Consider the following 56,990-nt stretch of genomic DNA (forward strand, 5'->3'; position numbering starts at 1 on the left):
TATCCACATCTGTAATCTGATCTCGGTATGCTCGAATCCAGGTTCGAATGGTTTCTGGGTGCAGGTCATACGACCGGGCAAGCACCCCCACCTTAATCCCGGACAGAGCTTCTCTTACTACCTTTAAACGAAATTCATCTTTGGCTTTTCCCATAACTGAATCCTCTCCCTTATTTCCATTGTAAATCCTTGTAGGGGAGGACTCCAGTTTATTTAGGGGGCCTTAGGGAAAGTACATCTAATTGGAGGCAATTTAGCGCTTAAAGACACTTTTGGCGGAAACAAGCTGCACTTTTACAGTTAAACGCATGCAAAGGCGCATTTAAATGAAACTTAACTGTACTTTTGCATTTGAAGAATTGGATCGTATGCCGCGGCGGTTTGTGGGAATCCTTTAAATCTTTTATACTTAAAGGGATAGCACCTGGGAGGAGGAGAAGGAACGTTGCATGGCAAAGTTGCCTTAATAACCGGGAGCGCCAAAGGCCTCGGGAAGAAAACAGCGCTGACGCTGGCAGAACAAGGCTGCCATATCGCGCTGAATTATGTACATAGCAAAGCGGAAGCGCTCTCCCTCCAATCGGATATCGAGCGCCTGGGCGTCCGCTGCATCGCAGTGCAAGCCGACGTCTCGCGCCGGGAGCAAATCGAGGACCTGGCCCGGCAAGTGAACGAGCAGCTTGGCACGATTGACATCCTGGTCAACAACGCCGGACCGTTTATCCGCGAACGCAAGCTGTTCGCTGACTACAGCCAGAGTGAAGTGCTGGCCATGATCGAAGGGAATTTGGTGGGCAGTTTGCTGCTGGATCATCTCGTACTGCCTGGGATGCGGGAGAAGAAATGGGGGCGGATTATCCATTTCGGCTTTGGTCATGCCGCGGAGTCGCGCGCCTGGCCGCATCGGGCGGTTTATGCCGCAGCGAAAACCGGGCTGGTGTCTTTCACCAAGACGCTGGCCGTCGAGGAAGCCCCTTATGGCATCACTGTAAATATGGTTTGCCCCGGCGACATTCGAGGGAACCAGAAAGAGATGTCGATCCATGAAGTTCGCGGTCTCCGCGATGGAGAGACGCCGCTGGGACGTCCGGGAAGCGGGGAGGATATCGCTCGCGTGATTGCGTTTTTGTGTCATCCGGATTCGGATTTCATCACCGGCAACATTATGGACATCTCCGGCGGACTCGACCCGATCCGGCCGTGGATCAAGCCTTCATAAGCGGGTCTCACCGACCCGACAACAAAAAAACCCGGCCTTCCGACATTTTGCCGGAGCCGGGTTTCGTTTAAAACCCTCCTGCTGAAGAGCAATAATTCATGGATTGCGGATTAAAATACTTGTACGACCTCTTCTACGCCTTCCACTTCTTCAAACAGAGCGCGTTCGATCCCTGCTTTGAGGGTGATCGTGGAGCTTGGGCAGCTGCCGCAGGCACCCATCAGTTTCAGTTTCACGATGCCGTCTTCTACGTCGACGAGTTCGACGTCGCCACCGTCACGTTGCAGGAAAGGCCGCAGTTTGTCCAATACTTCCAATACTTCATCATACAATTTATCTTGTACGTTTTCACTCATTGTTTTCAACTCCTTTCTTGCCTTATTATATTACAAAAAGTCAAAAATTTAAATGCTTCTTCATGGGGAGGACGGAAGATGAAACCGATCCTTGAATATTGTACGAACAATGCCAGTTTGGGCACGGACGAAGCGATTCGGAAAGTGAAGGAGCAAGTCGATTGTGATATTTATGAGTACGGCTGCCTGACCGCTTGCGGCACGTGTTATTTGTTTCCGTATGTGCTGGTTGACGGCGAGCAGGTGGAGGGGGAAGATGCGGACCAATTGGCCGAACGTATCCTGCAAAAAATCAGGGAGGCCCATCCCTAACGAATAGGACTCCCTGACGTATTATTCGTAGACCTTCAGTTCGTTGTAGAACGTATCCCGTTCAACCGGTATGCGTCCGGCCCCTTTGACGAGCCAGATCAGTTCTTTCAACGTTAAGCCTTCCGGAGTTTGCGCACCAGCCGCATGGCTGATTTGCTCCTTCAGAATCGTGCCGTGCACGTCCGAAGCCCCGAAGGCTAAGGCAACCTGCGTCAACTGGACGCCGATATTGATAAAGTAAGCTTTGATGTGCTGGATGTTATCCAACATCAAGCGGCTGATCGCGATCGCTTTGAGATCCTCAAAGGCCGAGTTGCGGCGCATGATGCTGGCGTTCTTATTACGCGGTTGCATGGACAACGGAATAAATACTTGGAACCCGCCGGTTTCATCCTGCAGATCGCGGATTTGCAGCATATGACGAACGCGATCTTCGTAGGATTCGATGGAGCCGTACAGCATCGTCGTTGGGGTCTTCATTCCCAATTGGTGCGCCGTCCGATGGACGTCCAAATATTGGTCGACGTTGGCTTTCTCCACCTTCATCTTCTCCCGATATTGATCCGACAAGATCTCCGCACCGCCGCCAGTTAAGGATTCAAGGCCGGCTTCTTGCAGCCGCATCAGCACTTCCTTCGTGCTCAAACCGCTGAGCCGGGTGAAGAATTCGATCTCCGCCGCCGTATACGCCTTGATGGTCACATGCGGGAAGTTCTCTTTCAGCGCTTTGAGCGAGTCCACATAATATTGGAACGGCACGTGGTTGTTGTGCCCGCCTACGATATGGAACTCACGGACGCCCGGGGTGATGTGCTGCTTCACGTAAGCGACCATTTCCTCCCCGGAAAGCGTATAAGCCCCTTCTTCTCCTTGATCCTTGCGGAAGCTGCAAAACGCACAATGCGATTCGCAGACGTTCGTGAAGTAGAGGCTCATATTTTCGATAAAATATACCTTTTTCCCGTTCTTACGCAGGTTAACTTCATTTGCTAATTGCCCAATCGTCAATATATCATTGCTCTCATATAGATAGACACCGTCTTCGAGGTTGAGGCGTTCGCCTTGGCGGACTTTGTCCACAATTTCGGCCATTCTCTTGTCGGTGTTTGGGGTGACTACAGTGAACATGACGTTCCCTCCGTTTCCAATTGCATAAATACCTCGTATCCTAACAGTATGAATTACCTACCTATTATAAACCTCACATTCCAAGCGGGCAATAAGCCGAGGGTGAAGAGATAAAGATTGGCAACTAGAAAGATCACAGTTGTTGAGCGATTGGAGGAGAAGGAGTATAATTTTTCGTAAAGGAGTGAGTGCATAATGATCAATATTAGCGACAGCGCCATGGCGCGGATTAAAGATATGATAGCTCAAGAAGAAACCCCTAATATGTTCCTGCGTGTCGGAGTGAATCCCGGCGGTTGCAGCGGCTTTTCCTATGGAATGGGCCTGGATGATCAGGAGAGCGAACAGGATGTCTATATGGACATCAAGGGGCTGAAAGTCGTTGTGGATAAGGACAGCATCCGTTATTTGAACGGTCTGGAGATCGACTTCAAGGAATCCGGCATGAGCGGCGGCTTCACCATCCACAACCCGAACGCCATCGCCACCTGCGGCTGCGGGCAATCGTTCCGCTTTAAGGACGAGGAAGGCGCGCCGCAACCTTGCGATTGATTGGATACAAATTAAGGACTCTTCCCATCGGAAGAGTCCTTTTTTCATGACTGTGATTCAGGCGGAGGCTCGGGAAGCTCAACCTGCTCAGCGGCAGTCGCATTCGGTTCCTCATACAAATGAGAGCGCCGTTCGAACCATTGGAACAGATGGGTGAAGATCACCTTCAGCACAGCGTAGCCCGGTACGGCGAGGATCACGCCCAGTACACCAAACAGATTGCCGGCGGTGAGGATCACGAAGATGATGGTGATCGGATGAATGCGTAACGTCTTGCCCATAATTTGCGGCGAAATGAACTTGCCTTCGATGAGCTGGACAACCGTCCAGACGACGATCAGCTTCAGCAGCATGATCGGCGAGGTAACGATGGCCACGATGATCGCTGGGGTGATCGCGATCGCCGGCCCAAGGTACGGAACGATGCTCGTGAACGAGGCGATGATCGCCAGCGTCAGCGAATAATCCAGGCCGATGATCACGAAGCCGACATACATCAGCGCCCCGATGCAGAAGCTGACGATAATTTGCCCGCGGATGTACGAGCTGATCTGGTTGTTCATCTCGGTCATCACATGGTGCGTCTGTTCACGGAAGCGTACGGGCACGTAACGCAGGATGAACTTCGGCAGCTTCTTGCCGTCCTTCAACAGATAGAATAAGATGAACGGCACGGTGATGATGGCCAGCACGACGTTCTTAACGGCTCCAAGGAAGCCGCCGATGCCGGACCAAGCGTTGTTCAGCAAAGCGGTCCCTCGCTCCGATAATGTGTGGGACAGATCGTCCAGATTAAAGCCGGTCGACTCTTGGACTTGATGGAAGAAGTTGCTGCCGATCAAGCTTTCGAACTGTCGCTGCACCTCCGCCGTATATCGAGGTAAATTTTCAATCAAACTCAAAATCTGCTCCTGAACCAACGGGATCACGGTCATAATCAACACCGTGAGGATCCCCGCGATAAACAGATATAACCCGGTAATCGTGTAGACTCGGCGGATGCGCTTCGTTTCCAGCCAATCCACCAGCGGATTGAGCAGATAATAGATCGCTCCGGTAAGCAGAATCGGGAGCAAGACCGTTTTGAGCAACACCGTAATAGGTCTAAACACGAACGGAATATGGGCGAACACCAATATATTCAAGCCAATTAGCAAGACAACGAGCAAAAACACCACAAAACGGTTATTTAGAAAAAACCTTTTGAATCGGTCCCCCCAAGGTTGCGTACTTCCCATGCCAATAGAACCTCCTGTATCTTTCTACTATCCCCAAGTCACGATAATTTCTATGTAGTAATACGCATAAATGTGATTTGGTTCCCGTTTTTTTGTGAAAAAAAGCCCGGAAGCGATCTACAAGCGATGCTCCGAGCTTTTTCTGTGCGGTCAGGAGCTCCCGACCTGCTTTAGAAAAATTGACGATTTACCATCATAACGACCATGCAGGCCGCTGCCAGAGAAAAGACGATACAGCCGATTCCGAGACCTTTACGCGTTGTTCTGGCCATTTTGATACCCGTGAGGAACAATGCGACGGTAATGCCGGCCAGTACCAACGACATGGCGATCATGGCAAACCAATAGAGGACCTCGAACAGAGCTGCCTCAAATGAAGAACCTTCTGTATTCAAAGCTTGTGAACTCTCCTTCCTCTGCTAGTCATAGACCAACGTCTCCCCTTAATATACGCGAAAACCCTCGCTTTGCATAGAAAGACCCTGCCTGACAGCCGTACCGGAGAAAGGGCTTAAGCCTTGGACAATCATCCAAGAATACGAATCTACAAATGAGTACTATACCGTATAGTGAGAGGAAGGGGATGGTGTCATGGTGGGGAGACAATTGGCCAATAAGTGGCTCAAGACCGAAGCGCTTCTCAGCAACGCGGTCGTGGCCGCCCACATACCGCAAACCCGATTGTACAGCGCCGATTCGTTAAGAAGCATGCTGCATCAGTTCGGCATGGTCGTCATTAAACCCCTCCGCGGCGGCGGGGGGTATGGTGTAATTAAGGTAACTTATGCAGGCGGAGTTTATGCTTATACCTATATGTCCCGGACACGCACGTTTTCCAGCTTTGAAGCGATGTTTCGTTCCTTAAACCGAGTGAAGGTCGGACGTAAGTATATGATCCAGCAAGGGATTCATTTGGCCCGAATTGCCGGACGCCCGATCGACTATCGGGTGAAGGTCGTGAAAGAGAACGGAGTTTGGGTTTATCGCTCCATGGTCGGCCGGTTAGCCCGACCTGGGTTGTTCGTGACCAACTTGTGTAAGGGCGGGACGATGCTTAGTGCCCGTGCGGGGCTCAGCCGGTCCCTGGGCCGCAAAATTGCCGCCAGCAAGAAACGGGAGATGCGTACGTTAACGAATATGAGCATACAGATTCTGGAGGCTCGGTTTCCGGGGATCGGGCAGCTTGGGTTTGATTATGGTGTAGATCGGAACGGAAAGATCTGGATTTTTGAGGTAAATACGCGGCCACAATAAGCTCGGATTGTCGGAAAATAAAAAAATTTTTGGAGAAAAATGGGAACAGATGTCCTGTGAATAACTTTTGTCCACATTATCCCACTAGCTTTTTCAACGGTTTTCGATATTTACTAACACGTTATTCACAGGATTTCCACAAGGGTTTGTGGATAACAAGAACACTTGTTCTACTAAACTTTTCCTGTTATGATGGGGAAAATACTAGAAAGGATGTGTTATCAATGGCGCTGTTAACGGATGAGTTGCTCCTCGAATCCTATCAGAAAGCAACCGAACTGCAGTTGGATCGGGAGTTTATCGCACTGCTGTTAGCAGAAATTCGCAAACGCGAATTAGAGCTTACCGCGCCGTCCGTTTTGCACTAATTGTGGACAACCTGGCTTACTTCAATAAGAAGGATATAGTTATCCCCAACCATCAAGGCGCCTGCCAGGCGTTGACATGATAAATATAAGCTTCATGACAATGCGGACACTGAACGACATGTTCGCAGCCCGAAGGAATACGCGCGGAGATGGCTGAGGTATACTGATCAGCGGATCCGTAGGGACTGTAAGGCCCGGCGTAATCTTCTTTTTTTCCAGCATTCTCTAGAATGTGTCCGCAATCGGGGCAGGTGGCGTTTAATGAAGCCAAACCGTTGCATAACGGGCATATATATGGCAAAGGGTATCTCTCCTTTACGATATGATCTTCCGTAAAGGTAAGATACCCTTTTGTTTACTAGAACATGTAAGAACGTGAATTCACTGCTTATGGTTACAGCTTCAAGTTACTGCTGTGACCTGGGGACAACTTCGCTTCTGGATCGATATAGACCTTAGCGTTGTTGACCGCTGTCGGTGCTTCGCCGAATCCGACCGCAATCAGGTCCAATTTGCCGGGATATGTCGTAATGTCACCGGCCGCAAAAATACCTGGAATCGAGCTTTCCATCCGGGAATCGACGACAATAGCGTTGCCTTCAATCTCAAGGCCCCATTCTGCGATCGGTCCGAGCGACGAGACAAATCCGAAGTTGACGATCACGTCGTCCACAACGATCTCTTGAGTCTCCTTCGTCTTAACGTGCGCCAGCGTGACGCGTTCGATGCGATCGTCACCGTGAAGCTCTGCGATTTCCGTTGGGGTAATGACTTGGACGCGGGAAGCCATCAGCTTCTCAACGCTGTGCTCATGCGCCCGGAATTTATCGCGGCGGTGAATCAGCGTCACTTGCTCAGCGATCGGCTCCAGCATCAGTGCCCAGTCGACTGCGGAGTCGCCGCCGCCGCTGATCAACACTTTTTTGCCGCGGAACCGGTTCATATCGCTGACGAAATAATGCAGGTTCGTTTGCTCGAAGTGGGCTGCATTCGGAAGATCCAGACGACGAGGTTCAAACGCGCCAACTCCGGCAGTAATGATAATGGCACGCGCATAGTGAACGCCCTTATCGGTGGTCACCACAAAATGGCGCTCTTCTTTCTTCTCAATTTGCAGCACCCGTTCCTCCAGACGTACGTCCGGTTCGAACAGCTTTAATTGTTCATGCAAGTTGTTGATCAACTCTTGCCCGGTCACTTTAGGAAAGCCAGCCACGTCATAAATATATTTCTCAGGGTAAAGGGCAGCCACTTGCCCCCCAAGCTGAGGCATACTTTCAATCAGTTTAACAGAAGCTTTTCTCATTCCGCCGTAAAAAGCGGCAAACATACCCGCCGGTCCACCACCAACAATCAGAAGGTCTGTGAATTCGGCGTTATTTTGGGTTGACACGTGTCAAACACCTCCAGATGGTTTCTTTTTTCTCTATAACTAAAATGTCAATTCTACTTTATTATAATGGTCGAATCCCTGGTTTGGAAAGGCAAGATGAAAAGTGTCGAAAATCTGGAATATAATCCGTTGAAAGTCCTATAATTACGGGTAAAATAAGACTTGATCTTTTAGGCAAAAGCCGATATCATTCAAATGTATGCATTCATATTTGTGACGAAAAAAGTACATTTATGATTATACGACAGAAGACTTTTGCTCATCCTACAAATAAGGTTTAAACTAGTACTAAAATGTGACAAATGTCTCTGGATTGACCAAATGTGTGGATGACTGAAACGGTTTGAGTTGGTACAGAGTGGTTTTTTATGTGTTAATTTTCACATTGCGTTATTGGCTTTAAATCAAATATAGAGTGCGTAATATTGGAAGGAGAAAAATACATGAGTACCATACCCAAAATAGTGATTCTTGGTGCGGGTTATGGCGGCATTCTTACCGCGCAGCGGCTGCAGAAAGAGTTGAACTACAATGAAGCGGACGTCACTCTAGTGAATCGGCATGATTATCACTACTTCACGACGCATCTGCATATGCCGGCAGCCGGGACGGACTCCATTGAACATACCCGAGTGGCCATATCCAAATTAATTGACGAATTTAAAATCGATCTTGTGAAATCGAATGTGCAGGAGATTCGTCTGGCCGACAAGAAGGTCGTGCTGCAGGACGGAACCCTTTCATATGATTATCTGGTGATCGCGCTGGGCGGCGAACCGGAATCCTTTGGCATCCCGGGCCTGACGGAATATGCAATGACGATCCGCAGCATCAATTCCGTGCGCTTGATTCGCCAGCATATCGAATATCAATTTGCCCTATATAAAATGGACGAAAGCCGGACTGACCGTTTGAACTTCGTTGTTGGCGGTGCGGGTTTCAGCGGCATTGAATTCGTTGCCGAGCTGGCTGACCGGATTCCGCAGCTGTGCAAGGAGTACGACGTTGATCCAAATCTTGTTAACGTGTACAACGTAGAAGCTGCACCAACAGTTCTGCCGGGCTTTGATCCGGAGTTGGTTGAATATGCGATGGACGTACTGAAGAAGAAGGGTGTACAGTTCAAGATTGGCGTAGCGATCAAGGAATGCACGCCGGATGGTGTTATTTTGGCCACGGGTGAGGAAATTAAGTCGCAAACCGTTATTTGGACCGGCGGGATCCGCGGGAACCGTCTCATTGAAGCGGCAGGTTTCGAGACCGCGCGCGGTCGCGTGAAGGTCGACGATTATTTGCGTGCACCTGGTCATGATCATGTCTTTATCATCGGGGACAATTCGCTGATGTTTAATCCGGAAGGGCGCCCATACCCGCCTACGGCCCAAATTGCCATGCAGCAAGGGGTTACCTGTGCGCAAAACGTGGTGGCGGCCATTCGCGGCAAAGAGCTTAAGAAATTTGTGTTCAGCAATAAAGGAACCGTAGCTTCGCTGGGTAAAGGGGAAGCGATCGCCAGCGCATTTGGGAAGAAATATAAAGGTTGGGTTGCAGCCCAATTGAAGAAGCTGGTGGATATGCGTTATCTGTTCATTATCGGCGGGATTCCGCTGGTGTTGAAGAAAGGAAGATTCTTCTAAGATGCGTCACTGCAGCGTACAGGTTCGAGGGCTGCTCACGCGGGATGAGCTGGATCGCTATAACGCCTTGATGGAAGTGGGATCTTACCTGGAATCGCAGCAGCGTTACGATTTGGCTTATACGGTGCAGAAGGAAGTGGACCTTCTGATCCAGCCAGCCATCGAACGGCTGAAGGAGAAGAGCCGGGAACGCGATCGGGCGACGGCGGAGTTCCTGAAGTCGATGGAGGCAGAGGCGGAAGCGGAAGATTAAAAGAATAGGAAAGGGTGTGTCGCACGAGGCGGCACACCCTACTTTTTTATCGATATGGAGTTACACTTTCAACATCTCGTCCAAACGCTCTGCATTCAGCAGATTGCCGACGTAAAAAGCACCAAACTCGCCAAAACGTGCGCTGACTTCGTCAAACCGCATTTCATACACCAGCTTCTTAAATTGCAGGGCATCGTCGGCGAATAGAGTTACGCCCCATTCCCAATCGTCGAGTCCTACGGAACCGGTAATGATCTGCTTCACTTTGCCGGCATAGCTGCGGCCGATCAGGCCATGGCTGCGCATCATTTCGCGGCGCTGTTCCATCGTCAGCATGTACCAGTTGTCGGAGAGTTCCCGCTTTTTGTTCATAGGATAGAAGCAGATATGGTTCGTCTTCGGGAGGATCGGCTGCAGACGGGCCATCACTTCTGGATTTGCCTTCGGGTCACCGCCGCCGGATGCGAGATAATTGCTAAGTTCTACAACGCTGACGTAGGAGTAGGCTTTGGTCGTATATTCAGCAAAAGTTGTTTTGTTAAAGGCCGTCTCCAAAGCGTTCAACTCTTCCAGGCTTTCGCGCAGGTGCATGAACACGAGGTCGGCTTTCTGTCCGACGATCGAATACACCGCAGTGCTGCCCGTTTTGGATTCCTCCATCAAATCCCATTCTTTCAGGAACGTATGCAGCTCCTCCAGAGCCCCGGCGCGTTCTTCATCATCTGCCGCTTTCCAGGCGGTCCAATCGATCGTGCGGAAATCGTGAAGCGCATACCAACCTTCTAAGGTTAGAGTAGCTTCGTTCATGTATAATCACTCCTAGATTCATTCTGATCCTCATTTACGAATTGCCAATACGTATCTTATTGTATCGCATGGAGCCTAAACGGAGCAAATCGATTCACTTATTTTTCATGTAAAGTTCATTGCTTCGTTACATAATATCTAGTAAACTTACTACTAGCTTGATGAAGTGTGATTTACTTTATAGTCAATGAAGATTCGAAAAAAAGTTTGGACGCTGCATACCTTCATTGACCGCTTCGTGATCGAAAGATGCCTTTTTGAATGACCTATAGAAGGGTGGGGGAAGAGTCGATGGGTTGGCTCATCGTACTGGTGCTGATGGTTCTCTTCTTCGTGATGATGTTCGGCATCGGTTTCATTTTGAATATGTTAATGAAAACAACCTGGTTTCCGGCGTACGTCTTTATCATCGTCATTTTGCCGGTTGTGGTCTATACGCTGTGGGACCATGAACAGAGCTTCGGGACCTATCTGGCATCGTTCCGGCTGGTCGATTATTTGACGGCATTCGCCGGGCTGTGCGGGGCGATCCTGAGCGGTTGGACGATTCGAAAGCTGCGGCTAGGCGGATACAAAATGTTTTAAAACAAAAGCGCGAGTGCCTCGGGATACCTCTGAGGTCTCGCGCTTTTTCTCTGTGTACATTTACTAGTTGTATCGTTATTCCTGCTGGGTTCGCTTCCATTTCTGATATTCAAGGAAATCCTTAAATTCCTTCTTGCTGACGCCCGAAGTCATCGCTTCCTGCACCAACTCCGACCATTCCGGATCAAGTAATTCCGGTGCGGGGCGGTCGCCGTACAATAGCAGGTTGATCGAGACGTTGAGAGCGTCGGCTATCTTCTGGATGAAGGAAATCGAGGGATTCGATTGAATATTACGCTCCACGTTGCTGAGGTAGGATTTTGCCACATCCGCCTTCTCCGCCAGCTCGGACAAGGAGTACCCTCGGTCTTGCCGTAGTTTCTGAATACGCTCGCCTATATGTTCTGCCATGTAGCCGTCGCCCTTCTATCAGAAAAATATTTTTTGATGTCATTATATCAGAATAAATGATATCGGACAAAGGTGTTAAGTCGGATGTTCAACGATGCATTTGTCCTTGTTCGGCTTGGTTTGATGCGTCAATTCTGGCTGGGGACTTCGCGTCCGACTGCAAATGATGCACTTCCGGTTTTTCATCTTCTAGTCTGGCGATCGCTTTCCACAGGACAACAACCGTATAAAGAAATAAGAGGAGTCCTGGGAGGATCAACAGGGTGACCTTCCCTGTTTTCGAATCGGCAAAACTTAAAATATAGCCCGCGTACGGTATGTTTAATCCGGTATATACGCCGGTTACATGCGCAGGGTGTACCAGTTTCACATCGGCAGCATTGTTATTATCGCCTTTTGTTCGATACAGCACCTGGCCGCTGTGTTCGTCCTGTGTCACCTCAACAATCCGGTGGGTTATCCGCTTGTTATCCCTGGACTGAAAGGTGATGACGTCGCTGACGTTAAAACGGGTCATATCTCCGCCCGGTTGAATGATCACGACGGAACCTCTTGGGATGACAGGGTCCATTGAGTCGGACAGAACTGTGCTTAGCTGATAACCATAGATGGTCGATTCGCTATCGAAAACCTTTGAGAGTACCACTGAGCCCGCCACGGTAAAGAAGGCCGCCGCCATTAGGAACGTCAGCGCGTTGCCTAACCATTTACGAATGCGCATGATATTCACCTACTTCCGAAGGAATCGCGTTCTCTTACGCCAACGTCGTCCTCCCCATCCTTCGGCTCGGACAGAATCGGCAGGTTTCATTTCCGTGTGATCCTCGCGTACGTTGGTGAATTCGCCAAAGCTTGTGTCAACCTGGCGGGTTCATAAGTGCAGAGTCGAGAAAATCAATTCGGATTACTTCCTGTTGTTCGCTATTAATTTCGTTATTGAGAACGGATGCTGTGATTCGAATATACCCGAAATGTTTAAGGATAGGAAAGGCGAAAATCCAGCAATTTGTTCTTAAACAGGAACAATTATCTTTCTTTTCCTGAGAATATCTAGTAATTTTCATCCGTTTTCACAGTTTGTGTTCTCTATAAGAAACAATGTTTAGCTCTCGATCAGTGTCGAATTTTGGCCCAATCTGACAAGAGGGTTCGGGATTAAACAAAATAAGCTATCTTTTTCGACGAAAACGGGTTGGTGAATTTACGTAGAATGACATACTTTTCAAATTTTAGACGCTATAATAATTAGCAAGATGCTTACTAACTAAGGAGATGCATTAGCTCAGAAGCACCAGATAAGGGTAAACCTGCTGAAAAGCAGGGGCGCAAAGTCTCAGATCTAAGGTAGGAATACTAAGATGGCTGGACTGCCTGGGACAAAACCAAATGATCTTAGGAGGAGATTGTTGTTGAAGAAATCCGCCCAGGTTATTTCTTATGACCCCGGCAACGTTGACCCGGAATGGGTGATTTTACTCGCCATGGCAAAAGAGGAGGGGGTCTCGATTGATGAAGTTCGGCGTTTTTTAGCCGGAGATCGCTCTTATTTAGAAGAGTGGCATTTACATAACAAATAGATGAAGAAGAAGAGAGGTCAAGGGCCGCCCTATCAGGGGGCGGTTCTTTTTTTGGGGTTATTCGACCGAGAACATAAGCCCTGGTGCAGCTCAGGAAGAAAAAGGGAGATTTTTGTAGGCTGGGGGCGATTCAGGACGACGTCTTTTATGCTAAAATAGAGGAAGTCTATTTGGACGTGATAGGGAAGGAGCGATGAAGCCGTGCGCATGAACAACATGCTGCATTTTACTGAAAATCACCGTTATTGCGTATATCGTGACTTCGGACTCAGTCCCGTCGATGGCAGAATGCTAGGTTTGATCTATCAACCGATGGTCGGGGCGTTCGCAATTTCGCTGTACCGATTGCTTGCGGAGCATGTTCCCCAGGAGCAGGTTGGATATTCGGAGGTGGAGCAGCAGCGGAAGCTGTTCCTGACCCTTGGCCTCGATCCAAGCGAGAAAGGGCGGAAGTTTCTGATTGAGCAGACATCCCGGTTGGAGGCGGTCGGGCTGCTTCAGACGAACCGGCTCTATGTTCCGGACAGCGATGATTATATTTACGAATATGAGCTTCAGGCCCCGCTGGCACCGGCGGAATTTTTCCGGACACAGCATCTGACTTTGCTGCTGCGAGATAAGATCGGGAAGTTCGCGGTGCTGTCTCTGCGGGAGCAGTTGTTCCGCGGAGAACCGGAGGCATGGTCAGGAGTTGGCCTGAATAAGGAAAATATTACGGTTCCGTTCTATGAGATCTTTGAGCTGAACACGCATTCGATAGATTATGAGCTGGAGCAGGCGATCGCCGAGACGTCGATCGCTAGGCAGCCGGGGCTCAAGCTGGCGCTGGAAGAGGATGCGATCAACTATGCGGACATCATCCTGCGTTTTCCGCGCGAGTCCCAGAACCGCTCCTTCGTTGAGGCGCTGCGCTTTGACCCGGAAGGGATGGGGGTGGTGAATTATGTGGCCCGCAAGTACGATTTAAGCGTCCAGGATATTTGCCGGCTGTTGGACGAGGACGGGGTCTTTGATCCAGGCGGCGGGATCCTGTTGGATGCGCTCCAGCACAGGGCCAACCTGCAGTTCCGCCAAGGCAAGCGCCGTCAGGAGGAACGCGAGGTGGCTTATGGCAAAATCGTCGCGTTGCGCGGTGAGGAGCCGCAGGCAGAAGACGATTCCGTTCAAGCGGGGGGCGTGGCGGAGGAGGTTGCGGTCCAGATGGAGTATTACGTGGACGTACCGCCGCAATTCCAAAGCAAATGCGATATTCATCAATATAATATGATGCTTCGCAATGAGCCGTATACCCGGTTGCTGAAGACGTTCTTCCCGGGATCGATTCCGGATAACTTGCTGGACATTTTCGAGAAAATCGATCTGAATTACAAGCTGCCCGGCGAAGTCATCAACGTACTGATCCATTATTTAATGTCCTTGCTCACCTCAGGCGGGGAGCAGCGGATCAATCGCAATTTCATCGATGCGATCGCCGCGAACATGCTGCTGAAGCAGATCAACACGTATGAGCAGGCCGTGCAATATATCCGCGACCAGTCGAAGGTGAAGGAGAAGGTCAAGGAGAAATCCAGCGGTGCCGCCTCCGGAGGAGGCCGGGCGCGAACTTATGGCAGCCGCGGAACGAAGCCTAAGCCGGAAATCCCAATTGTGGAGCGGACAGGCCAGGAGACGGCTGTATCGGAAGAAGAGTTAGCTGAACTGATTAAGATGGCGGAGCGTATGCAATCCGGCAAACATAAAAAGGAAGTCTGAGTCCGTTTTGGCTTGGGGGAGGAAGGTGACACAACCTATGGAATCACTGGGGGAACTGCTGACGCAGATGAAAAGCACGCAATTCAAACAACGCTCCGAGGAGCTGACCACACGTCTGATGAATGACCCGCTGGTGAAGGAACTCCGGGACCAACATCCGGAGCTGGGACAGGAGCAGCTAACTCGCGGGATGGCTAAGCTGTATCAATACATCAACGACAGCAAGCACTGCGCGAACTGCCCGGGCTTGGAGCAATGTCCCAACGATTTCCCTGGCCATTATACGAAGCTGACGGTCGAGCAGGTGGGCGGAAGCCCGCAGCTTGTGGATCGTCAGGTGCCATGCCCCAAGCAACTGCAATATGAGCGCGAATTGTCCGTTAAGAAACGGATTCATAGCTTCTATGTAGATGAACGGGCGCTGGAAGCCGGTTATGACGAAGTGGAAATTATGACGAAGGATGCCATGCGTGCTCCGGCGGTAGGACAAGTGTTCCGCTATATTAATGAAACGAAGGAATCTGGATTGCAGACGAAAGGGCTGTATCTGGAAGGGCCGTTTGGCACCGGCAAAACGTTCTTGATGTGCTATCTGCTGCACGAACTGGCGAAGGAAGGTTACTCTGGCGCCATCGTCTATATGCCGGAATTTGTGGAAGAGCTGAAGAGCATGCTGCAGGACAGCGACAAGCTGCGCGAAACGGTGGAAATGATGAAGCAGGTAGACCTGCTGATCTTTGACGATATCGGTGCGGAGAACCTGAATCCGTGGGTGCGCGACCATGTCATGGGCGCAATTTTGAATTATCGAATGAACCGGAAGCCCACGTTCTACACATCCAACTATTCCTTGGGTGCACTGGAGAAGCATTTGAGCTTTACGAGCAAGGACGGGGAAGAGCGGCATAAAGGCCAACGCTTAATGGATCGGATCGCTCCGTTCGTTACCGTGGTTCAGGTGAATGGGACGAATAAGCGCGGTCAAGCGTAATCATGGAACATCCGCGGACATAAGTTAAAGAGCCGAGCACCTCCCTTCGCGGGGGAGCACCCGGCTCTTTCGTTTAATTCGAGGTCTGGTTACCGCCTAGCTGGCGATAAATTTAATGATGACCATGCCGAAGAAAATCACGATCATGAACGTCAGCATGCCAAAAAAGCCGTTCATCAAATCAAACAGATCGTTGCGGGGTTCTTCGTTGATATGCTGCCGCGGATCGTTCGCATGCGTGTTAGCATCCATGGCGATGGGCCTCCTCAGGAAATTATCGTCTCGTCAATGAAATATGTCATAGACAATCCGTTTTCAGGTTATTCTTAGTATAACCAAACTTTTTTCGTTTTGTAAAGAAGGCGTTACCATACACTTTCTTTTTTTCAGTGTAGTATGGTATAATGTGTTCGGCAACAGCTTTTTGGGCTGACTGCTCCATTTTTTCGACTACCAGTTGTTTGCGCTTCAGCCATGAATGGGCTAGGCCGGGCAACCCAAATAAGGAGGAAATTATCATGGCTATCGTGAACGTATCCGATCAGTCCTTCAATGCGGAAATCGAAGGACAAGGTCCGGTTCTTGTTGATTTTTGGGCTCCATGGTGCGGCCCTTGCAAAATGATCGCTCCGATTTTGGAGGAGCTGGACGCAGAAGTGGGTGACTCCGTGAAGATCGCGAAGCTGAACGTGGATGACAATCCAGAAACAGCTTCCCGTTTCGGCGTGATGAGCATTCCTACGCTGATCCTGTTCAAAGACGGTCAACCGGTCGATAAAATCGTCGGATTGAACTCGAAGGACACGTTGAAGAACCTGATCGCTAAACATCAATAATCCAGACGATCAGGCGCGTCGCTTGACGCCTTGGATGACGCCTCCGGTTTGGGCCGGAGGCGTTTTCTGCGTTAACCTGGAGTGGAGAAAGGAGGAGGAAGCTTGGACACATCGGCTAATGAAACGTTAAGTTATGAGAAAGCGATGGAGCGAATCCAACATAAGCTGGCGCTGCTGCCCGATTCCCCGGGTTGTTATTTAATGAAGAACAAGGACGGTAAGATCATTTACGTCGGTAAAGCCAAAGTGCTGAAGAACCGGGTCCGTTCCTATTTTACAGGCAGCCATAACGGGAAAACCCAGCTGCTCGTATCCGAGATCCGCGACTTCGAATACATCGTGACCGCGAGCAATATGGAAGCACTGATCCTGGAATGTAACCTGATCAAAGAACATCATCCGCGTTATAATATCCTCCTGAAGGATGACAAGACGTTCCCCTACATCAAAATAACGAATGAACCGCATCCCCGGCTGGAAGTCACCCGGCGGGTGCTTAAAGATAAAGCGAAATATTTTGGCCCGTATCCTAACGCTTACGCGGCTCAGCAAACGAAGAAGCTGCTCGACCGCATGTACCCGCTGCGCAAATGCAACGTAATGCCTAAGGAAGTGTGCTTGTATTATCACATCGGCCAATGCTTGGCACCTTGCGTATATGAGGTCGAGAAGGAAACGTACGAGAAGATGACCCAGGAGATCATCTCGTTCCTGAGCGGCGGGCATGAGGAAATCAAGAAAGAGCTGGAGCGCAAAATGCACGAGGCAGCCGAAGCCCTGCAATTCGAGCGGGCTAAGGAGCTGCGCGACCAGATCATCAACATCGATGCGGTGATGGAGAAGCAGAAGATTACCGTGACCGATGCGAAGGACCGCGACGTGTTTGGGTACGCCGTAGACAAGGGCTGGATGTGCGTACAGATTCTGTACATGCGTCAGGGGAAAATGATCGAACGGCATGCGTCGGTCTTTCCGTTCTACGGTGACGCCTACGGCGACTTTATGTCTTATGTGACGCAGTATTACAGCGATAACCCGGCCTTGCCGCAGGAGATTCTGCTGCCGGAGAAGCCGGAAGAACAAGAGGAAGCCGGCGCGCTTGACGCTCCAACCGCCTTGCAGGAGTGGCTGGGCGTGAAGACGCTGGTGCCGCAGCGCGGCTTAAAGCGGCAGATGACCAAGATGGCCGAGGAGAACGCGCGCATCACGCTGGATGAGAAATTCCGGCTGATCGAACGGGATGAGGAACGCACTTCGAAGGCGGCCGAGAATCTCGGCAAGGCGATTGGCTTGGAGTCCGTGTCGCGGATTGAAGCGTTCGATAACTCCAACATTCAGGGGACGAATCCGGTCTCGGCCATGGTGGTGTTCATTGACGGTAAGCCGGCCAAGAAAGAATACCGTAAATATAAAGTAAAAACCGTCAAAGGACCGGACGATTACGAAACGATGCGTGAGGTCATTCGCCGCCGCTATGAACGGGTGTTGAAGGAGAACTTGCCGCTGCCCGATCTGATCGTGGTTGACGGAGGCAAAGGGCAGATCTCGGCAGCCACCGACGTGCTGGAGAACGAGCTGGGCTTGCACATCCCGGTGTGCGGCCTGGTGAAGGACGCCAAGCATAAAACCGCACAGCTGATGGCGTTTGATCCGCCGGAGCCGGTCTATTTGCCGCGTGACAGCCAGGAGTTCTACCTGCTGCAGCGGATTCAAGACGAGGTGCACCGCTTCGCCATTTCGTTCCACCGTGAACAGCGCGCCAAGTCGATGGTCGCCTCACGGCTGGACTCCATCCCTGGCATCGGCGAGAAACGCCGGAAGGCGCTGCTTAAACATTTTGGATCGTTGAAAAAAATAAAAGAGGCCTCCGTCGAAGACTTTCGGCCTCTTTCTATCGGGGATAAATTAGCCCGTCAAATTCTTAATGCCCTTCGGGACGAAGATCCGCCAGAGGAGTCGTAAAATACGGCTCCTCTTTTGGTTGCGGAGGCGGGGTCTTTCGTTCCTTGCTTGGCGGGTTAAACAAGTAAATCACATACGCCACGATCGCCGGCAAGGCGATATAGAACAACCCGGCGACGATATTCAGCGCTCCGCCCATAAACATCAAGCTTAGGGCCATCAGAATGCTGTCGAAGATGACATGCGAGAAGACAACGGTCGCGAAGCCGTAACGCAGAAACACGAAGCTGAACAGCAGTCCGATAAAGGTTAATTCGATTGGGCGCGAAATGACCGGATAAATCGGGTACAACGTGTGGCCAAACGCCCAGATCAAGGTCGACAACAGGCAAGCGATAAAGGTGCTGCGGAACATTTTCTTCAGCATCGGGATCCCGAAGAGGCGATACACCGCTTCTTCCCCGATCCCGGCCACCCAAGCCAGCAGCGGGAACAATACCGGATACACCATGTTGTACGGCGATTGCGTTGCATCGGTCGTGGACCAGGTATGAATCGTGTGCTCTAAAATGAAGAACACCACGGATTGAACGCCTAACAGGATCAATGCCCAGGCATACCCATCGCCCACGGAGGTCAGGATGGAACGGCCATACCCTTCTTCCCTTGATCTTGCCCAGAGGTTGATGCCGTTCTTCCGCCACAGTCCGTCGCCGCCGACTAACGAGAAGTACACGGAAGCGGCCAGGAACAAGGTCACCAGACCTTGGAAGAAGAGGCCAAAGACGAGTACACCGGCTTCAAGGCCGTCTTTTTGGAACACCGGAATCATGTTGATCGTTCCAATCGTGGATAACACGAAGTAAGCCGACGCCAGGAAAATTCCCCGCTTAAACGAGGTATGAACTCGCGTCAGCGCGCTGTAAACGATCGCCAGAATGGCCAGCACGAACGTCAACAGGGCATAACCCGCATAGGTAAGCCAGCTGGCGATTTTGGTCTGCCCGGCAACGTAGTCCAGATGTGCCTGAGGTACACTAAAATAGCTCTCCAACGAAGAAACCTTACCGTATTCGAAGCTAAGCTTGATTTCCGCCTGCGATTCACCTAAGGTGTAGCCTTGGATACGGTAGAGGAGGCCTACATCCCCTTCACCGGAGGCCAGCTCCAAATCGCTTGGTTGAAATCCGAAAGCGTTCAGGTAAGGCTGTGCCAGCTCCTCTTTCTCCGCTAGCGTGAGATCCCCTTCCCATGCCTTCATGGAATCGGTCGTTTCCGATCCTACATCCAGCATCATCTGCTTGGTGGCGTTGCTGGAGGAACTAATCTCCTCGAAGCCAACGACTTTCCCCGTAGTCATATGAACATCTACGGTCACGGCGCTTAACGCTTCAGTGGGATCCGTGTAACGGACACGAAATACGTCATAGGGAAATTGCTTGTCATACGTTTTTAAGTATGGGGCGAGCAGATCGGCTTTGGTTAAGTAACCAAACAGATCAGAACGTGTTTCGTATGTAATTAATGCTTTATCCTTCGCGGGATTCGGCAGGTCGATCCCAAGTACCGATTGGACAAATTCACTTGCACTGGCGGCTGCTTCTTGTTTGCTGATCACCTCATTTGATTGCTGCAACTGCAACGATTCTGAATCGGTGGTCGGGAACAGTTGAACGGCCACGAACACAATGAATCCGAGGGCGGCCAGCAGCCACAGATTTTTGGTCTTCATCCTGCGGCGGCCGTTTGACGTCAAAGGGGAATTCACTCGCAAAACTCCTTTGTGATTAAGTTGAAATCAATTCTGGGAAACGTACTCTTCTTATAATATGAGGTATGTTTTTCGCTCAAGTACGTCAAAGTAAAGATAACACAGCTATCCCCCCTGCGCCAGACGGAGGGCAAAATTGACGAGAAACGGCAAAAACTTCGGCAAGTCTACGCATCATTTAGATTGGAGGGGAAGTTGATCTGCACAATCCCTGATTTCGTCTTTTTCTGGTCTTTTTCTTGAAAATAGAGCTTTGTGGTGGGACGCAATAAGGGATATAATCCATTTGACGAAAAATGAATGAAAACAATTGAAAAGATTGGCCGAATTTCGTAATGAAAACGGGGGAACCGTACATTTTGGGGTGAATTTCCCGGAGCTTCAACTTCTTACATGGGAGGATGAAGCGTCCGCGAATAGGGCAACTGGGCATGTCCGAATCCGTCAGCTAACCTCGTAGGCTTGTGCATCAGGAACCAAACACCGAAAGGCATTGGATTTCCAGTGCTTTTTTCTTTTGTTCTTTTTTCAGGAAGACGATGAGGTGAACGCGTTGAATACGAAGAAAATAAACCTTTCTCCGCCGCAGGTATTAGTGATTGGGTTTGCCCTCATCATTTTGCTGGGAAGTCTGCTGCTTATGCTTCCGATCTCCGGGACGTCCGGGGCACCGACGCCATTTGTTGATGCATTGTTTACGGCAACTTCGGCAACTTGTGTAACGGGGCTGTTTGTAGTGGATACGGGAAGGTATTTTTCAACTTTTGGCCATATCGTCATCATCTTGCTCGTCCAAATCGGGGGGCTTGGCTTTATGACCATGGCTACCTTGTTCTCCCTCGTCCTGAAACGGAGAATCTCGCTGAAAGACCGTCTCTTGCTCCAGGAAGCGATGAACCAAAATTCAATGGAAGGCATCGTTCGCTTAATTCGCAAGGTGCTGGTGTATTCGCTGCTGATTGAGTCCGGTGCAGCGGTGTTCCTTACCCTCCGCTGGGCCTTTGATATGCCGTTTGGCCGGGCGCTGTATTTTGGGATTTGGCATTCGATTTCCATGTTTAATAATGCAGGATTTGATCTGTTTGGGGATTACCGCAGTTTAATCCCCTATGTGAACGATCCTTTGATTAACATTGTATCCATCTTACTTATCGTGTCCGGCAGTCTTGGTTTTATTGTCTTGTCCGATCTGGCGGAGTATCGCAAGCATCGCAAATTGTCGCTTCATTCCAAGGTTGTGCTGTCGATGACGGCGGTCCTGATTGCGATTGGTACGATCGTCATTTTCGTGTTCGAATTCACGAATCCACGCACGCTGGAGCCGCTTAGCTGGAGCGGCAAAATCTGGGCCTCTTTATTTCAATCGGTCACGCCGCGTTCGGGAGGGGTGGTCACCCTTGATACCGGTTCGCTGCGTCAGGCTACGCAATTCTTCATGATCATCCTGATGTTCATTGGGGCTTCGCCTGGCTCAACAGGGGGCGGGATCAAGACGACTACCTTTACGATTCTTATCGGTGCGGTGATCTCCATGATCCGTGGACGGACGGATTTGGTGTTATTCCGTTACCGGATTGCTGAGGAACGGATCTCTAAGGCGCTGACGATTACGATGATGGCGCTGTTCGTCATCGTTGCTGTAGCGATGGTATTGTCCACTACTGAAGATGCAAATTTCCTCTCTATCTTGTTTGAGACGACCTCCGCTTTTGGAACCGTTGGATTATCGATGGGCTTAACGGAGCGTCTGACGGATTTTGGAAAAGTAGTGATTAGTCTTACGATGTTTGCCGGACGGCTGGGGCCTTTGACGCTCGCCTATGCGATTGGTCCAAGGAAGGGGAAAGAGTTGTATCGCCATCCAGAAGGTAAAATCATTATAGGATAAGGGGAAAATGGGCAAAAATGAAAAAGCAGCAGTTTGTGGTCATCGGCTTGGGGCGCTTCGGCTCGAGTCTGGCCTTGGAATTGATGGAGTTAGGATATGAGGTTCTGGGCATCGACCGGAATGAAGAGATCGTGGAAGAACTTAGCGATCGGCTCACGCATACCGTTGTCGCTGATGCCACAGAAGAAGAGGTGCTGAAGTCGCTGGGGGTTCGCAATTTTGATTGCGGCATCGTGGCGATTGGCACCGATATTCAAATGAGCATCCTGGCGGCCATTCTCCTTAAAGACCTGGGTATTAAAACGGTAGTCGCCAAAGCGATCTCGCTTCTGCACGGCCGGGCTTTAGAGAAGCTGGGAGTGGATCGGGTGATCTATCCGGAACGCGACATGGGGATTCGCGTGGCCCATCAGCTGGTTACTCCCAATCTGCTGGATTACATTGAACTGTCGAAGGAATACAGTATCGTCGAGATGAACGTTCCGGCATGCCTTCACCAGAAGTGCCTGGCTGATATTAATCCGCGGACGCGTTTTGGCTGCAGCATCGTGGCGATTCACCGAGATGGCGGTGTCTTGGTAGCCCCTACTGCGATGGATCAGTTAAATGAAGGCGACATTATGGTTATCATTGGGGCTAAGAAAAATATTGAGCAGTTTGAAACGATCATCAATCCATCATAAAATGGGAAGAAGGCTTACTAGCAGGGAACGGGGAATAGTATGGAACAACAGGCCATTTGGGCTTTAATCATTTTTTTGCTGACTTACGCACTTATTATTTCTGAGAAAATTCATCGAACGGTGCTGGCCATGGCGGGTGCGGCGCTCATGGTGATGTTTGGCATCCTTGACCAGGAGAGCGCAGTCCATCATATTGATTTCAATACGCTGGGGCTGTTGATCGGGATGATGATCATCGTGAACACGACAGCCAAGACCGGCTTATTCACTTACATTGGCATATGGACGGCGAAGCTGGCCAAAGGCAATCCGATCACTTTGCTGTGGTTGCTGGCGTTGATCACCGCGATAGGTTCAGCCTTCTTGGATAATGTCACGACCATTATTTTGATGGTTCCGGTGGCCTTTAGCATTACGCGGAGGTTGCGGGTCAAGGCATTCCCTTACCTCTTCTCCATGATTCTTGCCACGAATATCGGCGGGACGGCGACTTTAATCGGAGACCCTCCGAACATTATGATTGGCAGCGCCGTGAAGGAATTAACCTTCGTCGCCTTTATGGAAAATTTAGCGCCGGTCGCGTTGATCATTCTAGCTGTGATTTTGCCGCTGGGGATCTTGATCTTCCGCAAAGAGTTGAAGAAGGGCTTTGCTCATCAGCAGAGCTTGATGGAGATCAGTCTAGAGGGCTTGATTACGGAGAAAAAGCTGCTCGTCAAGTGCTTGTTCGCATTGGGGTTGACGTTGCTCGGCTTTTTCCTTCATCAATACATCCATTTGGAGACGGCGACGATTGCGCTGGCGGGTGCTTTCCTGTTGCTGCTCATGACCGGCGAATACGTGATGGAACAAGCCTTCCGCTCGGTGGAATGGCCCACTATCTTCTTCTTCGTCGGTTTGTTCGTCTTAGTCGGCGGGTTGGTTGAAACGGGAATCATTACGAGAGTGGCCGAAGAGGTAATGCGGCTGACAGGAGGCGATCCGCTGACCACCTCGATGCTGATCCTCTGGCTGAGTGCGTTGGCGTCGGCGTTTATCGATAATATTCCACTCGTAGCAACGATGATCCCGATGATTCAAGACATGGGCGGAATGGGGATTCAGAACTTGGAGCCGCTATGGTGGAGCTTAGCGCTCGGCGCTTGTCTTGGTGGAAACGGGACATTAATCGGAGCCAGCGCCAATTTGATCGCTGCCGGGATGTCCGCCAAGGAAGGGGAACCGATCAGTTTTCTAAAATATATGAAATACGGCCTCCCGTTGATGATTGTTACCATTATAATCTCCAGTCTCTACGTGTACTTGCGATACTTCATATAAAATGGACAAGCTGCCGTTGATCCAGGTGTTCACCTGGAAGCGGCAGCTTTTTTTGGTGCTCGCCAAACCGTTGTTCGGGTGCGTGGTTCATGGTGGCGTTAGATCGGCAATTCTTTGACGAGGGTTTCGCGGATTTGCGCGATCCATTCCTTTGTTTCACTCGTCAGCTCCGATTTATCGCCGTATACGAGACAGGTTTCGCGGCGAGTCTGGGCCAGCTCGGGAATCGGCACCGTCAGCAGGCCGTTATCCCGCAGCAGCGGCATGCGCAAGTACGATTTAGGCAATAGCGCGGCCGCTTTGCAGATGGGCAGCAGGCGCACGATCGCTTCAAATGAATCGATCTCCATGCGGATATCAGGCAAGATGCTGTAGCGTCCAAACAGGTCGTCGATCAGCCGCCGATACCAGGTTCCTTTGGAAAAGACGATCATCGGCCGGCCGTTCAGATCGTCCATAATCAGACGGCGCTTCTGCCCGGCGGCGGCCAGCTCATGCCCTTTGGGCACGACCAGCTCGAGGTGGTCTTTGAACAGCGGCAGGCAATTCAAGCCCGTCTCGTTCACCAGGGAGGCCACGACGCCGAAATCGACTTTCTTCTCACGGACGTAGGAGACAATTTCATGGGTTTTGCCGGTGACGAGCTTCAGTTCGATATCCGGAAACTTCTCCATGAGCGCGGTCACGAGCGGCGGCAACGTGGTTTGGATCGTCGTCAGGCTGGCGCCCAACGTGACGATGCGGCGCTCCGCCGCCTTGAAGCGGGACACGGTCTGCAGGAAGTTTTGGTGGCGTTGCCGCTGTTCCAGCGCATATTGGTAAGCTTCCTGACCTACGCGGGTCAGCTCGAGTCTTTTCCCTTTGCGGTGAAACAGGGAGACCCCCCATTCCTCTTCTAATTTTGCAATTTTGCGCGATAGGGCAGGTTGGGACAGGTTTAACAGCTTGGATGCTTTATTCAAACTGGATTGCTCCACGACGGTGGTGAACACCAGTAACTCTTCCATCATGGGGAGAACCTCCTTTTTTCCGGGTGCAGGACAAGATTCGACAGGTTTGCTTATGTGAATTTGTTATAATGATTAATAAATATATTGCAATTCCATTATAAGATAAAAAGGAGTAACATGAAAAGTGACACAAGTTGTTCACAAGTAACTGGAAGTACAAAGGGGTTTTACCGACTGCGGTGTGGTATTTATCATATTCAACCTCCGCGCCCCCGTAAGGTCGAATCTTGAGTGAATTTGCGCAAGTTGAAACGGATGATGGAATGAGAAAGGGGTACACGCATTTATGAAAGGGTTTTATTCCAGAAAACTGCACTCGCTGCTGGGCGTCATTCCGCTGGGATTTTTCCTGCTGGAGCACATGATCACCAACTTTTCGGCGGTGGAAGGCGGAAGCGAAGGTTTTAGGGAAGCGGTTGCGTTCCTGAACAGCCTGCCGCTCGTCTTGGTTTTGGAGATTTTTGGGATCTGGCTGCCGTTGTTATATCACGGAGTTTATGGGCTTTATATTGCGTTCCAGGCGAAGCCGAACAATCGGCGGTTCCCAACCGAGCGCAACCTGCGTTATTTGTTGCAGCGGATTACCGGCGTTATCGCGTTTGTGTTCGTGATCTGGCACGTGGTGGAGACTCGTGTACAGGTGGCGCTGGGCAATGTGGAGCATGAGGAATTGGGCGGCTTGATGCATGAGATCGTCAGCAACCCGCTTTTCTTCACGTTGTATATCATTGGGGTTGTGTCGGCGGCGTTCCACTTTACGAACGGATTATGGTCGTTCCTCGTGAGCTGGGGCGTGACAGTCGGTCCGCGGTCGCAACGGGTGTCCTCTTATATTTGCATGGGCTTGTTCGCGATCGTTGCCGTGATGTTCGTGTGGTCGCTGGTCGCATTCCGCGGCGCGGAATTCCAGGCGGAAGGCACCGCTTTGCTGGAGACGGCAAAGGCTTGGTTGGCGTAGGTTTTTGTTCGTAAATGACTCGTTGAAAATAAAGCGGATGCTTCCGATGCAAGTTTTGTACGAAGCATTCCCTTGAAGCAACGCTCACAAAACTTTTAGGAGTTGAAAGCAAATGGCTAAACAAAGCTTAATCGTCGTTGGCGGCGGCTTGGCCGGTCTGATGGCTACGATTAAATCGGCCGAAGCAGGCGTGCCGGTACAGCTGTTTTCCCTTGTGCCGGTGAAACGTTCTCACTCGGTGTGCGCGCAAGGCGGCATTAACGGGGCCGTGAATACGAAAGGCGAAGGCGACTCGCCTTGGGAGCATTTTGACGATACCGTATACGGCGGGGACTTCTTGGCTAACCAACCGCCGGTTAAGGCGATGTGCGAAGCTGCACCTGGTATTATTCACTTGATGGACCGGATGGGCGTTATGTTTAACCGCACGCCGGAGGGGCTGTTGGATTTCCGCCGGTTCGGCGGTACGAAGCATCACCGTACGGCGTTTGCCGGGGCAACGACCGGACAACAGCTGCTGTACGCGCTGGATGAGCAGGTACGTCGTCATGAAGCAGCTGGCCTGGTCACGAAATATGAAAACTGGGAGTTCCTGTCCGTTGTTTTGGACGATGAAGGCGTCTGCCGCGGCATTACCGCACAAAATCTTCGCTCGATGGAAATCACTACGTTCCCGTCGGATGCGGTTATTTTGGCTACAGGCGGCCCGGGGATTATCTTCGGGAAAACGACGAACTCGGTCATCAACACAGGGACTGCGGCGAGTGCTGTGTACCAGCAAGGTGTTACGTACGCGAACGGTGAGTTCATTCAAATTCACCCGACAGCCATTCCGGGGGATGACAAGCTGCGTCTGATGTCCGAATCCGCACGTGGCGAAGGCGGACGGATCTGGACATACAAGGACGGCAAACCATGGTACTTCCTGGAGGAGAAATATCCGGCTTACGGTAACCTTGTACCGCGGGATATTGCGACACGGGAAATTTTCCATGTGTGCGTGGACCTGAAGCTGGGCATTAACGGCGAGAACATGGTGTATCTCGACCTGTCCCACAAAGATCCGAAAGAGCTGGACGTGAAACTCGGCGGGATTATTGAGATTTATGAGAAGTTCATGGGTGATGACCCGCGCAAGATTCCGATGAAAATTTTCCCGGCAGTCCATTACTCCATGGGCGGCATGTGGGTCGACTATAACCAAATGACCAACATTCCTGGTCTGTTTGCGGCAGGAGAATGTGAATACCAATATCACGGCGCGAACCGCCTTGGTGCGAACTCGCTGGTGTCGGCGATTTACGGCGGTATGGTGGCCGGACCGAAAGCGGTCGAATATCTTCGTGGCCTGAAGAAGTCGACTGAGGATCTGAATCCAAGCGTCTTCGAAAGCTACCGCAAAGCCCAAGAAGAGAAGTACGAAGGCATCCTGGCGATGGATGGCACCGAAAATGCTTATGTCATCCACAAAGAACTGGGTGAATGGATGACGGCGAACATGACTGTCGTTCGTCATAACGATCGTTTGGAAGCCACCATCAACAAAATCAAGGAACTCAAAGAACGTTACAAAAAGATCAACATCAACGATACGTCCCGCTGGAACAATACGGGAGCCGCGTTCACGCGTCAGCTGTGGAATATGCTGGAGCTGGCTGAAGCGATGACGAAGGGCGCGTTGCTTCGTAACGAAAGCCGGGGCGCGCATTATAAACCGGAGTTCCCGAACCGGAACGACGAAGAATTCTTGAAGACAACGATGGCGAAATGGACGCCGGACGGTCCGGAAATTTCGTACGAACCGGTCGACGTTTCCTTGATCCCGCCGCGGATTCGCGACTACTCGAAGGACAAATAGGAGGGGATACCCATGGCAATGGCGGAAACGGATGTAACGGCCAAACAACCAACGGCCAAAAAAGTCAAATTCATCATTACTCGCCAGGATGATCCGAACTCGAAGCCGTATACGGAAGAATTCGAGCTGGACTACCGCCCTGGAATGAACGTGATCAGCGCCTTGATGGAAATCCAGCGGAACCCGGTGAATAGCAAGGGCGAACATACCTCGCCAGTGTGCTGGGAGTCCAACTGTCTGGAGGAAGTGTGCGGCGCCTGCTCGATGGTGATCAATGGCAAACCGCGTCAGGCTTGTGCGGCACTGATCGACAATTTGGAACAGCCGATTCGCGTTGAACCGATGCGGACGTTCCCGGTCGTACGCGACCTGGTAATCGACCGCAGCCGGATGTTTAATGCGCTCAAGCGGGTCAAAGCGTGGATTCCGATCGACGGTACGTACGATCTGGGGCCAGGGCCGCGGATGCCGGAGAAGAAACGGCAATGGGCATATGAACTGTCCAAGTGCATGACCTGCGGCGTCTGCTTGGAAGCTTGTCCGAACGTCAACGAGAAGACGGACTTCATCGGCCCGGCAGCGATTTCCCAAGTGCGCTTGTTCAACGCACACCCAACTGGTGAAATGAACGCCGATGAGCGTCTGGAGGCGCTAATGGAACCCGGCGGCATCGAAGGTTGCGGCAACTCGCAAAACTGCGTCCGCGCCTGCCCGAAAGGTATCCCGCTGACCACCTCCATCGCCGAAATGAACAAAGCCACCACGAAGCATATGTTTAAGATGTGGTTTCAGCAGTAATCGAATCGAATAGATTCATACCGATAAAGTAACACCATCCATCCGAAAGAATCGGAGACAGACCCCGGGAGGGGCTGTCTCTTTTTTTTTTCGAGCTAGACAGAATAATGGAGGGGATCAGGGATGTACATTCATATTCATCGGATCGAATGTGATCAGATTTCCGTGAAATTGGAGGATTTCTCGAAAGGGGATGTCGGTAAGCTGCGTGCGATTGGGGGAGGAAGGTGGGATCCCAATGGGAAGTTCTGGCGTTTTCCTTGCACGGAGGAGAAAATCAGGCAATTTGCAGAGTACTTTCCAGAAGCGGAGATTCGAATGGACGGGCTAGCCGTGTCGCCAAAGCTATCCAGTGATGAAAAACTCATTCAGGCTCTTGATCAAAAGCTGCTCACCACGCTCAAGCTGAAGGGATACAGCCTCAAAACCAGCAAGGCCTACAGGGGGCATGTCCGGCGATATTTGCAGAACTTGGCTGATCATTTGAGGATGAAGAACCCAGGAGCCCTCAAGGATGAGAGAATGACGTCCGCGATCATCGACTCGTCCCGTACTCAACAGTATGCTCTGCAGCTCCTTGAGCAAGGGCACTCTCCTGCTTATGTGAACCAAGCCATTAGTGCTTTGCGTTTTCTGGCCGTCGAGGTTCTCAAGCAACCTTGCGAACAGATGAAATATATTCGACCGAAAAAAAGAAAAAAACTGCCCTATGTCCTATCGGAGCAGGAAGTACTCCGCGTTATCCAAGCGCCGACGAATCTGAAGCACCGTACGATGTTGTATCTGGCTTACGCCTCAGGCTTGCGTGTGAGCGAGGTCGTCCGGCTGAAAGTTACGGATATCGACCCCGAATGCGGCCTCCTTCGTGTCCGGCAAGGAAAAGGCAAAAAAGACAGGCACACCTTACTATCGCAAACGGCTTGGGACCTAATCAAAAAGTATGTGGAAGCGGAGCGACTTTCCAACTCGATGTGGTTGTTTCCGGGGCAGCATCCGGGGAGCCACTTACATGAACGTTCATTACAAAAGGTATTTCAGGAAGCCCTGAAAGCCTCCGGCATCCGGAAACAGGCAGGCATTCATGTCCTTCGGCACTCTTTCGCCACCCATTTGCTTGAGAACGGCACCGACCTCCGCTATATCCAGGAACTGCTGGGCCACGCCAATCCCTCCACCACCGAACGCTACACCCACGTCAGCACCAAGAATCTGAAACAGATTGAGAGTCCACTTGATCGGATATTACGTGATCAGCAGGGGAGATCGCAGACTACGGGAGGGGGATAAATTTCAACTTACAGAAATAAGAAATGGAGGTATAATTAAGGTTATACGATTAATTACGCAAATCCCCATCACAAGAAGATATTTGTGACGTGTAGAGATAGGGGAGTTATCGGAAATCAATGCAAGTTATAAAACGCCCAGATCGTTCATCATGAAGTTTAAAGAAATCTATCTTCTAGGTGGAGGAAATAAAATGAAAGTAAAAGCTTTATTGGTAGTGCTTATTATTGGATTAGTATTATTCACAATTTGGTATTTCACACCTAAAAACTATACTCAAACATTAAATGGTGTTTACTATCAATTAGGAAATGGAGAAGAGGCTCATGACATAGAGATCATCCTTGATGGTAAACTGCATCATCGTTTCAACGGGAAGATTACATTTAAAGGGACAGTTGAAATAAGAGGGACGAATGTACCCTCCATACCAGAGGATAAAACAGAAATAGTATTAGATTACCATGGTGAGAATCGTGCTCCAATATTCTCTGCATTTAGAGTAGTTGATTATAAAGGTAGAGTGGAACCTGACATTTACTACTACGGGCTTCTATATACCAATGATAAATTTAGTGAATTTACAATAGCTGTATTTAACGATGGAGATTCGGAGACATGGTCACCATCAAATGGGTTTATGATTACAGCACCAGCACGAGACAAACAAGTTGCAATTAAAATCTCTCAAAATTTAATGAAGAAGTTTGATATTACATTAAATCCTTAAATAAATGGATGTTTGAGTGGATTCAATGATGGCATTGACATCCGATAACACCATATTCACGCTTCGGGCCATTCGGCCCTCGGTCCGGCAGAAGTTAGAAGAGTATTCGGTGATGAAATTTCAGTAGCGAGGAAGCTTGATCAGCCGGACACATCCTACCACCTAACCGCATCGCGGCCGTCCCTTCGGGACTTAAGTTGGTGGGGCGTCGTGAATACAAGGACGTTATCTGCCATCGTCTAGTCGAAGAAGTGGGAAAGAATGAAAAGCTGAATAACACGAAGCAGATCAAAGGTATCTAGTTGCTGCTAGACTAAAAAGTAGACATGGAGAACCGAGAATCGGGTAAAATGAATCTATCCAAATTCGAGGTGCTACCATGACGAAAAAATACGATAAAGAATTTAAACTGCAAACGATTCAGATGATCCAGGAAGAAGGGAAAGCGGTGGCGCAGGTCGCCCGCGAACTGGGGATCAGCGACAACACCCTGTATCGTTGGATGGCGGAATACAAGAAAGACGGCGCACAGGCCTTTCCAGGCAGTGGGCAACTGAAAGCCGACGATAAAGCAATGAGAGATCTTCAGAAACGCCTTCGTGATCTGGAAGAGGAGAACGACATCTTAAAAAAGGCGATGCACTACTTCGCCAAAGACCGGCGCTGATCTATGCCTTCATCCACGATCATCGCTTCAAGTGCCGAGTCTCGAAGATGTGCGAAGCCTTTGAAGTATCCCGAAGCGGCTATTACAAATGGACCCAGCGAAAAGCCAGCAAACGTGAAAAGCGACGTCGCAAGCTGGAGCGGCGGATCCGTCGTATCTTTCTAGAATCCCGTCGATTATATGGAAGCCCCAAAGTAGCAAAAGAACTGCACAAGCAGGGCATACGAGTGTCCGAGAAAACAGTCGCTCGGATCATGAAGGAGCTGGGTTTACGTTCTCGCACGGTGAAGAAATACAAGGCCACAACCAACTCGAAGCACAACCTGCCTGTCCAAGAGAACGTGTTGAACCGCGAGTTTAATCCGTCCGCTCCAAACAAGGCCTGGGTGGCTGATATTACGTATATCCCGACCGATGAGGGTTGGCTATACCTGGCAAGCATCATGGACCTGTACAGTCGTAAAATCGTTGGATTTCACATGGATGAGCGAATGACGAAAGAACTCGTGTTAACGGCGCTGGACCGCGCCCACAGCCAGCAGCGACCGTGCGAAGAGGTTCTGCATCATTCGGATCGCGGCAGCCAGTACGCTTCTCATGACTACCAGGCGCGGCTGCGCACCTACAAGATGAAAGGCAGTATGAGCCGCAAAGGGAACTGCTACGATAATGCGTGTATTGAATCGTTCCACAGTGTGCTTAAGAAAGAACTTGTCTACTTGGAGAAGTTCAAAACACGCAAGCAAGCCAAGAAACGCATTTTTGAATATATTACCTGCTTCTACAATGGAAAACGAATCCATTCCGCGATTGGGTATTCTACGCCCAATGAGTGCGAACGTATGTACCGATCTGCCGCATAATTTTCTCGATTCTTTGTGTCTACTCTATTGACAGAGGTACAAGTTGACTACGAGAAGAGGGCTAAAGAAGTAAGCAGTAGCTAGGACTTGGTTCAGTAAGAGTCGTGAGTTAATAACGATGAAACATCATGAAGAGGATACATAGAAGTATATAAAAGAAATAAAGGCAGTAAAAAGAAATTGCAGTGAAGAACGACGGCAGATAACACAATGTTCCCGCAACGCGGCTGTAGCCGCAAGGTCCGCCCGAAGATATATGAAGTGGAATCATTACGGTGCTAATTCAGTAGCAAGGAAGGGAATTCAGGCGGACACGTCTGCAAGGCTAAGTGGCGGAGCCACCCGGCAACCTGATTCGCTGCGCTCGACGGGTCAGCGGCTTAAGCCTTTCGACGTCGGGAACACGATACGTTATCTGAAACCGGTGCGAGGCAAAATAAATGACACTTGTACTTTAAGTGCCATCAAGATTTTTATATATGTCACCGCGAGATCCTATCTTTACAACAATTATTATAAGTTCATTATCAATTACTGAATAAATCACACGAAAGGATCCAACACGAAGCCGAAAATGATTTTCCATACCTTGCATTCTTTTTATGTCGAGCTCTGGATGTCTTGGATTTTCAGAAAGAATTTTTAAGTGATCCAGAATGCGATTTCGAGTTGTGATATCCTGCTTTTGAAGATACTTAAAGGCATCCTTTAGGAACTTAATTTCGTAATTCATGTTCAACATCCTTAAGGCTAATTAATTCACCTCTTAAGTAAGCTTCATGAGCATCCTTTATGGCATCTAATTCATCTTGAGTTGTTGGTTCATCATCGAGAGGGATTTCTCTATTCACGGGAATATTGGCGAGGCGCTCCATCAATTCGGAAACCAACTCAAGATCTTTATCGGATAGTCGATCAAGCAACTCATAAAATCGTTCTTTATTTACAGCCATTTTGCCAACTCCTTTCAAGATCTAATTATAACCATTATAACATTAGATACACCTAAGGGAATGGAGTTAGTAACTCGAAGAAGGCACCGGCATCAGATAACACAGTATTCACGCATCGGGCATTCGCCCTCGGTCCGGCAGGAGTTAGAAGTGAAGTCGAAGAGGGGATTTCAGTTTCGGGGAAGCGGGATCAGGCGGACACACCTACGAGGCTAACTGCGCAAGCGCAGCCGGCCACTTCGTGGCCTTAAGCCTCTCGGCGTCGTGAACACAAGGACGTTAGGCGAAACTCCCCTTAATCTATAAAATGAAGGTGGATTCATTGAAGAAACTTATTGTAATAAACGGAACAATGGGAGTCGGAAAAACCACAGTTTGTCAAGGGTTATATAAGTCACTTGATAAAGCAGTATGGTTAGATGGTGATTGGTGTTGGATGATGAATCCTTGGAACTTTAATGAAGAAAACATACGGATGGTTAAGAATAATATTACATATTTACTCAGAAACTTCTTAACGAACTCTACATTCGAATATGTCATTTTTAACTGGGTTCTTCATAGAAAAGAGATCCTGGATGAATTACTTGTCCGTTTAGGTGATTTAGATTTTCAGCTTAAGAAGGTTACATTGTTGTGTTCTGAAACCGCATTACGACAAAGAATGATTCAGGACGGTAGATCAGAAGAACAAATTAATTTGAGCATCGAGCGGTTAAGTATGTACGAGAATATGGATACTAATATTATTGATACAAGTGAAATTGGCACAGAAGAGATTGTCCAAAGAATAAAAGAAATCATAAGTTGATCGTTGGTGTTGAGAAAAGGGGAGCATCACCTAATACAGAATTCACGCATCGGGCCATTTAGCCATCGGTCCGGCACGAAGGTTGCTAGTGACGCAGAAGTAGCAGGACCCTGGCGTGTCCTTAAGTCGGTGGGACGTCGTGAATACAATAACGCTAGCCGGAAGTTATGCTTGAATATAACTGGAAAGAACTGGAGGGAATTCATGAAGAAAATTCTCAGTGGAATATCATTCTTGTTTTTTGGATTAACTCTCTATATTACGGCACACATTCAAGCAGTAAATTATCTACCATTAGTTACATCGTGGAATACGGACAAGGGGAAGTATTGGAGTGCCTTAGATGAAACACATGGAATACAGCTAACTTATTTTGGAATCACATTTTGTGTGTTAGGGACAATTTTAATTTTGATTGGGTGTTTTGAAGATCAAATAAAGAAAATATTTAAAACCTCAAGCAGTAAGCAAGAAGAAACACGGAGATGATTTTGTGGGTAAGTACGGAGAAGCAGCAGTCAGATCTGTAGTTCTATTAAATACTGGCATAACCCATGACCCAGTGCTAGCATGGGAGACTATTACAAGAGAGATCTTTGGTGAAGGTACTTCTTCACAGAAGAAAGGTTGCCCCAAAGGTACTTTTTTAGGTATTTGCGAGTCTGGATTAGTAAATGGTGTGCCAGCTGGAACATATACTAGATCAAAATTAAATAAAGAATATGGACTAAGGGCTCTTACCCTTTTATCCCTTAATCCTGAATTGATCAATGATATGAAAACATTATGGTTTCAAACCTTAGGGGATAACCAGAAGAAACATAATCAGCAAATGGATGTTGTAATTTCTCTTTGGAAGAACGACTCAATAAATACGAGAAATTTGTGAGTGGTTCGGAGATGGCAATAACTTCGACACTTGTATTCACACCAGAGCATTCGCCCCTCGATCCCCCCGAATCATTTCGGGAATGCAGATTCATGCGGACAACGCTACGAACCTCATATTGAAGACGGATAGAGGATACTTCTCACTGATAGTATCAGGAGATTATGGGCGTGTAGACCTGGAAACGATCAAAGAAATAATAAAAGCTCAAGAAGTTAGATTCGCAAAACCCAAAGAAGTAGAAGAAGCCACAGGCAGTCGAATAGGAAGTGTATCATTAATAAATCCTACATCTGAAATACATTTGAAAGGAATAGACCACAATGACTCAGTACATTGTCAGTAATAACGAACTATTCATAAGAAAAACAGAACTTGAAGATTTAAATTATGTACTACAGGCAGAACAAGATCCGGAAAGTAAGAAGTTTATTTTGTCATGGTCCAGAGAACAACATGAGAGAGCGATCTCCAACGATGATTCTCTACATCTGATTGTAGAGGATACAAATAGAAGAAAAATAGGTTATGTAATCATTCAAGGGATGAAAAATCCGAATCGTTGTTATGAGATCGTTCGAATCAATTTGAGTGTGAGGAACCAAGGTTACGGTAAGAAAGTCATGAAATTGATATTAGATTATTTGTTTAATCAATTGAAAGCCCACAGAGTCTGGCTAGATGTGAAGGAAGGGAATCAGAGAGCCTTTCATGTATATCAATCGCTTGGATTTAAGGTGGAAGGCACTTTGCGTGAATGTATAAAGAAGGAAAGCCACTATGAATCATTAATAATAATGGGATTATTAAGAACCGAATATAGCTGACCAATCGAGGAAGCCAGAGACTTCATATAACACCGTATTCACGCATCCGGCATGGTGATGGTGCCTTAAGACGGTGGGACGTCGTGAATACAAAAACGTTATCTGAAACCAGCGAAAGGAAAAATAAATGAAGGCACATCTGTAGTTTTATGTGATAGAAAAGACTTCATGATCTGAATGTAGAAACAAAACTAGGAGGATCTTAAGTGGGATATATCATGGAGCTCCGAAAGTTGGTTGGCACAAGACCAATCATTCTGGTTGGCGTGACAGTTCTAGTTAAGAACGCTGAAGGACATGTATTACTTCAGAAGAGGACGGATAGTTATGACTGGGGAACCATCGGTGGCTCGCTGGAACTCGGAGAGTCCTTTGAAGAAGCGGCAAGACGTGAGCTTTTTGAAGAAGCAGGATTGAGAGCTGAAGAATTACTTTTTATAACTAATCTATCCGGAAAAGATTTCTACTATAAATACCCTCATGGAGATGAAGTTTATAATGCCATAGCTGTATTTGAGGCGATTAAGGTGCAAGGAATACCAACTATAAATGATGATGAAGGACTCGAATTAAAATATTTCTCACTTGAAGAACCGGTAGAAAACCTAAATCCCAATAGTTATATGATTCTAAAAAAATTAGGATATATAAGGAATTGGTAGAGACTAAATCTGAAAATTCCAATCTCGAACGTTATCAGCAAAAAACTCAGCGACCTCTCCCCGTCAGAATATTGGGAAGCGATCGCCGCTGAGCTTCGAACTTTTTTTATTGTCTACTACTTGCCGGGGTTGCCACCAGCACTTCTCGGTCTGACTCCTTTTTGGATCCGATGAAAAGCTGCACGATAATCATCGCTACGGTGACAGCGGCAAGTCCGACGAAGGCGAAAACAAAGCTGCTTGTCATATCTTGAATCCATCCAACCAAAATCGGTCCAAGCGCCCCAATTACATATCCCACCGATTGTGTCATGGCGGACCAAGAGCTTGCATCTTGTGCGTTCGAGGTTTCTTCAATCGGTAACATCAACGCGATAGGGAAGAGACCGCCGTTGCCGATGCCGAGCAGGATCGCAGCAAGCCATGGTGAACTAGAAAAGATGATAAGTAGTATCCCGGCTAAATTAGACAAAGCGCAGGCAATCATCCATAGCAGTCGGTTGGAAAAACGATGCATCAACATCGGAATCAAAAATGTTGCCGGAATTTGAACCAATGTAGAAAGTGTAAGCATGTTACCAGCATAAACCTTACTGTACCCCATATTTGAGACGGCTGGTGCAAGCCATGCTGTAACGGAGTAGAACGCGATAGCCATCATTCCGAAAAATAGGGTCAAAAGCCATGCTCTACTATTTCTCCAAGGCAGCCGCCCCGTGTTACTCTGAGAAGAGGTTTGAACAACATTTCGATCTGCGTGTCTTACTACAAATAACCACCAGGCTGGCAAAGCAATAGCGGCAAGGATTGCCCAAAAACCTAATGCGGATCGCCAAGAGCCATTAAAAGCATTTTGGAAGGGAACGGATAGTCCTGCGCTTAGGGCTGCTCCAATCACCATTGCTACGGAATAGACGCCGATCATGGAGCCGACCTGGTTGGGAAAATAACGTTTAACGAATCCAGACAAAAGCGGACCAGCAGATGCAATACCGATACCAGCGATGAGTGCTGTAATTAGCAGGAATGTATAAGAAGGCGTAAACCAACGGATCAAGGTAGCTCCTCCCACGAGCAATAGAGCTATCGATAAGATCCGTTCGATGCCATGTCGAAGCCCCAACTTAACAGCTATCGGGGAGAAGAGTCCCATACATAGAACCGGTATAGAGGTGAGAAGACTGGCAGAGGATGCGCTCATTCCGAGATCGTTCCGAATGGTCTCTAAAAGCGGCGAAACTGAGGAAATCACCGGCCTCAAGTTTAAAGATGCCAAAAATAGGGCTATTACTAAAAGTGTTGAACGTTTCATTTTTTCTCTCCTTACTCTCCTTACTTTCTTCCTAAATCCGTGATCATCATCCACCCTAATATCCTCTATGCTTACTTGGGATTATTCGAGTCGGCCGATTTGTTGCGCTTACGTGGGAGGGATGCATATTACCTTTCACAAAAAAATTGTAGTGATATTGGATTGGGGGGTTCGTCTGTATCACGGATTTAGGTTTTTGTATATGATGTTTTTCATATTTGCTAAGTTTAAAATATATAATTTGATTGATCAATATAATGATTTCTATTAAAATAATAAGAAAAACGAATGATTGTTTAGAGATGGGGCAACTATGGATCTTAGGCAATTAGAATACTTTGTCGCTGTATGCGAGGAACTGCATTTTACCAAAGCGGCGGAGAAATTAGGCATGTCGCAACCGACACTCAGTCAGCAGATACGTTCATTGGAAAATGAAGTAGGGACGCCGTTGTTTGATCGGATTGGCAAACGGATTGTACTTACGGAAGCAGGTAGACTGCTGTTAGATTATAGTATCCAGATGTTCAGGATTCGTAAAAATGCAGTGGACGCGATTGATGAACTCTGTAATCATCAGCGTGGAACACTGGTCATAGGAGCGATCCCCTCTGATCTCGATTACAGAATTACACAATTATTAATCGATTTTCACAAGGAATTTCCTCATATACGACTTACCGTCTTGACATCCGTCGAAGTCTTGAAGCAAGTGTTGGAGATGGAGGTAGACATTGGTATTGGGATCCTGCCTCTCCCAGATGAGCGGATTGTGAGCATTCCTTTATCCAGTGAGGAGTATGTGCTGGTCGTCCCGGGGAACCACGAATTGGCGGATCGAAGCTCGATCGATATAGAGGAGCTTCGCCATATTAGCACTGTGATGTACCCCAAGGGCACGCTTGGACGCGAGCTAGTCGATGATTGTTGCAGAAAGTTTGGCTTCAGTTTAGATCCTATTATTGAAACGACAACCCCTTTTTCGCTGATTCATTTAGTTAAAGCTAATATTGGCGCGACAATTCAACCTTTACCACTTATTTTATCTATGAATGATCCCGAGTTACGTACCATCAAAATCAAGAGGGGCCCAACTCGCACCATCGGTATTATTTATCGCGCTGACAGGTTTCTTAGCCATGCGGCGCAAACATTTATCAAGAAATTACAGGAAAATTTACAAGGGATAAATCCGATATGAAGGACCGTGTGGAGGGATACTCCGCACGGCTTTTTGCTTTAGTGGGGAAGATAACACAATTCTTTTAACCCTAGAGCAGATTTATGATTGATAATTTCATGTCTAAATGTATAATCATGGAAGGAGCTCAAACAACAATGACCCAGCCTAAGATATGAGCGATCTTTGGCTGGGGTGGCATACATCTACATTTTCTTTTTTATATGGGGGCTGTTCTATTTGGCTTTCTTATTGGAATGTTCAGTAAACCAGTAACGAGACATAATTATAACCATACCTGCCGCGTTTGTACCGTATAGGAGGCTAGATGAATTGAAGAAATTTGTAGCATTCATTTCTATAATACTGATCCTATGTAGTTGTTCTAACTCCACAATTATTTTTAAAGGCGAGAGTCAAAACTGGTCCTCCACTTATACGGTCAAACATGTAAACAGCGAGTTTCATCAAACGATCTTGAAAATAAAATACAAAGGAAAAAATCTAAAAGACATTAGTGGAATTAAATATTCGTATAAGGGTATTGGGGTAGGCGGTAGTGGAGAATTACCGGATTTGTCAGTTGATGGTGTAATAAGTGCACTATCAGGAGGAAATGGTGCAATTCCACCAAAAGATTCAGTAATTAAGGTCATGATCGAATGGAACAATCGAAAAGAGGAATTAGAACTTATTTCCAAGTAACCTCGACTTAATTGGGATTAGAGAATATCAAACGTATTATTATTGTCACGAATTAGACACAAATACCAGGCCTGATAATTGGTGTCTAACGGAGAAGGGTCGAACAAGGGTTAGGCAAGAAGAAGTTGAAAGACTAATATTAAACGGCAGTACAACGTTTCAGATCTGATATATTTAAAAGAAAGACATAACCTATAGGGAGATACATATGGATGTGAAGATACGCCTACTTGAAAATCACGAAGAAGTTCCCCTTGATCTATTACTGTTAGCTGATCCATCGCAAGAGATGATTGCGGAGTATTTGCAAAGAGGTCAGTGTTATGTGGGCTTGGACGAGAGAGAGCAGATTATTGCTGTCATTGTATTACTACCAACACGACCCGGAACATTGGAAATTGTAAACATCGCAGTGCGTGAAGCGTTTCAGGGAAGAGGGATCGGGAAGAAACTGATTCAGTTTGCAATGGACCAAGCAAGAGAGAAAAACGCCAAAACGATTGAAATCGGGACAGGAAACTCAAGTGTAGGACAGCTGCTGCTTTATCAAAAATGCGGATTCCGAATTACGGGGATTGATCGGGACTTTTTTATCAGACACTATCCTGAAAAAATTTATGAGAACGGAATTCAATGCAGGGATATGATCCGATTAAGTCTTGATTTATTTGAATAAGAAAGAAGGAGTTTATCATGATCCATCATGTTGAAATCAATGTATCCGACCTCCAAACAAGCAGAGCATTCTGGGATTGGATCTTTCAAGAGCTTGGATATTCGGTCTATCAAGATTGGGATCAGGGAGTGAGTTGGAGAAGTGGAGCTACCTATCTGGTCTTTGTACAAACGGAAGCAAACTACTTAGACATTCCCTATCATCGAAAAAGAGTGGGACTCAACCATCTCGCATTCCAAGCGAACTCCAAGGAACAGGTCGACAGGATGACGAAGCATCTTGAAGAACGTGGGGTACCTATTCTTTATAAAGACAGACATCCCTATGCCGGCGGACCGGGGCATTATGCAGTATTTTTTGAGGCCCCTGATCGAATCAAGGTCGAAATCGTTGCTCCTTGAATTCAGCGAAGGTTTGCTCCTGTTACCAGCAACCTTTTACAGTTTCGTTTCGTTACAAGGGTGTAGCAAAAATCAGCATCCGAGGTGCTAGAAAACAGGAGGATGGTTTCATGAATAAATCTGCAAGAAAGAAAACGGCAGCCTTGTATATCGCAGGAGCTGCAGTACTCGGATTCATTGGGATCTCGAACAGCCTGCCGACTGTATCTGCGGCACCGCCAGCAAAGACTGCAACAGCGACGGAATCTAAAGCTTCACAGTCCGTGAACAGCTTTTTAAATAGCTTTTATAAGCCGGCCCTTAAAGGCCAATTCCCGGAAGATGCGATTAAACCACTAAAGGCACCTACGCTTGGAAAAACCACACGTCAAGAGATCATTAAAGCTATTGGTGAGCCTGAGGAAGCGGGCACAGGGGCGAATGCCTTTGACTCATATCATGGTTCCATGGGACAACCTAGCCTTGCTTTCTCCTACAAATCGAAGAAGCTTCAAGAAATGCGTTACTTTGGCACGGGAGTCGAGCGTCAACAGAATCTCGGCAGCATTACTCAAAAAATTTTGATGAAGCAATGGGGAATGCCTAACTCGACTTCTACCTTTAAAACGGGTAAACTCACCCAGAAAAAATTAGTGTACATCCGCGGGGATTACCAGCTGGAATTTATTTTTGACAGCAGCACGGACCTGAATCACATTAATTTGACCTACAAAGATGCCAAGTAAAAAAGCAACATAATACACAAATACACGCCCCGGCCTAGAGCGATTCTTTAGGCCGGGGCGTTTCGCTATATTCGTTCATTTAAGGAGGAAAAACCATTCGGTGAAGGAACGCGGTGGCATGCTCACTTCTTCCGTTCTGCTTCCAACGATGAGCCTGTGATCCCTTATTGTCTAATAATCAGGATGTCTCTCGGAGGTCTTCCGGTACGTTGAATTTCAGCGATCTCTGCATTGGTCAGGTTGCGGCCAACGAGAACAAGTGAAGAAGTTACGTTGTTGAAGCCGAGGTTGCCCAGGTTGGCCACATTTTGACTGCCCCGGAATACCCGGATCGAACCTTGGAAGTTCGTTCCCGAGAACAATACCAGGGTGACGCGGTTGCTTTGCACAATATTTCTGAGCCGGAAGCTGGTAAGTGCATTATTAAATCTGAACGCTCCCAGATCGCGGACAGCGACCCCGCCACGTCTGAAGAGAATCCGGCGGCCTGTAAAATTTGCACCTGACCATAATGCAAGACGTACATCGCGGTTTGCCAAAATCTATCACTCCTTTTCATAGGGATGATATATTCTATTTCCGTTTCTATGAATCGGTGTGGACAAGAGAGCAGGGTACTCGTTGGATTATGGCTGGATTTCGTTCGAGACATAAGCAGAAACGAGACCCAGCAAGAGATGCAATCTTGATAGAGCGCAATATATTGCAACTGCGGCACCATAATTACCATGGGAACTGTAATTTTTACCCATTAAGATAGAAATCAAGATGTAAATGCTTTCTAGTATCGCTATCGAGGAGGATTAGAGATGGAAATGAGTGATGATGATGTTCAAACTCCTGATTGTTGACGATGAGTTATTGATGCGCATGGGGATCCGTTCGATGGTTGAATGGGAGCAGCAGGGATTCTGTCTCGCCGGAGAAGCATCAAATGGGAAAGAAGCGCTGGAGCTGGCAAGAAGCGTTCAGCCTGACTTAATCATTACAGATATCAAGATGCCTCTAATGGACGGTTTGCAGTTGATCCGCGAAGCCCAAAGGGTGGTTCCAGGCTGCAAATTCGTGATTCTAAGCTATTTTAATGAGTTTAGTTATGCGAAAGAAGCGATGCAACTGGGGGCTGTCGATTATCTGATCAAAAATGAGATTACGCCGGAGGGATTGGTTCAATTACTGGAGCGCATTCGGCAGAAGCTGTTGGCCGAGAGGGCTTCTTTCGGTAAAAGCGAACCGGCGGTAAGTTATTTGGAAAGCCTTTCGTATCTTAAAGAAAATCTGTTCAAAGACTGGATCAGCGGTCTGCTGGAGGTCAATGAAGCGATCATGAAAGCTGAACAGCTTCATGTCCGCGTTCGTTCCACCGAATTGCGGGTGATAAAATTTCGTCTGGACAATTTCGAAAGGGTGCGTAAGAAGTACGTTGAGAAAGACGAGAAGCTGCTGCGTTTTTCCATTCTTAATATTTTGGAAGAGATGATTCCAAGAAAGTGGGAGAAGGAGGTCGTCATTGAAAGCTCCTCCGATTATTTACTCATCATCAATACGGTTCAAAGTGAGTCCGAGCTTTCAGAGATCCATCATTTATGCAGGGGTATTCAACAAGCGATGAAGGATTTTATGAACGTCACGTTTTCTGTAGGTGTTAGTTCGATCATCCCAAGCTTAAAGTGCTTGAGAACGGCGTACCGCGAAGCGGATCAAGCCCTTCAAAGCCGATTTTTTTGGGGAACCGGTCAAATTTTAATTTATGAAACCCCTAAAATGAACCATGGATCAAAGAAAAGGTCTGGTTTACCGTTGGAGGAATGGAAATCGGAATTTCGAAATGCGTTAGAGAGTCGTAAGGAGGAGAAACTGGCAGACACGCTCCTAGAGATACGGCGAAATCTAGTTGCTGAGGAGGCAAGCGAGCGCGAAATCCGGGAGTTCTACATGGGATTAGCCGAGATCATCAGCACCGAAGGTTTCTCCAAGTGCACGTGTCGGCTGCCACAGGTGGAAATGCTGCCGTATGAAGCGGTGCTGACCGCAGAGAGTTGGGATGAGATCCACTGTATTGTACTGGAATATGCGAAGCAGTGCATCGCCACGGATTATCCGTTACCGGAGAGAAGCTATGCGGACCTGGCGGCTGATTTGATCCACCGAAATTATGCCGAAGAGATTTCGCTCATTAGCGTAGCCAATCAGATCAACGTCAATCCCTCGTATCTCAGTCGGGTCTTCAAGCAAGAAAAAGGTGAGAATTTCATTTCCTATTTGACCCGAGTGCGAATCGAACGCTCCAAATCGATGTTAGAGAATCGAAGATATAAAATATCGGAAGTAGCCGAGAAGGTCGGGTATCGCAATTATCCGTATTTCAGCAAAATTTTCAAGAAATTTGTTGGTATGAGTCCTGAGGAATATCGCGGATAATCCCACCGACTTTACTTGGAAAGGGGCTCTGTGTGAATCGATGAGAAAGCGCTTACCATTCGTTAGCATTAAATCGAAAATCGTGATTATCTGTCTAACGGTCATCATCGTGCCGATCTTAGCGATGACGGTCATCTCCTATTTCTCTTCCCAAAATCAATTGGAACGAAAGTATACGGAATTATTGATGGAAGTCGCCAAGCAGACGATTATCCGCATTGACGAGTATTTTAAGGAAATTGAGAAGATTTCGCTGGTAACGACTTTTGGAATGAACAACCCGGATCATCCCACAGAGAAAATTTACCCGATCCAAGAGTTTCTTCGAGACGACAGCGAACAGAACAAAAATGAAGTCTATGGCATGCTGATGAACTACATCATGATGAAAGATCAAGAAATCTCCATCTATGTATACAATCTAAACGGCGGGCAGGATCTGATTGTTGGTACCAATCAGCCTTATAACTACCGTTATCGTCCGACCCAAGAAGAGTGGTTTCAATCTTTTCAAGTTTCCACCAGTAAAATGATGATCCTTGATACTCACATCGACAGACAGACTCAAAACAACACCTTGGCCATCTCGCATGTTCGCAAGATCTTGGATACGGACAGCGGGACTCTGCTTGGCTTCATGGTCGTTAGTATTGATCTCGACGTCATTGAGATTGCCAGCAATCGGCTGCAAGAGTCGTTGCGGAAGCGATTCACCATTGTGGACGAATCGGACAACATCATATATAACAATGATTTTTCGTTAATTGGTCAGAAATTTTCAGAGACGATTCGGCCTAACCGGACGGATCATCTTATGGTCGCCAGCCGATTTGAACGTCAACGTTGGACGACCTATCTCTATATGCCGAAGAAAGAGCTCTCGGCGGAGGGAAATCTATTACGACACAACCTATACTTGCTGGCTACGCTGATGTTAATCTTCCTCGCGATCGTTTCCATTCTATTATCTACTGTGATTACACATCCCCTAAAAAAACTGATGAGAAATATCCTGCTGGTCGAGAAGGGGCAATTTGATCAGGTGCAAGAGATTCGTTCTCATGACGAAATCGGACATCTATCTACTCGGTTTCAAAGAATGTCGCATGAATTAAAACGGCTTGTCGAACGGATCCAACAAGAGGAGAAGGACAAGGCTACCGCCGAAATCCGCGCGTTGCAGTCCCAGATCAATCCTCATTTTCTATACAATACCTTGGGATCTGTGAAATGGATTGCCTCCATGCAGCAAGCGAACAAAATCGTGGAGATGACGGATGCGCTTATCGAGATGCTGTTTTATGCCGCCCGTTCCGAAGACGCATTGGTTACGGTTCGCCAGGAACTGGATAACCTGCGCAATTATATGATCATCCAGAAAGTACGCTACTACAACCGAATACGACTGGAAATCCAAGCGGACGAGGATACCCTCGATGAACGCATTCCAAAGCTGATTCTTCAGCCGTTGGTGGAGAATGCGATTTTCCACGGGTTGGCATGGAAAGAGGAGAGCGGTACGATCACGATCAACGTCGAGCGTTCGGGCAACGATATCTCGATCACCATTCAAGATAATGGCGTCGGTATGGACGATGAAACCCTCCATTCTCTTACCGATTCACTGGCCTATGCGGAGAAGGAGGAGGCCCAAAATATTGGACTTTATAATGTGATGCGGCGTCTTAAGCTTCATTATGGAGAGAATCATGGATTTGAGTTGAAGAGCAAGTGGGGGGAAGGCACCATCATCCGCATGGTTCTTCCGAATTTAACGTAAGATCTGGCCTCCATGACTGCGGGTTAGGCGGAATAACACTTTTTTTACTTTGCTTATATCATTTTTACTTCTTTCAAAATCTTTGAGTGGTTCTGCGCACAAGACGTAAAGAATCTAACATCAATAAGTCATTTTCGTTGATTTCTTGCGGCCTGACGCTTCTTCTACAATATAGGCGAAAGTATTCCATACTCATGAGGGGGGCAAGTATGAACAGAAAGCTAGTTTCCGTTTTATTATCCTTATCCTTTGTTCTTGTACTGGTATCGGCCTGCAGTAATTCTACAAATTCGAGTCAACCTGCTGTCAATGGAGAAGAACCTAAACAGGCAACAAATGAAAAAGGAGAAGTCGATTATGCGTTTGGCTCCTACGAAGAAACGGTCACCCTTCATACCGTTCGAGCCGAATATGCTTCTGCGCAATTTCCTGATGGCGATGATATGACCAAGAACATCTGGACGCGAGCGTATAAAGAGCGCTTCAATATTGACGTCGTAACGGATTGGGTAACCGACGAGTATGATACGAAATTAAATTTGGCGATATCCTCCAAGAAGCTTCCCGATGTGTTCCATGTCAATCCGACTCAATTGCAGCAATTGATTAAGGCGGATATGATCATGGATCTAACCGAAGTGTTCAATAAGTATGCCTCGGATCGTGTAAAAAGCTATATGGAAGCCGATCGCTCCAGTTATGAATCGGGAATGAAAGACGGCAAATTATACGGGATTCCTCAGATGCATTGGGGGATCATTGATCAGCCGGATTACATCTGGATTCGCAATGACTGGAAAGAAGAACTTGGTTTGCCGGACCCGAAGACGATCGACGACCTTAAGAATATCGCCCTTAAATTTAAAGAAGCCTATGGCGGATTCGGCATGGCCGTGGATCAGACGCTCGATTATTTGAATCTTCTGGCCGTCGGTTGGGGGGCTCACCCAGATATGTGGATCCCGGGCGAAGACGGGAAACTGGTATACGGAACGATTCAACCCGAGATGAAGAACGCCCTGGCCGATTGGGCGGAATGGTACAAACTGGGCATCATTGATCCGGAATTCGCCATTAAAGACTTTAGCGCTATGAACGCAGGTGTGGTGTCAGGCAAGGCAGGCATCCAACCTTATTATCAATGGTGGGGATATAACCCTGGTGTAGACGTCGTCACCAACTTGGGCAAAGAGGCGGTTTTTTATCCGTACAATATTCCAACCGTCGACGGGAAGCCAGCCACGCATTCCATTTTCTTTGCCAACGGAGTTTATACGGTAGTTAATAAGAACTGCAAAAATCCCGAAGCGGTTATCAAATTACTCAACTTCTACGCCTACATGCTGGATGAAGGAGCACAGAATGAGGATCCCGAAACCTTATCTGCCTTTTTGGATAATGATATTGCTCACGTTACCGGGGCATTCAAAATTATTAACCCGGAAACCGACTATACCCAGTTCGAGCATGTGAGTGAAGCGCTGAAAACCAACGACACGAGCAAATTCACGACAAGCGGGATGTGGCAGAAGTATAACAACAGCGTAGAGTTCAAGAAAAACGGAACTCCAGCGGCTACAGGTGATTATCTTCAACAAGGCAGCCCGAAGCCAGCGTACGGTCTTGCCAAGTCTATTCTTGACAACGAACAATATATCAAGACCGCGTTGTGGGGCGCTCCGCCTGAGGTGCTCGTCAAGTATGGATCGACCTTGGATGACATCCTCACGGAAGGCTTTACCAAAATTATCATGGGCGCAGAAAGCATTGATTATTTTGATAAGGTAGTTGAAAACTGGCGGACAGCCGGCGGTAACGAAGTAACTGAGGCCGTTAACGAAATGTACGGGCAATGAACGGAGGATCAAATCATGCTCAACAAATTATGGCGGCAGCGAGCCTTCCATCTCATGCTCATCCCGGGAGTGGTTCTGGTTTTTATTTTCAGCTATCTTCCCTTTTACGGATTAATTATTTCCTTTCAGGACTATAATCCTGGGCTAGGTTTCAACTCCCCCTGGGTCGGCATGGAGAATTTTCACCACGTCTTTCAACAGCCGAATTTTATAAGAACGATCTGGAATACCCTGTACATGTCCATCTTCAAAATTATCGGCGGCATTGTCGTCCCCGTCATCTTTGCATTGCTGCTGAATGAAGTAGCTCATACGTTTATTAAACGAACGTTTCAAACGTTGGTTTATTTGCCGAACTTCCTGTCGTGGGTGATCATGGCGGGTATCATGATTGACATTCTGAGCTCGGAAGGGATTGTCAATTCGTTTCTCGGCTTATTCGGGGTGGGCCCTATCTCTTTTCTAGGTAGTCCCGCCATCTTTCCTTGGACCATGATTGTGACGGATATCTGGAAGGGATTTGGGTTTGGAACCGTCGTTTATTTAGCGGCCTTAACAAGCATTGACCCTGGTTTGTACGAGGCTGCGGTCATGGATGGAGCGAGACGTTGGAAGCAAACGCTCTATATCACCTTGCCGTTGCTTGCGCCTACCATCGTGCTCATGTCCGTATTATCCCTGAGTAATGTACTGAACGCAGGGTTTGACCAGATATTTAACCTGTATTCCCCGGCTGTTTATGAATCCGGCGACATTATCGACACTTATGTATATCGCCTCGGAATCCAGCAAGCGCAATATTCCGTGGGAACCGCAGTAGGTTTATTTAAATCGGTTGTTTCCTGCGTGATGGTCGCCTTGTCCTATTTCTTGGCGGATCGGGTTGCAGGCTATCGAATCTTTTAGCGGGGAAAAGGAGGCTATTCGATGATATTAGACCGCAGTCCGGGACGTAGGCTGTTTCAAGCGGTAAACTACGTGATCCTCATATTAACATCGCTGCTTTGTATTCTGCCCTTCGTGAACCTGCTTGCCGTCTCTTTCAGCGGCAGTGCTGCTGTCTCGGCGGGGGAAGTCGCCTTTTGGCCGGTTGATTTCAATACAAAGGCTTATGCGTTTGCGATCAAAGGCGGGGAGTTTTTTCAAGCCTTATGGGTATCTGTCCAGCGCGTCCTATTAGGGACGCTTGTGAATCTTGTATTAATGGTGCTTACCGCTTACCCTCTGTCCAAATCCAAAGAGAAAGTAGCGGGGCGCGGGCTCTATATGGGATTTTTCGTGATCACCATGCTGTTTAACGGAGGGCTTATTCCGAATTATCTGATCGTTGTCAAAGCGGGGCTGATCGATTCCATTTGGTCTTTAATTCTGCCGGGGGCGCTTCCAGTTTTCAGCATGATTATATTAATGAACTTCATTCGGGGCTTGCCGGAAGAGATCGAGGAATCGGCCACTATCGATGGGGCGGGGCCTTTGCAAATTCTGATTCGAATTCTAATGCCAGTCTTAAAGCCGGCGCTGGCCACCGTCGGATTATTTAGCATCGTCGGTCATTGGAACTCTTGGTTCGACGGCATCATCTATATGAACGATACCGCCAATTACCCTCTGCAAAGCTATTTACAGACGCTGTTGCTGAATTTCGAGCAAATTATGCAGCGATCCAACAACGATTATACACAGCTCTTGGCGATGATGAATGTAAGAACGGGACGCGCCGCTCAACTCTTCCTGGGAGCACTTCCTATTTTGGCCGTTTATCCTTTCTTACAGAAATACTTTACGAGCGGCCTTGTCCTCGGCAGTGTGAAGGCATGATGAACAAGGGGGAGCGTTCGTCAATCTAGACAGTATCGACGAGGAATGGTCAAGAACCCCAGAGGCTCAGATGAAAGTCATCTAAGCCCTTGGGGTTCTTGTTATTTCTGTTTTTAATCGTTCAAACCATTCCAGGTTAACCAAGTGATGGGCTCGGGAGTTTTCGTTCATGAGGCGGAAGTAATCGAGAGTGCCCGGAATCTCCTGCGTACTGGACAGGTATTCATCCAAAAGTGCAATTCGGGATTTGGTCTGATCGATTTGCGACTGGATCAGCTCTAGCAGCTTGTCTTTGTCATATTCATCAGCAAACAGAAGCGCTCCATAAAATTGCAGGTTCACATACTCCGATTTGGTGCCGTATTGGACCATTAACTTTTCGAACTCTGCCCTTCCGGAGGGGGTGATTTTGTAGTTTCGCGTTTCGCGTCTGCTGGTTGTGGACTCTTGCTGGATCTGTTCAATCCAACCTTTCTCTTCAAGTTGCTGCAGATTGTAATAAAACGACCCCTTGGTGAAATTAACGATGTACTTGTAATGGCGTTGTTCCATGAGGGCTAGCAGCTCGTAGCCGTGAGCGCCGGGATTCTGGATCAGTAAGCCAAGGATCAGTAAGGGGATCAAGGCATCATCACCTTCGCCATCCTTGCTTCAAATTCCGCGTAGGTGATTTTACCCAATGCCAAATCCATGCTATGGAGGTAAATGAGTTCGTTTTTCGAATAATTACGCTCCACGTTCAGTGACTGCTCTTCTCCCGGAAGGGGCTCCAGGACATGACGTTTTTTCGAAAAAGCCTCAAAATACCGGTAGCCAAATTTACGCTGCGAAACCGCATCGATATGAATCCCATCCGGATTCGCGGTTAATTCCGCTGCCGTTACAAAATAACAATTTGGATGCGTGTTGGCATAACGCTGTAATTGCTCATTAACTTGTTGATATTCCGTCGCGTGCTGTCCAAAACCGGTTTTTCCTAAGAAATCCCCAAGCCCGCCAAGGATCAGCGGCACTTCATCATCCAGATTTAACTCGTTTCTCAAGGTCTCGATGATCAAGGCGAATTTCTCGTAGTAGGTTTCATGAAGTGAACCATAACTATCACTTTCTCCCTGATGCCAAAGAATCCCGCAGATTTGACTGGACTGCTGAGCGAAGCGGGCTTCGGATAAGGCATGCTGAAACAGGGTACCTTCCGGATGCCAATCCTTTAAGGAGCTGCCTCCTTCCGCACAAGGAATCAACCCGATTTCCTCATCGGGATGTGCCTTTGACCAGGCATCAGCAAAGGATGCCGCCAAGCTAACGCCAGAGACCGGACGGTCGTAATTGATCGGCTCCGTCATCATCTGCCACTGCCCGTTGCGCAGCATTTTGATTTTCTCATTATAGATCGGATCGACTTCATGCAAAAATCCACGACCCGCCATATTCGACTGACCTAACATTAAAAATGACTTGATCATCAGCTTAACTCCTTTATCTCGATTCAATAGTCTAATTAGACTATTGTTAGCTTATAACAGACTTGGGCAATAGTCAAATGAATGTGGGATGATGAAGGTCTGTTCTGCAATATGCAGGGGCGGTTCTTGTGTTTATAAGGCATTATGCAGGTATGGATCTCCCCGGCGGCGAATATAGCCTTAAATATCCATACAAGCCATTAAGCGAAGGAGGCGTCCCATGCACGAAGAGCAGAGAAAGAGATCCGGAAATCCCGTATTTCCAGGCTGGTATGCGGACCCGGAAGCGAGGATTTTTCAGGATCGATATTGGATTTACCCGACGTACTCGGCCCCTTATGATGAACAGACATTTTTTGATGCATTCTACTCTACGGATTTGACGGAGTGGACGAAGGTGGAGCGCATCCTGACGATGGACGACATCGCTTGGGCGCGGCGAGCGTTATGGGCCCCATCGCCGATCGAGCGAAATGGTAAGTTCTACTACTACTTTGCGGCGAATGATATCCAAAGCGACGAGGAGCTGGGCGGCATCGGCGTGGCAGTGGCTGATCGGCCAGAAGGGCCGTACCGGGATGCGCTGGGCAAGCCGTTAATTGATCGGTTTCATTTTGGAGCGCAGCCGATTGATCCTCATGTTTTTCTCGATGATGACAGAAGCGCTTACCTCTACTATGGGGGCTGGGGACATTGCAATGTGGCAAAGCTGACCGAGGATATGGTTCATCTGGACACATTCGAGGATGGAACCACGTTCAAGGAGATCACTCCGGACCATTATGTTGAAGGGCCTTGCATGTTTAAGCGTAACGGCATTTATTATTTCATGTGGGCGGAAGGGGGATGGACCGGACCGGATTATTCCGTGGCCTATGCCATGTCCGATTCACCGATTGGGCCGTTCAAGCGCGTAGGCAAGATTCTGCAGCAGGATCCAGCCATCGCCACCGGTGCCGGGCATCATGGATTTCTGCAAATTCCGGGCAGCGACGAGTGGTACATCGTTTACCATCGTAGGCCGCTTAATGAAACCAATGCGAATCATCGCGTAGTTTGCATGGATCGCATGTTGTTTGACGAGGAAGGGCGAATCCAGCCAGTGCAAATGACTCATGAAGGCGTTACGGCCAGACCGTTGCAGCGGGCGGAAGGATGACGAACAACTTTATGGATCTAACGTATTTGCAAAAAGGCAATGAACGACAACGCCAAGCTTACTATGAAACGCTGCTAACGCTGTATAAGTGGGAGGATGCACGGCTGCGCCATTTTATCGCAGAGAGGATGGAAATGACGTGATCAGTAAACAGAACGCAGAGCATTATGTGTGGGGCGGAAATTGCGACGGTTGGCGGCTGGTGGATCGGGAGGAGTGCAGCATTATCCATGAGAAAATGCCCCCGGACAGCCAGGAAGTCCGGCATTTTCACGAAAAGGCGGAGCAGTTTTTCTTCGTCCTGTCCGGTTGTCTGCATCTCGAATTGGACGGAATCCAATACGAGCTTCATCCGCATGAAGGGCTTGAGATCCCGCCGAATATGCCGCATCAGGCCATGAACCGATCCGCTGATTCGGTGGAATTCCTTGTTATATCCCGCCCAAATACACGGGGGGACCGAGTGCTGGCTTAAATCCACTGGAAGGATGCAGATAAAAGAAGAGGAGAACAGAAATGTACAGCCCCGGCTCGACCGGAGAATCCTGTATTTGATCGAACAAATGCTGCAAGAGCCAACGGCCGAGCGGATCGAAGCTTTTTACCATTCGGTCCGCACGTTTGCCGATTGGGGCGAGGACGACCGAAGCTGGCCGTCGCGTTTTATGGAAGACAGCGAAATAAACTGGTTAACCGGCTTAATTCCGGTAGGGGATATCTAGCGGTTCTGTTGCCGCGAACGGTTTATTTTACGCCTGCCGCAATCTCCTTCAGCCGTTCTTGAACCGCCCCGGTACATACGCCGCCATGATAGGTGATCACGGTTTCCACATCCAAGGCAGCCAATTTCTTGACCGATCTCAGGGCCTGGGGGTAATTCTGCGTGAAATTCGGTACGGGCGGCTGTACCTGGCCCTCGCTAGAGACGACTGCGTCTCCGCTGATTAACGTTTTACTGGAAGGATGATACAAGCTAATATGGTCAGGCGTGTGTCCTGGGGTGTACACGACTCGTAATCCTCCGCCAAATGGCAAATCGTCCCCGTCGTGAAGCGCCGTATTGACTTTCACCGACTCGGCGTAAGCACCGCCCTTAATCAGCGGGATTTCACCAGCCAGATACGGAATCCCCTCCTCGTGGGCCAACACTTCCAACTTCCCTTCCTTCGCCCGGATCAGCTCCGGCAGGCTGCCGATATGGTCGCGGTCTTGATGTGTAATGATCACATGGGTCAGCTGATCTAAGGAGAATCCTGCTTGCTCCAACCCTTCGCGAATCACATCCAATTGCCCGGGAACCCCGGTGTCAACAAGGACGAGATGATCGGTACCCCATAATAACGCCGCATGGACAGCCATCTGGTTCCCATTTTGCAACTTCAGGTTGAGCGGCAACGGCAGAATGCCGGATTCTTTAGAATGTTCCATTTTCGTCCCCTCCTCGACATTTAAACATAGTTTAACCTGCGCCAAAATCGTAGCAGAGAATAGCCCAAAGGACAAGTCCTAAGCTTTAATCGTATGGAATAGGTTATCGACAATGTCAGCTTGATCAGGTATAAATGAATCAATAAGAAAGTGAAAGTGGCAGTTTAATTCCTGATCAGGAGGCGAACCAGACATGGACCCTAGATATCCGATAGGCGAGTATGCCTTCACAGGCGAGATTACGGCGGCACAGCGGGATCAATGGATACGTGAAATCGAGACGCTGCCGACGCGATTAAGGCAGGCGGTGGCCGGATTAAGTGAAGATCAGCTGAACCTTCCTTACCGCGAGGGCGGCTGGACGCTGCGGCAGGTTGTGCACCATCTGGCTGACAGCCATATCAATGCCTACACCCGGTTTAAACTGGCGCTAACTGAAGAGACCCCAACGATTCGGCCTTATCACGAAGACCGTTGGGCGAAGCTGCCCGACTACGAGGGAGACATCGAAGCTTCACTGCTTCTGTTGGAAGCGCTGCATCGTCGCTGGACCCACCTGTTGAGATCGCTGAGCGAGGAAGATTTTGAGCGTTCGTTCCACCATCCCGAATCGGGGAAAACGACGAGCTTGGCCTACAACCTCGGAAACTACGCTTGGCACGGGAATCATCATCTTGCTCATATTACGGCGTTAAGAACGCGGCTGGATCTTTAGTTCCATCCTTCTCTTTTGCAGACAGCCTGAAAGTCCTAATAAGGACGGCAGGCTGTTTTTTGTTTGCATCGAAATTGGAAAAGAACTTTAATTTCCGCTATAAATCGGCATTTTGAGTTATAGAAAGAAAGCGCTGTCTATTTTAACATGGGGTTCGTAATCGAACTTATCGATGAAAGGATGGATGATTCGTGAAGGCTGGTACGGGGAAGAGGTCGAGGTGGAGTGCAATGCTCCGATATGTACTGATTGCGATATTGGCTTGTTCGCTGACAGGTGGCGCGCAGATCGCCCCAAAACAGGCGGCCGCTGAAGGAGGAAGCACGCAAGCAACGGAGGCGGTTTATACGTTTGAGGCGGAGGCGGCGGCAAATACCTACTCCGGCAAAGCCGGTCCGGTTCCTTGCGACACCTGCTCCGGCGGGGCAAAAGTAGGCAACCTTTACCAAGGCTCGGCAATGCAGTTTAACGGGGTGAATGTAACGGAGGCAGGCGTTTATAAGCTAAGCTTGTCCTATATTTCCGGGGATCCCCGTTCGTTTATGGTCAGCGTAAATGGCGGAGAGCGGGAGCGCTTCTCGCCGCCGGCGACGAAGGATTGGAATACGGTGGGCGTATTCGACTTCGAGGTCCGTTTACAGGCGGGTGATAATACGTTGTCTTTTGACGATGACGGCGGATATGCTCCGGATTTGGACAAAATCAGCTTGACCTTCGTCTCGTCCTCGGAGCCGGGAACCGATCCGGGGAACGGTGAAGATCTGGAGCTTGGTGCGCCGCTCAGCACGGTGAAATACGGGCCGATTGCCGTAACCCGGCACGCGAAAGGGATGAGCGTAACCAGCGGCAGTCTGAAGCTGCTCTATAATACGGAAAATGGGCTCTCGGCGTACAGCTGGAAAAATCGCGGTGAAGAGGCCAAGATCCAAGGGGCGTACAGCTCCATACAGTTGGACCAGTACTTAACCAGCAAGGATTACGCCAAGCATGAGTTCAAGCTGGAAGAGGTGGAGCGGTTCCACGACCGGGGCGGCAAAGGGATCAAGGTCACGGTGAACAACAGGCAGGAAGGTCTGCCGACCCTGAAGCAAATCTACTATATCTATGAGCAGAAGGATTACTTGCTCACTCAAGTTATTGCCGAGCAAGATACGCCGCTCGCAACGAACTATATTGCCCCGCTGATTGTAGATCACCGCGGCGGAGTGGATATCGGCCAATATGGCGACAACCGGGTGCTGGTAGCTCCCTTTGATAACGATGCATGGTCGCGGTATTTGTCCAAGACGATCAACACGGATCTCAACAATCAAAATTATGAAAGCTCGGAACTGACGGCCATTTTCGATAACGACAGCCGTCGCGGCTTTGTGGTGGGTTCGGTTAGCCATGATACGTGGAAAACCGGCATTTATTGGAGCGGATCCAATGACCGTCTGAACAAGCTGAACGTATATGGCGGCTTCACTTCTCTTGCTTCCACGCACGATTCGCTGCCGCATGCCAAGGTCAGCGGGACGACGATTGCTTCTCCGAAGGTGTTTGTTGGATTTTTTACCGACTATCAGGACGGTTTGGAAACCTATGGTCAGGCAAATGCAGTGGAAGCCCCGCCGCTGGCTTTTGGTCCCGGTGTTCCGCAAGGGGTTCCGGTGGGCTGGAACAGCTGGGGAGCTGTCGGCAGCAAATTAAGCTACGATCAAGTGATCGAAACCTCCAATTACTTTAAGGAGAAGCTGCAAGGAGAGTCGTTTAATAACGAAGGTCAGCTGTATATTAACCTCGACTCGTACTGGGATAATATGAACGATGAGCAACTGGGGCAGCTGGTGGATTATATTAAGGCGAACGGTCAAAAAGCAGGCATCTATTACGGCCCGTTCGTCTACTGGGGCGATAATTTGAACCAGACTGTGGAAGGCACGGACGGAAAATATACCTATGGCGATATCGTCCTTCGCGATGCGCAAGGGAATCCGCTGCCGAAGATAGACGGCGCCTATGCCGTCGATCCGACCCATCCAGGGACGAAGCAGCGTATCGACTATTATATGAATCGCTTTAAGGAGCATGGCTTCGAGTATATTAAGCTGGATTTTCTGAGCCATGGCGCATTGGAAGGCCAACACTTTAACCCGCAAGTTTTTACCGGCATTCAGGCTTATAACGAAGGAATGGCTTACATCGTGGATGCGCTGGACGGCTCGATGTTCATCAGCGCGTCGATCGCGCCGCTGTTCCCCAGCCAATACGCGCACAGCCGGCGGATCTCCTGCGATGTTGACGGTTCGCTGGGCAGTACGGAATACCAGTTAAACAACCTGACCTACGGCTGGTGGCAAAACGGAACCATCTACCGCTACACGGATCCGGACTATATGACGTTGGAGAAGGGCGGCTCGCTGCTTGGAGCGCAAACCCGAGTGAACGCAGCGGCGATTTCCGGTACTGTGTTCCTCAACTCGGATGATGCGGCGAATCAGACGGCCCGGGAATATATGGAGCAACTGCTGGTGAACCCGGCGGTGAATGCGGTGGCGAAGAAAGGGCTAGCATTCCGGCCGATGGAGGGCAACACCGGAACGGCAGCGGCGGACGCTTACATCTTAAAAGACGGCGGGGGATATTATCTCGCGATCTTCAATTTCACGAACGAGCCGGTGGAACGGACGATCTCCTTCGAGCGGGCTGCCATGGACAACAAAGGGAAGTCCGGCTTCCGCGTGACGGATCTGTGGACTGGTGAAGAATGGCGTGAGAAAACGGAGCTGCACGTCACACTGCAAGGGGCCGAGTCGAAAT

Annotated in this window: 63 protein-coding genes and 2 riboswitches (1 of these 65 running past the window's edge); of the genes, 44 read left to right on the forward strand and 19 right to left on the reverse strand. The window is 48.6% G+C overall.

Going from position 1 to position 56,990, the window contains the following annotated elements:
- A partial coding sequence (locus C812_RS23045; protein ID WP_016310952.1) for a helix-turn-helix domain-containing protein occupies positions 1–154 on the reverse strand: 154 nt, incomplete at its 3' end.
- 291 nt (positions 155–445) lie between these two features.
- Between C812_RS23045 and C812_RS01650 the strand changes: the two genes are divergently transcribed.
- The gene (locus C812_RS01650; protein WP_016310953.1) at positions 446–1,219 is read left to right on the forward strand and encodes an SDR family oxidoreductase; all 774 of its coding nucleotides are present in this window, start codon (positions 446–448) and stop codon (positions 1,217–1,219) included.
- 110 nt (positions 1,220–1,329) lie between these two features.
- On the opposite strand, the gene C812_RS01655 is transcribed toward C812_RS01650, so the two are convergent.
- Positions 1,330–1,575 carry a NifU family protein gene (locus C812_RS01655; protein WP_009224772.1) on the reverse strand — a complete coding sequence of 82 codons (246 nt, stop codon included), beginning with the start codon at positions 1,573–1,575 and terminating at the stop codon, positions 1,330–1,332.
- Positions 1,576–1,653: 78 nt separating this feature from the next.
- Here C812_RS01655 and C812_RS01660 point away from each other — a divergent pair, with 78 nt between their 5' ends.
- Positions 1,654–1,887: a YuzB family protein gene (locus C812_RS01660; protein ID WP_016310954.1), complete on the forward strand. Its 234-nt coding sequence runs from the start codon at positions 1,654–1,656 to the stop codon at positions 1,885–1,887.
- A 21-nt stretch (positions 1,888–1,908) separates the two neighbouring features.
- Here C812_RS01660 and mqnE read toward each other — a convergent pair whose 3' ends face one another.
- Positions 1,909–3,015, reverse strand: a complete 1,107-nt coding sequence (gene mqnE / locus C812_RS01665; RefSeq protein WP_016310955.1) for an aminofutalosine synthase MqnE — start codon at positions 3,013–3,015, stop codon at positions 1,909–1,911.
- Between the two features lie 195 nt (positions 3,016–3,210).
- On the opposite strand from mqnE, the gene C812_RS01670 reads away from it, so the two are divergent.
- Positions 3,211–3,567, forward strand: a complete 357-nt coding sequence (locus C812_RS01670; RefSeq protein WP_016310956.1) for a HesB/IscA family protein — start codon at positions 3,211–3,213, stop codon at positions 3,565–3,567.
- Positions 3,568–3,611: 44 nt separating this feature from the next.
- Here the strand turns inward: C812_RS01670 and C812_RS01675 are convergent, their stop codons facing one another.
- Both C812_RS01675 and C812_RS01680 read right to left on the reverse strand, forming a co-directional pair.
- Positions 3,612–4,805, reverse strand: a complete 1,194-nt coding sequence (locus C812_RS01675; protein WP_016310957.1) for an AI-2E family transporter — start codon at positions 4,803–4,805, stop codon at positions 3,612–3,614.
- A 170-nt stretch (positions 4,806–4,975) separates the two neighbouring features.
- Positions 4,976–5,200: a hypothetical protein gene (locus tag C812_RS01680; RefSeq protein WP_009224804.1), complete on the reverse strand. Its 225-nt coding sequence runs from the start codon at positions 5,198–5,200 to the stop codon at positions 4,976–4,978.
- Between the two features lie 196 nt (positions 5,201–5,396).
- Here C812_RS01680 and C812_RS01685 point away from each other — a divergent pair, with 196 nt between their 5' ends.
- Positions 5,397–6,059, forward strand: coding sequence for a YheC/YheD family protein (locus C812_RS01685; protein ID WP_016310958.1), 663 nt, complete (start codon positions 5,397–5,399; stop codon positions 6,057–6,059).
- Positions 6,060–6,283: 224 nt separating this feature from the next.
- Positions 6,284–6,427, forward strand: coding sequence for a sporulation histidine kinase inhibitor Sda (gene sda, locus C812_RS01690; protein WP_016310959.1), 144 nt, complete (start codon positions 6,284–6,286; stop codon positions 6,425–6,427).
- 394 nt (positions 6,428–6,821) lie between these two features.
- On the opposite strand, the gene C812_RS01695 is transcribed toward sda, so the two are convergent.
- Positions 6,822–7,820 carry an NAD(P)/FAD-dependent oxidoreductase gene (locus C812_RS01695; protein WP_016310960.1) on the reverse strand — a complete coding sequence of 333 codons (999 nt, stop codon included), beginning with the start codon at positions 7,818–7,820 and terminating at the stop codon, positions 6,822–6,824.
- Between the two features lie 443 nt (positions 7,821–8,263).
- Here C812_RS01695 and C812_RS01700 point away from each other — a divergent pair, with 443 nt between their 5' ends.
- A complete protein-coding gene (locus tag C812_RS01700; protein ID WP_016310961.1) occupies positions 8,264–9,457 on the forward strand; it encodes an NAD(P)/FAD-dependent oxidoreductase in 1,194 nt (397 codons plus the stop codon).
- 1 nt (position 9,458) lies between these two features.
- The gene (locus C812_RS01705) at positions 9,459–9,710 is read left to right on the forward strand and encodes a hypothetical protein (protein WP_016310962.1); all 252 of its coding nucleotides are present in this window, start codon (positions 9,459–9,461) and stop codon (positions 9,708–9,710) included.
- Positions 9,711–9,770: 60 nt separating this feature from the next.
- On the opposite strand, the gene hemQ is transcribed toward C812_RS01705, so the two are convergent.
- Entirely contained in the window at positions 9,771–10,517 is a 747-nt protein-coding gene (gene hemQ / locus C812_RS01710; protein WP_016310963.1) for a hydrogen peroxide-dependent heme synthase, read from the reverse strand.
- A 291-nt stretch (positions 10,518–10,808) separates the two neighbouring features.
- Between hemQ and C812_RS01715 the strand changes: the two genes are divergently transcribed.
- Positions 10,809–11,102 (forward strand): YuiB family protein, encoded by a 294-nt coding sequence (locus C812_RS01715; RefSeq protein ID WP_016310964.1) that lies wholly within the window; start codon positions 10,809–10,811, stop codon positions 11,100–11,102.
- Positions 11,103–11,177: 75 nt separating this feature from the next.
- Here the strand turns inward: C812_RS01715 and C812_RS01720 are convergent, their stop codons facing one another.
- Positions 11,178–11,513 (reverse strand): helix-turn-helix domain-containing protein, encoded by a 336-nt coding sequence (locus C812_RS01720; protein ID WP_016310965.1) that lies wholly within the window; start codon positions 11,511–11,513, stop codon positions 11,178–11,180.
- 88 nt (positions 11,514–11,601) lie between these two features.
- Positions 11,602–12,234 (reverse strand): signal peptidase I SipW, encoded by a 633-nt coding sequence (sipW, locus tag C812_RS01725; protein ID WP_016310966.1) that lies wholly within the window; start codon positions 12,232–12,234, stop codon positions 11,602–11,604.
- Positions 12,235–12,803: 569 nt separating this feature from the next.
- A riboswitch (cyclic di-GMP riboswitch) is annotated at positions 12,804–12,888 on the forward strand.
- Between the two features lie 34 nt (positions 12,889–12,922).
- Here sipW and C812_RS22160 point away from each other — a divergent pair.
- From C812_RS22160 to dnaI, 3 genes are all read left to right on the forward strand, one after another.
- Complete coding sequence (locus tag C812_RS22160) at positions 12,923–13,090, forward strand: anti-repressor SinI family protein (RefSeq protein ID WP_164744191.1); 168 nt, start codon at positions 12,923–12,925, stop codon at positions 13,088–13,090.
- A 201-nt stretch (positions 13,091–13,291) separates the two neighbouring features.
- The gene (locus C812_RS01730; protein ID WP_016310968.1) at positions 13,292–14,842 is read left to right on the forward strand and encodes a DnaD domain protein; all 1,551 of its coding nucleotides are present in this window, start codon (positions 13,292–13,294) and stop codon (positions 14,840–14,842) included.
- 37 nt (positions 14,843–14,879) lie between these two features.
- Positions 14,880–15,833: a primosomal protein DnaI gene (gene dnaI, locus C812_RS01735; RefSeq protein ID WP_016310969.1), complete on the forward strand. Its 954-nt coding sequence runs from the start codon at positions 14,880–14,882 to the stop codon at positions 15,831–15,833.
- A 96-nt stretch (positions 15,834–15,929) separates the two neighbouring features.
- Here dnaI and C812_RS22165 read toward each other — a convergent pair whose 3' ends face one another.
- Complete coding sequence (locus C812_RS22165; protein ID WP_009224819.1) at positions 15,930–16,085, reverse strand: hypothetical protein; 156 nt, start codon at positions 16,083–16,085, stop codon at positions 15,930–15,932.
- Between the two features lie 266 nt (positions 16,086–16,351).
- Between C812_RS22165 and trxA the strand changes: the two genes are divergently transcribed.
- Positions 16,352–16,669: a thioredoxin gene (gene trxA, locus C812_RS01745; protein WP_009224820.1), complete on the forward strand. Its 318-nt coding sequence runs from the start codon at positions 16,352–16,354 to the stop codon at positions 16,667–16,669.
- A 144-nt stretch (positions 16,670–16,813) separates the two neighbouring features.
- A complete protein-coding gene (uvrC, locus tag C812_RS01750; RefSeq protein ID WP_036624516.1) occupies positions 16,814–18,631 on the forward strand; it encodes an excinuclease ABC subunit UvrC in 1,818 nt (605 codons plus the stop codon).
- Here the strand turns inward: uvrC and C812_RS01755 are convergent.
- On the reverse strand, positions 18,591–20,303 hold the full coding sequence (locus C812_RS01755) for a CPBP family intramembrane glutamic endopeptidase (protein ID WP_036624517.1): 1,713 nt from the start codon (positions 20,301–20,303) through the stop codon (positions 18,591–18,593). The two genes, uvrC and C812_RS01755, sit on opposite strands and share 41 nt — an antisense overlap.
- A 350-nt stretch (positions 20,304–20,653) precedes the next feature.
- Positions 20,654–20,820, forward strand: a riboswitch (cyclic di-AMP (ydaO/yuaA leader).
- Positions 20,821–20,886: 66 nt separating this feature from the next.
- On the opposite strand from C812_RS01755, the gene C812_RS01760 reads away from it, so the two are divergent.
- From C812_RS01760 to C812_RS01770, 3 genes are read left to right on the forward strand one after another with little or no spacing between them, the layout of a single operon-like run.
- Complete coding sequence (locus tag C812_RS01760; RefSeq protein ID WP_036624237.1) at positions 20,887–22,230, forward strand: TrkH family potassium uptake protein; 1,344 nt, start codon at positions 20,887–20,889, stop codon at positions 22,228–22,230.
- 17 nt (positions 22,231–22,247) lie between these two features.
- The gene (locus tag C812_RS01765) at positions 22,248–22,913 is read left to right on the forward strand and encodes a potassium channel family protein (protein ID WP_016310973.1); all 666 of its coding nucleotides are present in this window, start codon (positions 22,248–22,250) and stop codon (positions 22,911–22,913) included.
- 39 nt (positions 22,914–22,952) lie between these two features.
- Positions 22,953–24,233, forward strand: a complete 1,281-nt coding sequence (locus C812_RS01770; RefSeq protein ID WP_016310974.1) for an ArsB/NhaD family transporter — start codon at positions 22,953–22,955, stop codon at positions 24,231–24,233.
- A gap of 98 nt (positions 24,234–24,331) precedes the next feature.
- Here the strand turns inward: C812_RS01770 and C812_RS01775 are convergent, their stop codons facing one another.
- Positions 24,332–25,243, reverse strand: coding sequence for a LysR family transcriptional regulator (locus C812_RS01775; protein ID WP_016310975.1), 912 nt, complete (start codon positions 25,241–25,243; stop codon positions 24,332–24,334).
- A 286-nt stretch (positions 25,244–25,529) separates the two neighbouring features.
- Between C812_RS01775 and C812_RS01780 the strand changes: the two genes are divergently transcribed.
- The 6 genes from C812_RS01780 to C812_RS01810 all read left to right on the forward strand — a co-directional run bounded on the left by C812_RS01780 (position 25,530) and on the right by C812_RS01810 (position 32,404).
- Entirely contained in the window at positions 25,530–26,201 is a 672-nt protein-coding gene (locus C812_RS01780) for a succinate dehydrogenase cytochrome b558 subunit (RefSeq protein ID WP_016310976.1), read from the forward strand.
- 112 nt (positions 26,202–26,313) lie between these two features.
- Positions 26,314–28,059: a succinate dehydrogenase flavoprotein subunit gene (sdhA, locus tag C812_RS01785; protein WP_016310977.1), complete on the forward strand. Its 1,746-nt coding sequence runs from the start codon at positions 26,314–26,316 to the stop codon at positions 28,057–28,059.
- Positions 28,060–28,071: 12 nt separating this feature from the next.
- Entirely contained in the window at positions 28,072–28,857 is a 786-nt protein-coding gene (gene sdhB / locus C812_RS01790; protein WP_016310978.1) for a succinate dehydrogenase iron-sulfur subunit, read from the forward strand.
- Between the two features lie 165 nt (positions 28,858–29,022).
- Positions 29,023–30,144, forward strand: a complete 1,122-nt coding sequence (locus tag C812_RS01795) for a tyrosine-type recombinase/integrase (RefSeq protein WP_208855737.1) — start codon at positions 29,023–29,025, stop codon at positions 30,142–30,144.
- 151 nt (positions 30,145–30,295) lie between these two features.
- Complete coding sequence (locus C812_RS01800; protein ID WP_167669289.1) at positions 30,296–30,874, forward strand: hypothetical protein; 579 nt, start codon at positions 30,296–30,298, stop codon at positions 30,872–30,874.
- Positions 30,875–31,253: 379 nt separating this feature from the next.
- Positions 31,254–32,404 (forward strand): IS3 family transposase gene (locus tag C812_RS01810; RefSeq protein WP_248931314.1). Its coding sequence is split into 2 segments (ribosomal slippage): positions 31,254–31,509 and positions 31,509–32,404, totalling 1,152 coding nucleotides; the frame shifts between segments, so codons are not numbered across the junction.
- A 454-nt stretch (positions 32,405–32,858) separates the two neighbouring features.
- Here the strand turns inward: C812_RS01810 and C812_RS01815 are convergent.
- Both C812_RS01815 and C812_RS01820 read right to left on the reverse strand, forming a co-directional pair.
- Entirely contained in the window at positions 32,859–33,137 is a 279-nt protein-coding gene (locus C812_RS01815) for a type II toxin-antitoxin system RelE family toxin (protein WP_016310981.1), read from the reverse strand.
- Positions 33,121–33,357: a hypothetical protein gene (locus C812_RS01820; RefSeq protein WP_016310982.1), complete on the reverse strand. Its 237-nt coding sequence runs from the start codon at positions 33,355–33,357 to the stop codon at positions 33,121–33,123. Before C812_RS01820 ends, C812_RS01815 begins: the two co-directional genes overlap by 17 nt.
- A 322-nt stretch (positions 33,358–33,679) precedes the next feature.
- Between C812_RS01820 and C812_RS01825 the strand changes: the two genes are divergently transcribed.
- The 6 genes from C812_RS01825 to C812_RS01840 all read left to right on the forward strand — a co-directional run bounded on the left by C812_RS01825 (position 33,680) and on the right by C812_RS01840 (position 36,546).
- On the forward strand, positions 33,680–34,168 hold the full coding sequence (locus tag C812_RS01825; RefSeq protein ID WP_016310983.1) for an AAA family ATPase: 489 nt from the start codon (positions 33,680–33,682) through the stop codon (positions 34,166–34,168).
- A gap of 204 nt (positions 34,169–34,372) precedes the next feature.
- Complete coding sequence (locus C812_RS01830) at positions 34,373–34,657, forward strand: hypothetical protein (RefSeq protein ID WP_016310984.1); 285 nt, start codon at positions 34,373–34,375, stop codon at positions 34,655–34,657.
- Between the two features lie 4 nt (positions 34,658–34,661).
- Positions 34,662–35,057, forward strand: coding sequence for a DUF6979 family protein (locus C812_RS21750; RefSeq protein ID WP_084770565.1), 396 nt, complete (start codon positions 34,662–34,664; stop codon positions 35,055–35,057).
- An 82-nt stretch (positions 35,058–35,139) separates the two neighbouring features.
- Positions 35,140–35,403 (forward strand): YbaK/EbsC family protein, encoded by a 264-nt coding sequence (locus tag C812_RS21755; RefSeq protein WP_084770566.1) that lies wholly within the window; start codon positions 35,140–35,142, stop codon positions 35,401–35,403.
- The gene (locus C812_RS01835; protein WP_016310985.1) at positions 35,381–35,884 is read left to right on the forward strand and encodes a GNAT family N-acetyltransferase; all 504 of its coding nucleotides are present in this window, start codon (positions 35,381–35,383) and stop codon (positions 35,882–35,884) included. Before C812_RS21755 ends, C812_RS01835 begins: the two co-directional genes overlap by 23 nt.
- A gap of 206 nt (positions 35,885–36,090) precedes the next feature.
- Positions 36,091–36,546: an NUDIX hydrolase gene (locus C812_RS01840; RefSeq protein ID WP_016310986.1), complete on the forward strand. Its 456-nt coding sequence runs from the start codon at positions 36,091–36,093 to the stop codon at positions 36,544–36,546.
- A 106-nt stretch (positions 36,547–36,652) separates the two neighbouring features.
- Here C812_RS01840 and C812_RS01845 read toward each other — a convergent pair whose 3' ends face one another.
- The gene (locus C812_RS01845) at positions 36,653–37,858 is read right to left on the reverse strand and encodes an MFS transporter (protein ID WP_016310987.1); all 1,206 of its coding nucleotides are present in this window, start codon (positions 37,856–37,858) and stop codon (positions 36,653–36,655) included.
- A gap of 313 nt (positions 37,859–38,171) precedes the next feature.
- Between C812_RS01845 and C812_RS01850 the strand changes: the two genes are divergently transcribed.
- The 5 genes from C812_RS01850 to C812_RS01870 all read left to right on the forward strand — a co-directional run bounded on the left by C812_RS01850 (position 38,172) and on the right by C812_RS01870 (position 41,545).
- On the forward strand, positions 38,172–39,059 hold the full coding sequence (locus C812_RS01850) for a LysR family transcriptional regulator (RefSeq protein ID WP_016310988.1): 888 nt from the start codon (positions 38,172–38,174) through the stop codon (positions 39,057–39,059).
- Positions 39,060–39,371: 312 nt separating this feature from the next.
- On the forward strand, positions 39,372–39,743 hold the full coding sequence (locus C812_RS01855; protein ID WP_016310989.1) for a hypothetical protein: 372 nt from the start codon (positions 39,372–39,374) through the stop codon (positions 39,741–39,743).
- A 214-nt stretch (positions 39,744–39,957) separates the two neighbouring features.
- Positions 39,958–40,419 carry a GNAT family N-acetyltransferase gene (locus C812_RS01860; protein WP_028538629.1) on the forward strand — a complete coding sequence of 154 codons (462 nt, stop codon included), beginning with the start codon at positions 39,958–39,960 and terminating at the stop codon, positions 40,417–40,419.
- A 17-nt stretch (positions 40,420–40,436) separates the two neighbouring features.
- Positions 40,437–40,820 (forward strand): VOC family protein, encoded by a 384-nt coding sequence (locus C812_RS01865; RefSeq protein ID WP_016310991.1) that lies wholly within the window; start codon positions 40,437–40,439, stop codon positions 40,818–40,820.
- A 110-nt stretch (positions 40,821–40,930) separates the two neighbouring features.
- Entirely contained in the window at positions 40,931–41,545 is a 615-nt protein-coding gene (locus tag C812_RS01870) for a YjgB family protein (protein WP_016310992.1), read from the forward strand.
- 164 nt (positions 41,546–41,709) lie between these two features.
- Here C812_RS01870 and C812_RS01875 read toward each other — a convergent pair whose 3' ends face one another.
- Positions 41,710–42,084, reverse strand: a complete 375-nt coding sequence (locus C812_RS01875) for a hypothetical protein (protein ID WP_016310993.1) — start codon at positions 42,082–42,084, stop codon at positions 41,710–41,712.
- Positions 42,085–42,373: 289 nt separating this feature from the next.
- Here C812_RS01875 and C812_RS01880 point away from each other — a divergent pair, with 289 nt between their 5' ends.
- From C812_RS01880 to C812_RS01900, 5 genes are all read left to right on the forward strand, one after another.
- On the forward strand, positions 42,374–43,966 hold the full coding sequence (locus tag C812_RS01880; protein WP_208855738.1) for a response regulator: 1,593 nt from the start codon (positions 42,374–42,376) through the stop codon (positions 43,964–43,966).
- Between the two features lie 40 nt (positions 43,967–44,006).
- Positions 44,007–45,746, forward strand: coding sequence for a sensor histidine kinase (locus C812_RS01885; protein ID WP_016310995.1), 1,740 nt, complete (start codon positions 44,007–44,009; stop codon positions 45,744–45,746).
- 209 nt (positions 45,747–45,955) lie between these two features.
- Positions 45,956–47,602, forward strand: a complete 1,647-nt coding sequence (locus tag C812_RS01890) for an extracellular solute-binding protein (RefSeq protein WP_016310996.1) — start codon at positions 45,956–45,958, stop codon at positions 47,600–47,602.
- Between the two features lie 15 nt (positions 47,603–47,617).
- A complete protein-coding gene (locus C812_RS01895; RefSeq protein ID WP_016310997.1) occupies positions 47,618–48,508 on the forward strand; it encodes an ABC transporter permease in 891 nt (296 codons plus the stop codon).
- Positions 48,509–48,529: 21 nt separating this feature from the next.
- A complete protein-coding gene (locus tag C812_RS01900; protein WP_016310998.1) occupies positions 48,530–49,420 on the forward strand; it encodes a carbohydrate ABC transporter permease in 891 nt (296 codons plus the stop codon).
- 81 nt (positions 49,421–49,501) lie between these two features.
- On the opposite strand, the gene C812_RS01905 is transcribed toward C812_RS01900, so the two are convergent.
- Positions 49,502–50,044 (reverse strand): PadR family transcriptional regulator, encoded by a 543-nt coding sequence (locus C812_RS01905; RefSeq protein ID WP_016310999.1) that lies wholly within the window; start codon positions 50,042–50,044, stop codon positions 49,502–49,504.
- Positions 50,041–50,886: a sialate O-acetylesterase gene (locus C812_RS01910; protein WP_016311000.1), complete on the reverse strand. Its 846-nt coding sequence runs from the start codon at positions 50,884–50,886 to the stop codon at positions 50,041–50,043. The genes C812_RS01905 and C812_RS01910 overlap by 4 nt, the downstream gene beginning before the upstream one ends.
- Positions 50,887–51,106: 220 nt before the next feature.
- On the opposite strand from C812_RS01910, the gene C812_RS01915 reads away from it, so the two are divergent.
- From C812_RS01915 to C812_RS01925, 4 genes are all read left to right on the forward strand, one after another.
- Complete coding sequence (locus C812_RS01915) at positions 51,107–52,045, forward strand: glycoside hydrolase family 43 protein (protein ID WP_016311001.1); 939 nt, start codon at positions 51,107–51,109, stop codon at positions 52,043–52,045.
- On the forward strand, positions 52,042–52,188 hold the full coding sequence (locus C812_RS22170) for a hypothetical protein (RefSeq protein ID WP_016311002.1): 147 nt from the start codon (positions 52,042–52,044) through the stop codon (positions 52,186–52,188). Before C812_RS01915 ends, C812_RS22170 begins: the two co-directional genes overlap by 4 nt.
- A complete protein-coding gene (locus C812_RS01920; protein WP_016311003.1) occupies positions 52,185–52,520 on the forward strand; it encodes a cupin domain-containing protein in 336 nt (111 codons plus the stop codon). Before C812_RS22170 ends, C812_RS01920 begins: the two co-directional genes overlap by 4 nt.
- 76 nt (positions 52,521–52,596) lie before the next feature.
- A complete protein-coding gene (locus tag C812_RS01925; protein WP_157274692.1) occupies positions 52,597–52,767 on the forward strand; it encodes a hypothetical protein in 171 nt (56 codons plus the stop codon).
- A 22-nt stretch (positions 52,768–52,789) separates the two neighbouring features.
- On the opposite strand, the gene C812_RS01930 is transcribed toward C812_RS01925, so the two are convergent.
- Positions 52,790–53,473, reverse strand: a complete 684-nt coding sequence (locus tag C812_RS01930; protein WP_016311005.1) for an MBL fold metallo-hydrolase — start codon at positions 53,471–53,473, stop codon at positions 52,790–52,792.
- Between the two features lie 193 nt (positions 53,474–53,666).
- Here C812_RS01930 and C812_RS01935 point away from each other — a divergent pair, with 193 nt between their 5' ends.
- Together C812_RS01935 and C812_RS01940 are read left to right on the forward strand one after the other, a co-directional pair.
- Positions 53,667–54,188 carry a YfiT family bacillithiol transferase gene (locus C812_RS01935; protein WP_016311006.1) on the forward strand — a complete coding sequence of 174 codons (522 nt, stop codon included), beginning with the start codon at positions 53,667–53,669 and terminating at the stop codon, positions 54,186–54,188.
- 230 nt (positions 54,189–54,418) lie between these two features.
- Positions 54,419–56,990 carry the 5' portion of a carbohydrate-binding protein gene (locus C812_RS01940; protein ID WP_016311007.1) on the forward strand. It continues 41 nt past the right edge of the window, so only the first 2,572 of its 2,613 coding nucleotides appear in the window; it begins with the start codon at positions 54,419–54,421; its stop codon lies beyond the right edge, outside the window.

The sequence above is a fragment of the Paenibacillus barengoltzii G22 genome (assembly GCF_000403375.2).
Classification (GTDB): domain Bacteria; phylum Bacillota; class Bacilli; order Paenibacillales; family Paenibacillaceae; genus Fontibacillus; species Fontibacillus barengoltzii.

Bases quoted from the DNA above. Each gene is read 5' to 3' on its own strand.
- C812_RS01685 (WP_016310958.1), top strand. From the start codon at position 5,397: ATGGTGGGGAGACAATTGGCCAATAAGTGGCTCAAGACCGAAGCGCTT.
- dnaI (WP_016310969.1), top strand. From the start codon at position 14,880: ATGGAATCACTGGGGGAACTGCTGACGCAGATGAAAAGCACGCAATTC.
- C812_RS01835 (WP_016310985.1), top strand. From the start codon at position 35,381: ATGACTCAGTACATTGTCAGTAATAACGAACTATTCATAAGAAAAACA.
- C812_RS01870 (WP_016310992.1), top strand. From the start codon at position 40,931: ATGAATAAATCTGCAAGAAAGAAAACGGCAGCCTTGTATATCGCAGGA.
- C812_RS01845 (WP_016310987.1), bottom strand. From the start codon at position 37,858: ATGAAACGTTCAACACTTTTAGTAATAGCCCTATTTTTGGCATCTTTA.
- C812_RS01780 (WP_016310976.1), top strand. From the start codon at position 25,530: ATGAAAGGGTTTTATTCCAGAAAACTGCACTCGCTGCTGGGCGTCATT.
- sdhB (WP_016310978.1), top strand. From the start codon at position 28,072: ATGGCAATGGCGGAAACGGATGTAACGGCCAAACAACCAACGGCCAAA.
- C812_RS01655 (WP_009224772.1), bottom strand. From the start codon at position 1,575: ATGAGTGAAAACGTACAAGATAAATTGTATGATGAAGTATTGGAAGTA.
- C812_RS01865 (WP_016310991.1), top strand. From the start codon at position 40,437: ATGATCCATCATGTTGAAATCAATGTATCCGACCTCCAAACAAGCAGA.
- C812_RS01900 (WP_016310998.1), top strand. From the start codon at position 48,530: ATGATATTAGACCGCAGTCCGGGACGTAGGCTGTTTCAAGCGGTAAAC.
- C812_RS01820 (WP_016310982.1), bottom strand. From the start codon at position 33,357: ATGGCTGTAAATAAAGAACGATTTTATGAGTTGCTTGATCGACTATCC.
- C812_RS01670 (WP_016310956.1), top strand. From the start codon at position 3,211: ATGATCAATATTAGCGACAGCGCCATGGCGCGGATTAAAGATATGATA.
- C812_RS01910 (WP_016311000.1), bottom strand. From the start codon at position 50,886: ATGATCAAGTCATTTTTAATGTTAGGTCAGTCGAATATGGCGGGTCGT.
- trxA (WP_009224820.1), top strand. From the start codon at position 16,352: ATGGCTATCGTGAACGTATCCGATCAGTCCTTCAATGCGGAAATCGAA.
- C812_RS01830 (WP_016310984.1), top strand. From the start codon at position 34,373: ATGAAGAAAATTCTCAGTGGAATATCATTCTTGTTTTTTGGATTAACT.
- C812_RS01935 (WP_016311006.1), top strand. From the start codon at position 53,667: ATGGACCCTAGATATCCGATAGGCGAGTATGCCTTCACAGGCGAGATT.
- C812_RS01880 (WP_208855738.1), top strand. From the start codon at position 42,374: ATGTTCAAACTCCTGATTGTTGACGATGAGTTATTGATGCGCATGGGG.
- C812_RS01720 (WP_016310965.1), bottom strand. From the start codon at position 11,513: ATGGCAGAACATATAGGCGAGCGTATTCAGAAACTACGGCAAGACCGA.
- C812_RS01715 (WP_016310964.1), top strand. From the start codon at position 10,809: ATGGGTTGGCTCATCGTACTGGTGCTGATGGTTCTCTTCTTCGTGATG.
- C812_RS01885 (WP_016310995.1), top strand. From the start codon at position 44,007: ATGAGAAAGCGCTTACCATTCGTTAGCATTAAATCGAAAATCGTGATT.
- C812_RS01800 (WP_167669289.1), top strand. From the start codon at position 30,296: ATGAAGTTTAAAGAAATCTATCTTCTAGGTGGAGGAAATAAAATGAAA.
- C812_RS01675 (WP_016310957.1), bottom strand. From the start codon at position 4,805: ATGGGAAGTACGCAACCTTGGGGGGACCGATTCAAAAGGTTTTTTCTA.
- uvrC (WP_036624516.1), top strand. From the start codon at position 16,814: ATGGAGCGAATCCAACATAAGCTGGCGCTGCTGCCCGATTCCCCGGGT.
- C812_RS21755 (WP_084770566.1), top strand. From the start codon at position 35,140: ATGCAGATTCATGCGGACAACGCTACGAACCTCATATTGAAGACGGAT.
- sdhA (WP_016310977.1), top strand. From the start codon at position 26,314: ATGGCTAAACAAAGCTTAATCGTCGTTGGCGGCGGCTTGGCCGGTCTG.
- C812_RS01930 (WP_016311005.1), bottom strand. From the start codon at position 53,473: ATGGAACATTCTAAAGAATCCGGCATTCTGCCGTTGCCGCTCAACCTG.
- C812_RS01770 (WP_016310974.1), top strand. From the start codon at position 22,953: ATGGAACAACAGGCCATTTGGGCTTTAATCATTTTTTTGCTGACTTAC.
- C812_RS22170 (WP_016311002.1), top strand. From the start codon at position 52,042: ATGACGAACAACTTTATGGATCTAACGTATTTGCAAAAAGGCAATGAA.
- C812_RS01765 (WP_016310973.1), top strand. From the start codon at position 22,248: ATGAAAAAGCAGCAGTTTGTGGTCATCGGCTTGGGGCGCTTCGGCTCG.
- mqnE (WP_016310955.1), bottom strand. From the start codon at position 3,015: ATGTTCACTGTAGTCACCCCAAACACCGACAAGAGAATGGCCGAAATT.
- C812_RS01915 (WP_016311001.1), top strand. From the start codon at position 51,107: ATGCACGAAGAGCAGAGAAAGAGATCCGGAAATCCCGTATTTCCAGGC.
- sda (WP_016310959.1), top strand. From the start codon at position 6,284: ATGGCGCTGTTAACGGATGAGTTGCTCCTCGAATCCTATCAGAAAGCA.
- C812_RS22165 (WP_009224819.1), bottom strand. From the start codon at position 16,085: ATGGATGCTAACACGCATGCGAACGATCCGCGGCAGCATATCAACGAA.
- C812_RS01815 (WP_016310981.1), bottom strand. From the start codon at position 33,137: ATGAATTACGAAATTAAGTTCCTAAAGGATGCCTTTAAGTATCTTCAA.
- C812_RS01850 (WP_016310988.1), top strand. From the start codon at position 38,172: ATGGATCTTAGGCAATTAGAATACTTTGTCGCTGTATGCGAGGAACTG.
- C812_RS01700 (WP_016310961.1), top strand. From the start codon at position 8,264: ATGAGTACCATACCCAAAATAGTGATTCTTGGTGCGGGTTATGGCGGC.
- sipW (WP_016310966.1), bottom strand. From the start codon at position 12,234: ATGCGCATTCGTAAATGGTTAGGCAACGCGCTGACGTTCCTAATGGCG.
- C812_RS01895 (WP_016310997.1), top strand. From the start codon at position 47,618: ATGCTCAACAAATTATGGCGGCAGCGAGCCTTCCATCTCATGCTCATC.
- C812_RS01755 (WP_036624517.1), bottom strand. From the start codon at position 20,303: ATGAAGACCAAAAATCTGTGGCTGCTGGCCGCCCTCGGATTCATTGTG.
- C812_RS01660 (WP_016310954.1), top strand. From the start codon at position 1,654: ATGAAACCGATCCTTGAATATTGTACGAACAATGCCAGTTTGGGCACG.
- C812_RS01890 (WP_016310996.1), top strand. From the start codon at position 45,956: ATGAACAGAAAGCTAGTTTCCGTTTTATTATCCTTATCCTTTGTTCTT.
- hemQ (WP_016310963.1), bottom strand. From the start codon at position 10,517: ATGAACGAAGCTACTCTAACCTTAGAAGGTTGGTATGCGCTTCACGAT.
- C812_RS01705 (WP_016310962.1), top strand. From the start codon at position 9,459: ATGCGTCACTGCAGCGTACAGGTTCGAGGGCTGCTCACGCGGGATGAG.
- C812_RS01775 (WP_016310975.1), bottom strand. From the start codon at position 25,243: ATGATGGAAGAGTTACTGGTGTTCACCACCGTCGTGGAGCAATCCAGT.